Here is a 57,671-nt window from a genome sequence, read left to right as displayed (position 1 = left end):
GCCACGTTGTGGTCGAGCTGCCAGACCGAACTGGCACCGATGAGCGCGGAGGTGACCTCCGGCTTGCGGAGCACCCACTGCAGCGCCAACTGGGCCAGCGACTGCCCGCGTGACTCGGCGAGCTTGTTGAGCTCGGCGGTCCGCTGCCGGTAGGTCTCGGTGATCTGGTCCGGGCTCAAGAAGGTGCTCGCAGTGGCGCGGGCGCCGTCCGGGATCGACTCCAGGTACTTGTCGGTCAGCAGCCCCTGGGCCAGCGGCGAGTAGACCACCAGACCGAAGCCGTCCTGCTCGGCGACCTCCAGCAGGCCGTTGTTCTCGATGGTGCGGTCGTAGATGGAGTAGCGCGGCTGGTGGACGAGCAGCGGTACGCCGGCGTCGCGGAGCAGTTCGGCGGCCTGGTGCGCCCGGTCGGGCCGGTAGTTCGAGATCCCGACGTAGAGCGCCTTGCCCTGCTGCACCGCCGAGACCAGCGCGCCCACGGTCTCCTCCAGCGGCACCGAGTCGTCCTGGCGGTGGCTGTAGAAGATGTCGACGTAGTCGGTGCCCAGGTCGCGGAGGCTGTGATCGAGGGAGGTCAGCAGCGACTTGCGTGAGGAGCCCTTCAGGTAGGGACTCGGACCGATCGGATTGCCGGCCTTGGTCGACAGGAGGATCTCGTCGCGGTACGGGGCCAGATCGCGGGCGAGGACGCGGCCGAAGTTCTGCTGGGCGGCCCGGTGCGGCGGCCCGTAGCGGTCGGCGTTGTCGAAGTGCGTGATGCCCAGGTCGAAGGCGTGCAGGATGATCTCGCGCTGCGTCTCGTAGGCGTAGTCGGCGCCGAACTTCTGCCACAGCCCGAAGGAGAAGGCGGGCAGATCCAGGCCGGAGCTTCCGGCGCGCCGGAAGGCGGCGTTCTCGTAACGCTCGGGGTCCGCGGCGAAGGCTGTTTCGTACACGCGCTTGGACTCGGGGGTGCGGTTGGGCTCAGGAGTGCGATTGGACATGGTTTGTCGCCTTTCAGAGGGATAGGTGATGGGGCAGAGAGTCAGCGGCGGAGTGCCGCCGGCTGCAGGGACGGGGTGTCCCGGCCCGTGTCGCGTTCGAGGAACTGCGTGCCGGGCGCGACGATCTGATCGATCCGGTCGAGGATCTCGTCGGTGAGCGGCTCGTCTCCGGCGCGGGCCGCGGCCGCCAGATAAGCATCGAGGTGCTCGCGGGTGCGCGGTCCGACGATCACGCTGCTGACCGCCGGGTGATTGAGCGCGAAGGCGATCGACAGGTCGACGAGTGACCGGTCGTTCTCCTCGGCCAGCGTCGCGAGCGCATCGGCGGCGGCGAGCTTGCGCTGGTTCTGCTCGGCGGCCACGTCGAAGCGGCCCGGAATCAGGTCGGCACGCGCAGACTCGGGCTGCTCGCCGCCGATCCGGTACCGCCCGGACAGCCACCCCGCCGCCAGCGGGCCGTAAGAGAGCACTCCCACTCCGTACTGCTGGACGGTCGGGAACACCTCACGCTCCACTCCGCGCACCAGCAGCGAGTACGGAAGCTGCTCGGTGTGCGGTGCGATCAGTCCGTGCTTCTCGGCGAGCCAGTGCGCGCGCACCTGTTCGTGCGCGGGGAACGCCGAGGTGCCGTAGTAGCGGATCTTGCCCGAGCGCACCAGGCCGTCGAGCGTGGTCAGCGTCTCGAGCAGATCGGTCTCCGGGTCCGGTCGATGCGCCTGGTACAGGTCGATGTGATCGGTCCCCAACCGGCGGAGGCTGTCTTCGACGGCACGGGTGATCCACCAGCGCGAGTTGCCCGCGTGCCGCGGGTCGTCGCCGATCTGCCCGTGGAACTTGGTGGCCAGGAAGACCTCGTCGCGCCGGCCCGCCAGTGCCTTTCCGGTGATCTCCTCGCTGCGTCCGTCGGCGTAGACGTCGGCGGTGTCGACGACGGTGATGCCCGCCTCGAGGGCCGCGCCGAAGATCCGCAGGCTCTCGTCCTCCTCCTGCCAGCGGCCGAAGTTCATCGTGCCCAGCGTCAGCGGTGTCACCTTGACGCCGGTGCGGCCGAGTACGCGGTCGGGTCGAATGGTCATGAAATGTGGGTTCCTTGTCTTGTGGTTCTCGGTCGAGATCTTCTGGGGAGTTCGGTGCGGGGTGAGGGGTCAGAACAGTCCGGTGGTCGGCGGCTCCTCGCCGGTGAGGTGGAACGCTCCGGCCACCGCCGCCTTCCACTGACGCGGATTGTGGTTGGCGGCCGTCCGGGCGTTGCGCCAGTGCCGGTCGAGGCCGAGGGAGCGATCGGTGAGGGTCGCGCCCCCGACGTCGAACAAGGCCTCGGCCGCGGCCAGTGCCGATTCGATCGCGATGACGCCGGCACCGGCGACGTGCACAGCGGCAGCAGCTCCGGCCTCCCGCGCCCGCGCGCCGTGCAGCCCCCGGAGCTCCTGGAGCTGCTCGGCGGCGACCACCACCACCGCGCGGGCGGCCTGCGCCCGTGCCACGATCTGACCGACCGTTTCGCGCACGTACGGATCGTCGACGCTCTTGTCCGCGGTGCTGTGCTTGATCGGCCGCGCCTTCTCCCGAACGACGGCGACGGCGTCGTCGGCGGCGGCCGCGGCGATCCCGGCCTGCACCGCCGCCAGGTAGAGCTGTGCGAATGCGCCCCGCCACGGATTGTCCGGCACCTCCTCCGCCGGTACGACCACCTCGTCGTCGTACACGTGCACCCCGGCGAGCACCGTCGACCCGCTCTGGGTGAGGCGCTGCCCGACGGCATCGAAGTCGTCGAGCCGCTCCAGCCCCGGCCGGTCCACCGGGATGGTGAACCGGATCACCGTCCCTTCCTCGGTGACCGCCTGGGTGGAGAAGTACGACGCATACAATCCGCCGGTCGAGTAGTACTTGCGGCCGTCGACCACGTAGCCGCCGGACACCCGGCGGGCGGTGGTGGACACACTGCCGCCGGGGCCGCCGTTGCGCTCGTTGCCGGTGCCCACGAACAGGGCGCCCGACCGCAACCGGGCCAGGTTCTGCTCGCGGAAGGCCCCGTCGGAACGTTCGGCGATCTGATGTGCGGCCAGGAAGGTCGGCCGCAGCGCTTGCGCGACATTGGAATCGGCACGCGCGATGTCGATGATCAGTTCCACCGCATCGCGCACCGAGCCGCCGGCGCCGCCCTCGCTGCGGTCGATCTCGATCAGGGCGAAGCCGGCCTCGGCGAGTTCGGCCACCTCGGCGAAGGCGTGCGCGCGGTCGGCCTCCCGGTCTCGCGCCGACGCGGCGAGCCGCACCAGCACCGGCGCCACCGCGGACCGGATGCCGTCGACGGTCAACTCCTCCCGATCGGCCAGTGCGGTCATCGCAGCGCCTCCGCACCGGTGCTCGAGTCGGTCGCAGCGGTGGCCAGCCCGAGCGCGTCGCGCAGCGTCGCGGACCGGGTGACCGGTGCGGCGATCCTCCGCAGCAGCTCCAGCAGCGCCGGAACATCTCCCGCACCCGAGAGGATCACCCCCGAGGCCCCGGCCGTCACCGCCCACTGCGGAAGGTCGGCGGGATCGCCGATCCGGTCGATGTCGTTCGCGTCGACGCGCACCAGTAGCGCAACCTCGGCGGCAGAGCGGTCGACCAGTTCGAGTGCGGCCGGCAGTTCCGTCCGCGCCTGCTCCAGCTGGCCGGCATCGACGATCACCGCGTCGGCGACCGCGGCGATCCGCGTCCACCCCAGCAGTTCCGGATCTGCCGCCACCAGCGGCGGCGGCCCGGCCGGCGACGGCGGACCGTCGAGCGGTCCGGCCACCCGGTACCGCTGTCCCCGATGGTCGATCGGCTTCACGAGGTCGCCGTCGACCACGATCGCCGCGGACTGATTGCCCAGCAGGGCGTCGGCGGGGAACGACCGCCAGAGCGCGGACAGGATCGAGGCGTACTCCGCCCACCGGTCGGCCGGCTCGGGGCCGGTCTCGGTCGCCGGCTCCGTCTCCGGCGCCACCGCGTCGCTGATCTCGTCCCCGCCGCCCGCACGCAGGACCAGTCCGGACCGGCCGCCGGTGGCCCGGTCGAACGAGGCCACCCGGCGCGCGAGGTTGTACGGTGCGTTCCCGGTCGTCGGCGCATCTACCAGATAGTTCAGCGCCGGATGCCGACCGGCCAGATAGGCTCCGGCCACCGTCGGATCGATCGCCGGGACCCCCCACGCCTCGTCGACCAGGCGCAACCCGGCCGTCCCGGTGACGGCGGCGCGCTCGGCGACGGTGTCCGCCTCGGCCGGGGTGATCTGCCCGGGCCCCGTGCCCACGGCGATCTCGATGAACACGCTCATCGTGGTTCTCTCCTATCCCGCGCTCAACAGCGGTTCGATGTGGGTGGGGGCGGCCGGCAGGCCGAGCCCCAGATGACCGCGGAGCGTGTCGCCCTCGTAGTCCTTGCGGAACAGCCCGCGGCGCACCAGCTCGGGGATCACGTGATCGGCGAAGTCGTCGAAGCCGGAGGGCAGCACGTCGGGCATCACGTTGAAGCCGTCGGCAGCACCTCCGCGGTACCAGCGCTCGATGTCGTCGGCGACCTGTTCGGGCGTGCCCACCACGATGCGGTGGCCGCCACCGCCGGAGAGCTTCTTGAGCAGCTGCCGCAGCGTCGGGTTCTCGCGGTCGATGATCTCGCGGACCACGCGGTAGAAGGTCTGCGAGCCGCCCGCCTGGTCCGGGTCGCCGAGCAGTTCGGCCGGGATCGGCTCGTCGTCGGACAGCCCGTCCAGCGAGAAGCCGAGCTGACCGGCCAGCCGCGCCCGCGCGTACGGGTCGGGCAGCAGCTCGTCGAGCAGTTCCCGGCGCTGCGCCGCCTCGGCTTCGGTGCTGCCCAGCACGGTGGACAGACCGGGCAGCACGACGATCTCCTCAGGCCGGCGGCCGAAACGCTGTGCCTCGTCGCGCAACCCGGTGCGGAAAGCCCGCGCCTTGGCCAGATCCTGATCGGCGGAGAAGACCACCTCGGCCACCCGCGCGGCCAGCCGCTTGCCGTCGGACGAGCCGCCCGCCTGCACCACCACCGGACGACCCTGCGGCGAGTCGCCGCGCCGCGCCCATTCGGACACCACCAGCTGCGTCAGGCTCTCGGCGCGCCGGTAGCGGAGTCCGTGGTGCGGCTCGGCGGTGCGCCCGAAATTCGCCGCCGCCGCCGACCCGGCCGTCGTGACCACGTTCCAGCCGAACCGGCCCCCGCTGAGCACGTCGAGATCGCCGAGACGGCGCGCCAGTTCCAGCGGATCGTTGTACGACGACGACAGTGTGCCGATCAGGCCGATCCGTTCGGTCTCCCCCGCCAGGCGGGCCAGCACCGTCGTCGGTTCCAGGTTGTTGCCGGTGCGGTGCCGGATGTTCGGATCGAGCACCGGGCCGTCAGCCAGGAAGACCGCGTCGAGCTTGGCCTGCTCGGCCTTGCGCGCGATCGACGAATAGTGATCGATGGTGTACGACCCCAGCGGATCGGTGCCCGGGAACCGCCAGGAGCCGCCGAACACCCCCGCGTTGAGGATGTTGACGTTGATGTGCAGGGTCATGAAGCAGTCCTTTCGACGGGGCCGGCGAACTGGCCGTAGTAGCCGGACACCGGCAGCACCTCGTTGACCAGGTGGTCGCCGACGACGCGCGGCTTGTAGATCACGGGATTGTGCGAGGCCAGGGTCCGGGCGTTGCGCCAGTGGCGGTCCAGGTTCACTCCGGTCCGCACCGTCGACGAGCCGCCGGCGTCGAACGCTTCGGAGGCGGCGTGCAGCACCGCCTCGATCACGGCGATCTGCGCCGTCGAGGTCTCCACATAGGTTGCGGCGAAGTAGGATTCGTCGTCTCGCGCGTGCGCCTCCTCGAGCCGCCGGGCGGCATGCTCGAGCAGCGTCTCGGCGGTGACCCGGCGTGCCTGCAGGCGGCCGATCACCGCCAGCACGTCCGGGTCCTGTGCGGCGGATTCGCTCAGGGCGTGCCGGCTGGTGCGGGTGCGGCCGCGGACCACCTCGACCGTCTCGGCCACCAGATTCCGGGCGATCCCGGTCAGATTCGCCAGGTGCACGATCTGCACGAACGAGTCCAGGCCGCGCAGCGAATCGAGTTCGCGGCCGATCTGACCGTCGTCCTCCACCGGCACCGACGTCAGGATCGTGGTGCCGCTGCCGGTCTGGCGCTGACCGATACCGGCCCAGTCGTCGACGTGCTCGACCCCCTCGTGCCGCGCGGGCAGCACCACGAACACCTTGCGCCCGGTCTCGTCGACGGCCGCCGCCCGGAGGTAGTCCGCGAAACGCGCGCCGGTGGAGTAGAACTTGGTCCCCGACACCACCGCTCGCCCACCCGGGCCGCGATGGATGCGCGTGGCCGTCGCCGGATCCACCGCGAGCGCCGACGGCTCGGACTGGGCGTTGCCGAACACCGCCCCCTCCCCGACCGCGGAGAACCAGCGGTCGCGGACCGCCCGATCGCGCTCCCGGCGCAGGATCTCGGTGGTGGTGAAGTGACCGCGCAGGATCTGCGGCACATTGGAGTCGGCGGCGCCGGCCTCGGCCAGCAGCCCGAACAGCGTCGGCAGGTCGGCGTCGTACCCGCCGTACTCGGTCGGCACGCGCAGCCTGCCGAAGCCGGCGGCGACCAACTCGGCCACCAGCGCGTACGGGTGCTCCCCGGATCGGTCGCGCTGCGCCGCACCCGCGGCGAGTTCGGCGAAGACCGCCCGGAAGCGATCGTACGGGACGGCGCTCATGCGAAGACTCCGTTCCGTGCCAGCTCCCGGCCGGCGACGGCGTCGAGCAGCCGGCGCGTGTACTCCTGCCGCGGATAGGCGAAGACCTCGGCGGTCGGCCCCTGTTCGACGATCCGTCCCCGCGACATCACCGCGACCCGATCGGCGAAGGCCTCCACCACCGCGAGGTCGTGCGAGATGAACACGTAGGTCAGGCCGCGCTCGGCCTGCAGTCTCTGCAGCAGCGCGATGATCTGCGCGGCGACTGAGACGTCCAGTGCCGAGATGGGCTCGTCGAGCACCAGCACCTCCGGATCGGCCACCAGCGCCCGGGCGATGGCGACGCGCTGGCGCTGTCCGCCGGACAGTTCGCGCGGGTGTCGGTCGGCGAACTCGGCCGGCAGGGCCGCGGCCTCCAGTGCCGCGATCACCTGATCGCGGTGCCGAGCGCGCTGCCGCCGCGGAAGGGCGACGCCGGTGGCGAAGGCGCGCAGCGGTTCCTCGACCACGTCGAAGACGTCGAACCGCGGATCGAACGAGGCGTACGGGTTCTGGTAGACGAACTGCACCCGGCGGCGCAGCGGCCGGAACTGCTTGCGGCTCAACCCCGTCACGTCCGTGCCGAACAGCGACACCCGTCCCTCGGTGGCCTCGGTGAGACCGGTGAGCACCCGCGCCGTGGTCGACTTCCCGCTGCCGGACTCGCCGACGATCGCGAACGTGGAACCGGGCTGCACCGCGAACGAGATCCCGTCGACGGCCGGCGGCGCCGAGCCGTACACCTTGCGCAGTCCGGTCACCTCGATCACCGGTGCGGCCGCCGAATCGATGCGGTGGCCGAACCGGTTCCGCGCCGCGGCGCGGGCCGGGACGCTGTCCAGCAACTCGCGCGTGTACTCGTGCTGCGGCGCCTCCACCACCCGGGCCGTGGGGCCGATCTCGACGATCCGCCCGTGCCGCATCACCGCCAGGGTGTCGGCTCGGTCGGCGGCGACACCGAGGTCGTGGGTCACCAGCACCACCGCGGTGTTCAGCCGGTCGCGCAGTTCGTCGATCAGATCGAGCACCTGTTTCTGCACCGTCGCATCCAGCCCGGAGGTCGGCTCGTCGGCGATGATCAGGTCCGGTTCGGAGGCCACCGCCGCGGCGATCAGCACCCGCTGCCGCATGCCCCCGGAGAGCTGGTGCGGGTACTGCCGGTAGCGGCGTTCCACCTCGTCGAAGCCGACGATCCGGAACAGCTCGTACACCCGCTCCCGGCGGGTGGCGGCATCCAGATCGGTGTGCAGCCGCAGGACGTCCTCCACCTGGTGGCCCACCCGCCGGAGCGGGTCGAGCGAGACCGTCGGATCCTGCGGGATCAGGCTGATCGCGCTGCCGCGGACGGTGCGCCAGCCCTTCGGCGACAGCTCGGTGAGGTCGCGGCCGGCGAAGCCGATCCGGCCGCCGATCACCTCCCCGTTCTCCGGCAGCAGCCCGAGGATCGCATGCCCCGTGGTGGTCTTGCCCGAGCCGGATTCGCCGACCAGCGCCAGCACCTGGCCGGGCCGCACCTCGAAGGAGACGTCGTGAACCACCGGCAGCACCCGCCCGGCGAGGGCGGACGGTTCCGGCCGGCCGGAGCGGTAGCCGACGGTCAGTCCGTCGACCGTCAAGACGGGGTCGTTGCTCATAGTTCGTTCCGTTTCCGTAGATGACGAGCCAGGTAGTTCACCGACAGCACCACCGCGACGATGGTGAGCGCCGGATACACCGTCAGCCAGTCGCGCGTGGCGATGTACTTGCGTCCGTCGGCCACCAGCAGGCCCCACTCCGGGTCCGGCGGCTGCGCACCGAGACCGAGGAAGCTCAGCGAGGCGATCCAGATGATCGCCAAGCCGACTTCCACCGCGGCGAGCGAGATGGTCGGCCCGAGGGCGTTGGGGATCACGTGCCGGCGCAGGATCGCCGAGGTGGAGGAGCCACTGGTCACGGCCGCCTCTACGTAGTTGCTGGCGCGCACCTTGAGCACCTCGGACCGGATGAGCCGGGCGAACTTCGCCGAGGCCGTCAGACCGACGGCGATCGCCGCGGGCACCAGTCCCGAGGTTCCGGTCTTGGCGCTGTAGAGCACCACGACGCTGATCGCCAGCAGGAAGCTCGGGATCGACAGGACCACGTCCACCGCCCGCATCACCACATGGTCGACGACACCGCCGAACCAGCCCGCGAGAGCCCCGAGGGCCGAGCCCACCACCACCGCCACGGCGACGGCCAGGAAGGCGCCGGCGAGCGAGGCCCGGGCTCCGTAGACGACGCGGCTGTACAGATCACGCCCGAGCAGGTCGGTGCCGAACCAGTGCTCTCCGGACGGCGGCAGCAGACGCTGCGCCTGGTTCACCGCGAGCGGATCGTAAGCGGTGAACACCCCCGGGAGCACTGCCCACGACAGCGCCACCAGGACCACGGCCGAGGCCAGCCCGAGCGCCCAGTACCGGCGCAGATAGTGCAGGGCGACGGCTGTGGGCGATGACGCCGCTGCGGTCTTCTCGACGACGGCCGTACTCACGGCATCACCACCTCCGCGGGCAGCGCCTCGGTCGGCGTCACCTGCCGGGACCGGCGACGGGCCAGCGGCCCCAGCCACAGGCCGAACAGGCCGGCGCGGACGCGGGTGCGACCGTCCTGGACGTACGACAACCGCGGATCGAGGAACGGATAGACCAGGTCGACGGCCAGGTTCACCAGCACGAAGGCCACCGTGGCCACCACCACGACCCCCTGCAGGACCGGCAGGTCCTGGGTGTTCACCGCGGTCACGGTCAGCTGACCGATGCCGGGCCGGGCGAAGACCGCCTCGGTGACCACCGAACCGGCGATCAGTTCGCCGACCGCCAGGCCCAGCAGGGTGACGACGGGCAGGGCCGAGTTGCGCAGTACCCCGCGCCCGAACGCGTACCGCTGTCCGGCGCCCCACGCGAGCAGGACGTGCACGAACGACTGCTTGCGCGTCTGGCCGATCGCGGCGACGAAGACTTGCGCCAGCGGCGCCGCGATGAGGATGCCCAGGGTGGTCGCCGGTCCGATCAGGGCCAGGAAGGTGCCGTCGTCGGTGGACGGGATCACGTGCAGCGTGAACGAGAAGTACTGCAGGATCAGGATGCCGACGACGAAGGTGGGCACCGCGCCGAACATCGGCGGCACCGAAGTCGCGGCCGACCGCAGCCAGGACCACGGCGCGTAGTGCGCGGCCACGCCGATCACCGCGGCCAGGACCAGGCCGATCAGCAGGGCCAGCGAGGTGAGCGCGAGCGTGGACGGCAATGCGGCACCGATGAGCTCGGCCACCGGCAGTCCGGTGGTGATGGAGAATCCGAGGTCCCCCTGCAGCAGGTGCTGCAGGCTCTGCAGGTACTGCTGCCACAGCGGTTGATCGAGACCGTAGTAGGCGATCAGGTCCGCGGCGGCCTCCGGCGAGATCTGCTGATCGGGATTCTGGATCCGGTTGTTGACGGCGTCACCGGGCAACGCGCTCAGCAGGAGGAACGACAGGGTGTAGGCGGCCCAGAGGACCAGCACCGCCTGCCCCAGGCGTTCGACGATGTATCGGGTCATGGCTGTTTCCTCCTCCCACTCACTGCGCGATCCAGGTGCCGTGGAACCACGACCGGCCGGTGGACTCGGTGGTGTATCCGTGCACGTTGGAGTTGAGACCGAAGACCTGCGTCTCGTCGTAGAGCGGGTTGGAGTAGCCCTGCGCGAAGATGTGGTCCTCGGCCGACTGCACGGCCTGCTGACGCTTGCCCGGGTCGGACTCGGCGGAGATGGCCGCCAGCCGCCGATCGAGTTCGGCATCGGGCGTCGTCGCATGCAGGGTGTCCTGCCGGTCGCTGCCGTAGGTGGTGCGCAGCACGGTGGCGTCCGCGGTCGACGTCTGTCCCTGGGTGAAGGGCCAGTCCTTCGCCTCGGCCAGCTGAGCCTGGTAGTCGGTCAGCGCCGGATTGGTGATGCGGATCTCGGCACCGGCCTGCTTCCACTGCGACTGCAGCACCTCGAGGACCGACTGAGAGACCTGATAGAACGGCGCCACCCGGAGGTGGAAGGACAGGCGCTTGCCGTCCTTGACGCGGATGCCGTCCGGTCCCGGCTTCCAGCCGGCCTGATCCAGCAGCGACTTGGCCTTGTCCAGGTCGTAGCGCAGGTACTCGCTGGAGTCGCCGCGCTGCGGGGTCCCCTGGGTGAGGGCCCCGGTCGGGATCGGGTAATTCGGCGAGAGCACCGTCTGGTTGATCGCCTCGCGGTCGGTCGCCGCGATCAGCGCCAGCCGGACGTTCTTGTCCTGCGCCGGTGAATCCGGATTCCGCAGATCGACCGTGAGGTCGTTGGTCTCGCCCTGGACCGTGATCGGCAGCAGTTCACCGCCGCCGGCGCTGACGGTCTCCTCGTCGTACGGCGCGATGTTGCGGGCGATGTGCGCCTCCCCCGACTGCAGCGCCCCGACCCGGGTGGAGGCCTCGGGCACCACCTTGAAGACGATGCGCTCCAGATACGCCTTGCCGCTCTGACCGGTCCCCTCCGGGGCCCAGTCGTAGTCGTCGCGCCGCTTCAGCGTGACCCCGGTGGTGCCGTCGACCGATTCGACGACGAACGGTCCGGTGCCCACCCAGTTGCGCAGGTCGCTCTGACCGTTGAGGTCGTGGGCGAGGAACGAGGAGCCCAGGATGGAGCTGGCCCGGTAGTTCGACAGGATCTGCAGGAAGCCGGAGTTCGGCTTCGACAGCTTCACCACCACCGTCTGGGCGTCCGGGGCGTCGGTGCCGACGTAGTCGGTCCAGAACGGATCGGGCACGATGCCTTTGGCCTCGTCGCCGGTGCCGTGCTGATCGAAGTTCTCCTTGACCGTCGCCGCATCGAGCGGGCTGCCGTCGGAGAAGGTGACGCCCGGCTTCAGTTTGAACGTGTACGTGAGCCGGTCGTCGCTGATCTCCCACGACTCGGCCAGCCACGGCTTGAACTCTCCGGTCTCCGGGTCCTGCCACACCAGTCGCTCGGCCACGTTGTTGCTCACCTGACTGTTCGACCAGATCGAGTTGGTCGGCGCCCAGGCGCTGTACTCCAGCGGGTCGTAGAAGGTGAGGGTGCCGCCGTAGACCGGCGGACCGGACGCGCCGTCACCGCTCTGACCACCGCACGCGGCGATCGTCATTGCGGTGGCAGCCGCGATGGTGGTCGCCAGAAGTCGTCGGCGGAATCGATTCGGGAACACGTCGGGGACGTCCTTTCGTACAGCTGGTCGATGGCACTGCCGTGCAGTCAAACAGCGCCCGGACCGCGGGGTCATCGCTTACCGCCACGGTGATTTCTTCACGGCACCTTCTGCTCAGAGCGGTGTTAATCGCCCTGTTGACACCAGGCCGAACGCAACGGGGGTGTCTTCACCCGCCCGTCCGTAGGTTCACGACGGCGGGCCGTCTGCGAGCCCGCACCGAATCCGAGAGGAGTGCGAAGATCCATGACCGTCCTCGACACGACCGGCGTCAGATCTGCGGCCGAAGCCGTCGACGACGCCGATCGGGATCCCTTCGTGACCCGTGTGGCCGCCTACGCACGCACAGTGCTGGCGCCGTCCGCACTGGAGACCGATCGCACCGGCGTCACCCCCGAACGCATCGCCGAGCTCGCCGACCTGGGGCTGCTCAATCACCTCGCGCCCGCCGAATACGGTGGGGCCGGCGCCGGCCGGGCCGCCGACCGGCGTATCCACGAGATCCTGTCCGGCGCGTGCTTCAACACCTGGCTGGTCTGGGCGCAGCACGCCCCGCTGGCCGGCCGTCTGGCCGAGACCGCCGCCACGACCGTCCCGTCGGCACTGTCCGCCGAAGTCCTGCACGGACGCCGGCTGCTCGGCGCCGGGGTGAGCGACATCCGCCGGTATCCGCACGACTACATCTCCGCGCAACGGCATCCCGGCGGCTGGCGCCTCAACGGGACCGTGTCGTGGGTCAGCGGCTGGGGCCTGAACACCGCCCTGGCCATCGGCGCGGTCGACACCGCCCGCGAGCACGTGGTGACCGCGCTGGTCGAGGTGAGCGAGAAGACCATCGCGCATCCCCTGGATCTGACCGCGCTGGAGGGCAGCCGGACCGAACGCGTCGTTTTGCAGGACGTCTTCGTCCCCGACGACCAGGTGATCTCCGACGTGCCGTTCGACCAGTGGCGGCGGACCGACATCGGCACCGCCGGCGACGCCCGATCGCACCATTTCGGGCTCGCCGACACCGTGCTGCGCGAACTTGACGACGACCCCCATCCACCGGCCCACGCCGTCGCGCGCACGTGGCGCCCGCGGATCGCCGAGATCCGCGCCCGGGCGTACGCACTCACCGACGAGGCCACCGCGGCCGGCGACGGCACGCACCGGATCGACGAACGGCTGGCACTCAAGGTGGCCAGCGGCGAAGCCCTGAACACCATCACCCGCGCCCTCCTGGTGGCCCGGTCCGGACGCGGCCTCGGCCGCGACGACACCGCGCAGCTGTACGTCCGCAACGCCCTGTTCGTGCTGGTACAGGGGCAACGCCCCGATGTCCGCGAGGCGCAGTTGCGCGCGCTGGCCGACTCGCCGCTGCCCCGCTGACCCCCGTCCTCCCGATCGAAAGCATCGCAATGAGTTCCGACTACCTTTGGTACATCCCCAACGAGATCGCCCCGGGCCACCGCGGCGACGTCACCGATCCCGGCCACAACACCCTCGCCACCCTCACACGTCAGGCGCACGCGCTCGAAGAGAGCGGCTGGTCCGGTGCACTGATCGGGACCGGTTGGGGACGGCCCGACACCTTCACCGTCGCGACCGCGCTGGCGGCCGGCACCACGGACTTCCAGCCTCTGGTCGCCGTGCGCCCCGGCTACTGGCATCCGGTCAACCTGGCCAGTTCCGCGGCCACCCTCGATCGGCTCTCCGGCGGCCGCCTGCGCCTGAACATCGTCTCCGGCAAAGACCATCTGGGCGCCTACGGCGACACCGACCTCGACCAACCCGAGCGCTACGCCCGCACCCGCGAGTTCCTCACTCTGCTGCGGCGGCTCTGGACGCAGGAGAACGTCACCTTCGCGGGCGACTACTACTCGGTGACCGACTCCACGGTCGTTCCGCGCCTGGCGGCCCGGGCGGGCCGTCCCCATCCGACGCTGTACTTCGGCGGCGCCTCCGAGGCGGCCGAGCGGGTCGCCGCGGCACAGGCCGACGTGCAGTTGTTCTGGGGTGAGCCGCTCGACGACATCGCCGCGCGCATCGACCGGCTGCGCGCCCTCTCCGAACAGGAGCACCGCGAGTTGCCGGCCCTGGAGTTCGGGTTGCGCATCACCACCGTGGTGCGGGACACCTCGGAACAGGCGTGGGCCGACGCCGAGGCCAAGGTCGCCGAACTTGCTCGTCGTCGTGCCGCCGCCGATCCCGCGGCCGCCGTCGGCTACAACCCGCACCGGCGCACGGCGGTCGGCCAGCAACGGCTGTACGACCTGACCGCCCGCGGCGAGGTCCTCGACGACAACCTCTACACCACCCCGGGCACGGTCGGCGCCGGCGGCGCGGCGAGCACCTGGCTGGTCGGTTCGGCCGACGAGGTGGCCAAGTCGCTGCGCCGCTACCGCGATCTGGGCGTGACGCACTTCGTGCTCTCCGACACCCCGTACGAACGGGAGATCCGCCGCCAGGGCGCCACTCTCCTGCCCCTGCTGCGCGAATGAGGGCCCGCAGGCGCCCACCGGCCTGTCTCCGCCCCGGCTCCCGGCCGCTGCTGATCGCGATGTTCTCGATCAGCAGCGGCGTCGGGTACATCGCGATGATCCAGATCCTGCCGGTCATCCTGATTCCGATGGCCGACGATCTCGGGGTCTCCCGCACGGCGATCGCCGCCTCGTCCACCGTCTCGACGCTGGTCGGGGCCCTCGCGGCCTTTCCGGTCGGCCGATTGCTCGACAGGTTCGGCGGACGTGCGCTGATGGCGGCCGGCTCCGGGATCGGTGCGGTGGGGGTGCTGATCTGGTCGCAGGCCACCTCGCCGGTCGTCCTCTATGCGGCCTTCGCCGTGATCGGCATGGCCTTGGTGATGTCCACGTACGAGGCCGCTTTCGCGGTGATCGTCGTGGTCGACGACGCCGCGCATCGAGACCGGACGATCCTCGCGGTCACCATGATCGCCGGACTGGCCACCTATCTGGTCTACCCGCTGCTCGGGTGGCTCAACACCACGTACGGCTGGCGGACCACCCTGGTGATCCTCGCCGTGGCGCTCGCGGTCACCTCGGTGCCCGGGCACCTGTGGGCGATCCCGTCCAGCGCCGTCCATCGGAGCCGGGTGCGCACGCTGCCGGGTATCCGGGTCGGTGAGGCTTTGCGCCAGCGCAGGCTCTGGCTGATCATGTTCGCCTTCGTCGCCCAGTCGGCGTCGGTGTCGGCGTTCCTGCTGCTGGTGATCACCTATCTGCGCGACATCGGGCACTCCGAGGCGGTGGCCACCGCGATACCGATCGCCATCGGTGTCCTGCAGGTGCTGTCCCGGCTCGCACTGGTGACGGTGGCACGGCGGATGCCGATGACCCTGGCGGCGACCCTGGCGATCGGCATTCAGGGCATCGGACTGCTGGTGCTGCCCCTGGTCGGCCTGTCCATCGCCCTCACCCTGCTGTGCGTGGCGGCGGTGGGGCTCGGACAGGGCGTCTCGGTGATCGCCCGGCCGTCGATCGTCGCCGACGGTTTCGGGGTCGCCGAGTTCGCCAGCGTCCTCGCGACCATCAGCATCCCGTTGGCGCTGGCCCGGGCCGGCAGTCCCCTGGTGGGGACGTGGCTGGCCGACTGGCGCTTCCTGGTGCTCGGCGGCGCGGTGGCCCTGGTCGGTTCGCTCGCGCTGCTGCGCGTGCACATCGCCCACCCGGTCCACCCGGCCGAGGAGCCCGTGCCGCTGCCGGATGCCCGGGCGACCGCCGCGCGGGTCTAGATGTGATGCCCCGGCACGTGGTCAGGCCGCGAGGGCGTCCGCGATCAGCCGCGCGGTGTACTTGCGCCCGGCGAGCGTCGGGTGGATCGGAACGCCCGCATCCCGCGGCCCGACACCCGTCAGCGACACGTACCGCCGGCCGTCCGGGGCGCACATCGAACGCCCGGCCGGCGGCTCCTGATTCACCATCGTGAACCCGGCGCGCTCGGCGGCCTCGGCGATGGTCCCGTTCAGCCCGGCCTGCAGCCGATTCGCGAACCTGACGACGCTGGGGCCGGTCACCACGTCGGCGAAGCACCCCGCCGGAGTATCGGGCAGCAGACGCAGGTAGCCGAGCACCACGACCTTCGCATTCGGTGCGCTCTCCCGGACGGCCGCGTAGACGCGATCGAGTTTCGGGCCGAGGCGGTCGAGCTTGTCCAGGGCGGCACGCGTGTGCTGCTCGGTGCAGAGTGCGCCGACGAGGCAGTCCTGCACCACTCCCCCGAACAGATTCTCGTCATTGCCACCGATCGAGATCGACACGTACTTCGTCTTCTCGCTCAGCCCGCGGATCTGCGGTCCCTTGTCGGTCACCTCGGTGAAGTCCGCGGTGTCCGCGCCCCCACAGGCCCAGTCGGCGAAGCTCACGCCGCGCATCCGCTGGGCGACCAGGCGACCGACGTTGTCGGTCGCCTGCCCGCAGGCCTCACCGGTGGCGGTGGACATGGACCCGGAGGCGACGAAGGAGTCGCCCAGCGAGACGTACTCCGCGCCCCGTGGACCCGGGTCGGGCATCGCCGCGGCGGGCGCCGCCCACCCGAACGACAGCGCCAGCGTCAGAGCGCACAGCAGAATCGACAATCGAACGACAGTGGAACGGATCACTGCTTACTCCCCGAAGTAGCTTGAGTCACATCGACTTACGTCAGGTCGCAAGTTACCGCTCCGTAGCACTCGATACAAGTTCGCATCGAGTTGTCGTCGTGTCGGCTAGCCTGACGCCGTGTCCACCACCCCTGCCGAACTCCCCGTCGAACAGCTGCGCCGCCTCCGCTTCTCGGCCGCCACCGCCGCCTTCCAGGTCGAGGGCGCGCGCACCGAGGACGGTCGCGGCCGCAGTATCTGGGACGACTTCGTCGACACCCCGGGCAAGGTGCTCGACGGCTCCACCGCCGACCCGGCCGCCGACAGCTATCACCGGTACCGGTCCGATGTCGCACTGGCTGCAGGTCTGGGCCTCGACCGATACCGCTTCTCGATCTCGTGGGTGCGGGTACAGCCCGACAGCCGAGGAGCGGCCAATCCCGCTGGGCTGGACTACTATTCGCGACTCGTCGACGAACTGCTGGCCGCCGGGGTGACCCCTTTTCCCACGCTCTACCACTGGGATCTCCCCAGCTCGATCGAGGCCCGGGGAGGCTGGCTGAACCGGGACACCGCGCAGCGCTTCGCCGACTACGTCGCCCTGGTGGCCGATCGGCTGGGTGATCGCGTGCGGCACTGGTACACCGTCAACGAGCCGGCGATGACGACTCTGGAGGGCTATGCCATCGGTGCGCTGGCCCCCGGACAGTTCCTGCTGTTCGATGCGCTGCCCACCGTGCACCACCAGCTCCTGGGACACGGTCTGGCACAACCGATCCTGCGGGCGGCCGGCGCCGAGGCGGTCGGCCTGGCCAACAACCACACGCAAGTGCTGGCCGCCACCGACGCGGCCGCCGACCGGGAGGCGGCCGCCGCCTACGACCTGCTGCACAACCGGCTCTTCGCCGAACCGATCCTGCTGGGCGCCTACCCGGATCTGACGCCGCTGGGCGCACCGGAGCTGCCCGTGCGCGACGGCGACCTGGAACTGATCTCCGCGCGCCCGGACTTCTACGCGGTCAACTTCTACAACCCGACCACCATCGGCGCGCCCGCCGCCGACAGCCCGATCCCGTTCGACCTGCTCCCCACGCCCGGGGTGCCGGTCACCGGCTTCGGCGACCAGTGGCCGATCATGCCGTCCACACTCACCACGCTGCTGACCGACTTCAGCCGCCGCTACTCCGGCGCACTGCCGCCGCTGATCGTCAGCGAGAACGGTGCCTCCTTCGCCGAACCGGACGACGCCTGCCGCGTCGACGACACCGACCGCATCGCCTACCTCGACGGCCACCTGCGGGCGGTGACCGCGGCGATGGCCGACGGCGCGGACGTGCGCGAGTACACCGTCTGGTCGCTGCTGGACAACTTCGAATGGGCCGACGGCTACACCCAGCGATTCGGGCTGACGCACGTCGACTTCGCCACCGGTGAACGCACCCCGAAGGCCTCCTACGACTGGTACCGGAACGTCATCGCGCGAGCCCGCGCGTGAACACTCCCCGGGTCGGACGGCGCTGGCTGACGCTGTTCACGCTGGCCTGGCTGATCATCTGGATGGTGCAGCTGACCCCGCTGCAGCTGCTGCTGCCCCTGCAGCTGGACTCGCAGATCTCCGGCGACGGGGATCAGTGGGTGCGCGGGGTGGTGATCTCCGGTCTGATCCTGGGCGTGGGCGGACTCGTCGGCGTGATCGCCGGTCCGCTGGCCGGGGCGCTGTCCGACCGGACCCGGGCGAGCCGGTTCCCGGCCTGGCTGGGCGGGCGGCGGCGCGTCTGGGCGCTCGCTGGGATCTGGCTGACCACCGTCTGCCTGGTGCTGACCGGCTTCGCCCACCAGCCGCTGCTGGTTGGACTCGCCTGGATCGGCGTCTCGGGGGGCGTGGCGGTGGCCGCGGCCGCCTTCACCGCACTGATCGCCGATCAGCTGCCGCCCGATCAGCGCGGCGCGGCGGCGGCCTCGGTCGGCTCCTCGCAGGCGGCAGGCATCGTCCTGGGCGTCGGTGTGGTGGTGACCCTCGGGCTGAGCGTGCTGGCCGGTTACCTGTTCCTGGCGGCGCTGATCGCCGTCGTCGGCACCGTCGCCGCCCTCGGGCTTCCCGATCCCCGGTCACCGGGGCAGGTCCGCGCCGCGGTCGCCGAACGCGATCCGCTGCGCTCGCTGCGCGACCGGGACTTCGCGTGGATGCTGCTCGGCCGGCTGGTGACCAACATCGGCAACGCACTGGGCACGTCTCTGTTCCTGTTCTTCCTGCTCTACGGCCTCTTCCAGCCGACGGAGACCGCCGAGGGCAATCTGCTGCTGCTGGTGGTGGTCTACACCGTCTTCGTGGTGATCTCCTCGGTGATCTCGGGCATCTACTCCGACCGCAGCGGCCGGCGCCGCATTCCGACGGTGCTCGCGGCGATGGTGCAGGCCGTCTCCGGGGTGATGATCGTGATCCATCCGTCGTTCACGGCCACGCTGATCGCCGCCGCACTGATGGGGGTGGGCTACGGCGCCTTCTCCACCGTGGGCCTGGCGTTCGCCACCGACTTGCTGCCGCACCAGGAGGACCACGGTCGTGATCTGGGGGTGGTGAACGTGGCCGCCGCACTCGGCCAACTCCTCGGCCCCATCCTCGGTGCCGGCCTGGTGGCCGCGGTCGGCGGCTTCTGGCTGCTGTTCCTCACGGCTACGGTGGTGTCGGTGATCGGCGGAGCGTTGACCCTGCTCGCACGGGAGCGCCCCGGCGTGCTCGAGACTGTCACCACCATTGGGACGTAGGGCCCACGACACGCCCCCACCCGGTTGGTTACTATCCCGTAACAAAGGACGACGTACCCGTGCGCCGGTCCACGACAGACAGGACTGCATCCGTGGCGAAACTGGTCATCCCTCAGGGCCATCCCAACGTGGCGATGCTCGGCATCGGTGCCTGTCGGCCCAAACGGCTGGTCAGCAACGACGAGGTCTGCGAGGTCCTCGATTCCAGCGACGAGTGGATCTTCGAACGATCGGGCATCCGGAATCGCCGCTGGATCAGCGGGGACGAGAGCGCCCGCAGCATGGCGGCCGTCGCCGCCGAACGCGCCATCGCCAATTCCGGCATCGACAAGGACAAGATCGGCGCGCTGATCCTGGCCACCGGCAGCTGGCGCACCAAGATCCCGCACGGCGGACCGATCGTCGCCACCGACATCGGCCTCAACGGCATTCCGGCCTACGACGTGGCCGCCGGCTGCGGCGGCTTCGGCTACGGCCTGGGCATCGCCGCCGACGCGGTCCGCGCGGGCAGCGCCGAGTACGTCCTGGTGGTGGGCACCGAGACCATGTCGGTGGTGATGGATCCCACCGACCGCAACACCGCTTTCATCTTCGGCGACGGCGCCGGGGCCGTGCTGGTGGGCCCGTCCGAGGAGAACGGCATCTCGCCGGTGGTGTGGGGCAGCGACGGCGAGAACTCCGGGGCGATCGCCCAGAACTACGACATCCCCGAGTACATGGACCGCTCGGAGGAGTTCCAGCACAAGGATCCCGACGCCGACCCGGTCGGCCGCATGGTGGTCACCATGGAAGGGCCGCGCGTCTTCCGCTGGGCGGCCATCACCCTGCCCAAGGCACTCACCACGCTGCTCACCGAATCCGGGGCCGGCCCCGACGACATCGAGGTCTTCATCCCACACCAGGCCAACGCCCGCATCAACGAACTGATGCGCAAGAACCTGGGTTTCGCCGACGATCTGCCGATGGCGAACGACATCGAGAACACCGGCAACACCTCGGCGGCCTCCATCCCGCTGGCCATGGAGGAGATGCTCGCGACCGGCAAGGCGAAGGGCGGCCAGACCGCCCTGCTACTCGGCTTCGGCGCGGGCCTGAGCTACGCCGGCGCCGTGGTCACCCTGCCCCCGGCACCGGCCGTCACCAGCTTCGACGATCTCGAGGACTGACCCGTGGCCGACCTCGTCGCCCCTCGGGGCCATCAGAACGTGTCCATCCTCGGCATCGGCGCCTACCGCCCGGCCCGGCTGGTCAGCAACGACGAACTCTGCACCGTGATGGACTCCTCGGACGAGTGGATCTACGAACGCAGCGGCATCCGCAACCGGCGCTGGATCACCGGTGACGAGGACATGCGGTACATCGCCCGGATGTCCGCCGAGCGCGCGATCGAGAACTCCGGCGTCGACCGCGAGCAGATCGATCTGCTGGTCTTCGCCACCAGCACCTGGCCCTGGAACACCCCGCACGGCGCGCCGATCATCGCCGCCGACCTGGGCCTCAACGGCATCTCCGCGTTCGACGTGGCCGCCGGCTGCGGCGGCTTCGGGTACGCGCTCGGCGTGGGCGCCGACGCCGTCCGCTCGGGCAGCGCCACCAACGTGGTGGTGATCGGCGCGGAGACCATGTCGGTGGGCCTCGATCCCACCGACCGCAGCACCGGCTTCATCTTCGGCGACGGCGCCGGTGCCGTGGTGATCGGCCCCAGCGAGCGCAACGGCATCTCTCCGATCGTCTCCGGCAGCGACGGCGTGAACGCCGAGGCGATCAAACAGAACCACCACACCGTCGACTACATGGCGCGCGCGGTCGAGTACCAGGGCAAGAACCCCGAGACCGATCCGGTCGGCCGGATGATCATCGAGATGGAGGGCCCGCGTGTCTTCCGCTGGGCCGCGGTGACCCTGCCCAAGGCGCTCACCACGCTGCTCACCGAGTCCGGGGCCGGCCCCGACGACATCGACGTGTTCATCCCGCACCAGGCCAACGCCCGCATCAACGATCTGATGCGCAAGAACCTCGGCTTCGCCGACGATCTGCCGACCGCCAACGACATCGAGAACACCGGCAACACCTCCGCCGGCTCCATTCCGCTGGCCATGGAGGAGATGCTCGCGACCGGCAAGGCGAAGGGCGGCCAGACCGCGCTGCTGCTCGGCTTCGGCGCGGGCCTGAGCTATGCCGGCGCCGTGGTGACGCTCCCGCCGGCACCGAAGATCTCCAGCTTCGACGGACTCGACGAGCAGCCGACGGGTCCGCTGCCGGCGCATCTGGCGGCCGTCGAAGGCCGCTGACGACGGGCCGACACTCCCCGCCGGATGGTTACTTTTCAGTAACGACGGGGCCGTGAGACATTTGATTTCATGGTGGAAATCGCGGCACAGACCGGAATCTCGACGATCGGCATGCTCGGGATCGGTGCGTACCGTCCCGAACGCGTGGTGACCAATGACGAGATCTGCGAGCAGATCGACTCCTCGGACGAGTGGATCTACACGCGCACGGGCATCAAGAGCCGGCGCTTCGCGCGCCGCGACGAGACCGTGGTCGAGATGGGTGTGAACGCGGGCCGCAAGGCGATCGCGAACGCCCTGCTGTCCGGCTCGGACATCGACGCGGTGATCCTGGCGACCAACACGCACCTGCTGCTGACGCCCGCCGGGGCCACCAAGATCGCCACCGAGATCGGCGCCAACGGCGTGCCCGCCTTCGACGTGACCGTCGGCTGTGCCGGCTTCGGCTACGCGATGGCGCAGGCCGGGGACCTGATCAAGGGAGGCAGCGCCACCAACGTGCTGGTGATCGGCGCGGAGCAGCTGTCGGTGACCCTCGATCCCACCGACCGCACCAACTGCTTCATCTTCGGCGACGGCGCCGGCGCCGTGGTGGTGGGCCCCACCGACACCCTCGAGCTCGGCCCGGTGGTCTGGGGCAGCGACGGCAGCCAGTTCAACGCCATCCGCCAGGACATCGACTGGATCACCTTCCTCGACGGTGACCGGGTGCAACGGCCCTACCTGCGCCTGGAAGGCACCGCGGTGTTCCGCTGGGCCGCCTTCGAGATGGGCAAGGCCGCCCAGCGCGCCCTGGACGTCGCCAAGGTCGACGCCTCCGACATCGACGTCTTCGTCCCGCACCAGGCGAACTCGCGGATCAACGAGCTGCTGGCCAAGAACCTGCACTTCCGGCCGGAGACGGTGGTCGCCAACGACATCGAGACCACCGGCAACACCTCGGCCGCCTCCATCCCGCTGGCCATGGAAGAGGTGCTGTCGACCGGTGCCGCCAAGCCCGGCGACACCGCCCTGCTTCTGGGCTACGGCGCCGGCCTGAGCTACGCCGCGCAGGTGGTCAAGATGCCGCCGATCCCGTTCGAGTAGTCGGCCTCAGCGGTCAGTCGCCGCCGATCGACACCCGGGGCCAGTCCGACAGCGCCTCCAGGAGCGCGCGGTCGTGGGTGGCCACCACCACCGCCGCGGACTGCCGGCGCAAGGCCTCGGTCAGGTCGTCGACCAGTGCCATCGCCAGGTGGTTCGTCGGCTCGTCCAGAAGTATGACGTCGGGTTCCTCGGCCAGCATGGTCAGCAGCGCGAGGCGACGCCGCTGCCCCACCGAGAGCTCCCGGCCGGCCTTCGTCTCCCCGGCCGCCTCCGTCTCCTGAGTCAGCACACCCAGCCTCGCTGCGCTGTGCCGTCGCACCGTTCCGCCGCTCGGTGTCAGCCGGCCGCACAGGACCGCGAGGAGAGTCGACTTGCCCGCCCCGTTCGGCCCGGACACCACCAGCTTCTCGCCGGCGCGGAGCGAGAGCGTGACGGGTGTGTTCAGGCGGTCGGCGACGGTCACCTCGTCCGCAGCCAGCAGCGTGCCGCCCACCCGCACCGGATGGGTCGGCACCGTCAGCCGCGCGGGCGGCGCGGGGACCGGCACGGCCTGCGCGTCCATGGCCTCCTGCCGGCGTTTGACGGTCCGCACCACCCCGGGAGCGCGACTGGCACGTTGATGCTTGCCGGTGCCCTTCTCTGGACGCCAGCCGGTGACCAGCCGGTTCTGTGCCTCCTGCAAACGCTCCCGCAGTCGGCCGGCCTCGGCTTTCTGCGCCAGGTGGAGCTGCTCCCAGCGTTCCCGTTCGGCCGCCCGACCCGCGCGGTAGCCCTCGTAACCGCCGCCGTAGAGGCGGGGGCGTCCGTCGGCGCTGGGGTCCAGATCGAGGAAGGTCTCGCCGACATCGGCCAGCAGCCGCCGATCGTGACTCACCACCGCATAGCCGCCACCCCGGCCGCGGAGGTTCTCGGTGAGGAAGTCCAGCCCCTGCGCATCGAGATGATTGGTGGGCTCGTCCAGCAGCAGGATCTCCGCGTCGCCACCCAGCACACAGGCCAGACGCACGCGGTAGCGCTGGCCCACCGACAGCTCCGTCAGCGGCCGCGTCCGCTCGGTCTCGGCACCCAGCGCCTCCAGCGCGGTGGTGACGCGGCGCTCGGCGTCCCAGGCCTGCAGGACGGTGGACCGGTCGAGGGCGTCGGCGTAGCGGTCGCCGGCGCCGCGACCCCCGTCCGCGAGCTCGGCGGCGGCCCGGTCCAGATCGTCGAGCGCCCGGCGGGAGTCGGCGATCGCGAAGGCGATCGCGTCGTCGACGGTGCGGCCGTCGACCACCGGGAGCTCCTGCTCGGCGACGGCGATCCGGCCGTGCGTCACGATGCTCCCCGATTGCGGGGCGAGGACGCCGGCCAGAGCGGCGAGCAGAGTCGACTTCCCGGCGCCGTTCTCGCCGACGATCGCCAGCCGGGAATCGGTGGAGACGGTCAGGTCGAGGCCGGAGACGATCGGCCGGCCGGTGCGGGTGAGGGTGAGTTCGCGCACGGAGATCTGAGCTCCGCGCGCACGGTTCGTGCGAGACATGGTGTGGGGTCCTTCAGGGCGCGCCCCGGATCGGGCGCGGTCGACGGTGATGGGCGTGGCCCGGCGTCGCGCACCGGGTGCGCGGCGGGCGACGATCACCTCAGCTGAAGAACAAGTACTGCATGACGACCGAGTGTACGGATCGGGCCGCAGCGGGCTCAACCGGTTTTCGCCGGGACCGTTCAGGCGAAGTGGGCCGCGAGACGCCGGTGGCGGTGGCCGAAGAACGCCGCCAGCATCCGCCGCAGCAGCGGCCCGGCGGCGACCAAACCCAGTCGCGGGGCGAACGTGACCACATCGGTCACTTCGGTGCGGTCGTGGGCGGCCGGCGTCACGGTGCGCTCGTGCGTCCACGCGCGCATGCTCAGCATCGTCGATTCCTCGCGGAACCGGCGTCCGGGGTCCAACTCCGCCACGGTCAGGTGGTCGTAGTCGAAAGGCAGCAGCCCGAACAGTCGCAGCCAGGCCCTCCCGAGCGGACGGCCCACCTCGAGGGTGTCGATGGTGATGTCGCCCGCGCCGCGGGGCACCGCCATGCTCATCCAGGGCCGCATCTCGTCGTTGATGCCCTCGGGGGTCACCACCCGCGCCCAGACCGCCGGCGCCGGGCCGGCGATCTCGCTGCGACGGGTGAATGTCCAGCTACGCCTCATCGTCTAATGGTAACGATTTCCGTTATTTCAGGGAAGGGATACCGCTTTTGCGTCTGACGTCGGCAAACGGTTAGCGTTGGCGGGTGAGTTCAGAGGCCATCGCACGCGAGGTGAAGCGCCGCCGGACCTTCGCGATCATCTCCCACCCGGATGCCGGTAAGTCGACGATGACCGAGGCGCTGGCGCTGCACGCCCGCATGATCAGCGAGGCCGGCGCGGTGCACGGCAAGGGCGGACGACGCTCCACCGTCTCGGACTGGATGGAGATGGAGAAGGCCCGCGGCATCTCCATCAGCTCCACCGCCCTGCAGTTCGCCTACGAGGCCGAACACGGCGACGGCGCGCCCAACGTGATCAACCTGGTCGACACCCCCGGCCACGCCGACTTCTCCGAGGACACCTACCGCGTGCTCACCGCGGTCGACGCGGCCGTCATGCTGATCGACGCGGCCAAGGGTCTGGAGCCGCAGACGCTGAAACTGTTCCAGGTGTGCCGGCACCGTGGGATCCCGGTGATCACCGTGGTGAACAAGTGGGACCGCCCTGGGCAGACGCCACTGGAGCTGATCGACGAGATCACCGACCGGATCGGCCTCATCCCCACCCCGCTGTACGTGCCTGTCGGCATCGCCGGCGACTACCGCGGCCTGCTGGACCGACGCACCGGCGAGTTCATCCGGTTCACCCGCACCGCGGGCGGCTCCAAGATCGCCCCCGAGGAGATCTTCGGCGCCGACGCGGCCGCCGAGAGCGAGGGCGACGCCTGGACCTCCGCGGTGGAGGAGAGCGAACTGCTGGCCGAGATGGGCCAGGACCACGACCAGGAGATGTTCCTGGCCGGCCAGACTTCACCGATGATCTTCACCTCGGCGATGCTGAATTTCGGTGTGCGCCAACTGCTCGAGGCACTCGTCGAGTTCGCCCCACCGCCCGAGGGCCGGGTCGGCGTCGACGGCACCGAACGCACGGTCACCGATCCGTTCAGCGCCGTCGTGTTCAAGGTGCAGGCCGGGATGGACACCAGCCATCGCGACCGGCTCGCCTACATGCGGATCGTCTCCGGCGAGTTCGAGCGCGGCATGGTCGTGACACACGCCCAGACCGGTAAACCGTTCGCCACCAAGTACGCGCAGGCGGTCTTCGGCCGGGACCGCGCCACCGTCGACACCGCCTACCCGGGAGACGTCGTGGGCCTGGTGAACGCGATGGCCCTGGCCCCCGGCGACACCCTGTTCACCGATCCGCGGATCGAGTATCCGCCGATCCCGTCGTTCGCCCCCGAGCACTTCTCCGCGCTGCGGGTGACCACCGCCGACAAGTACAAGCAGTTCCGCAAGGCCATCGACCAGCTCGACGCCGAGGGCGTGGTGCAGGTACTCCGCAACGACCTGCGCGGTGATGCCTCCCCGGTGCTGGCCGCCGTGGGCCCCATGCAGTTCGAGGTGGTGACCGCGCGGATGAAGGCCGAATTCAACGTCGACACCGTGCTCGAGCCCCTCGGCTATTCGCTGGCGCGGCGCACCGACGAGGCCAGCGCCCCGGAACTGACGCGCCAGCGCGGCGTGGAGGTCTTCAGCCGCAGCGACGGGGCTCTGCTCGCCCTCTTCAGCGACAAGTGGCGACTGCAGTTCATCGAGAAGGAGTTCAGCGACCTGACGCTGGCTCCCCTGGTCGCCGCCGCGGACTGATGGGTCGGCACACCACGACGGCACGGGCCACCGCGGGGCTGGCCGCCGCGGGCCTGCTGCTGGCCGGCTGCGCCGAACAGGGCGAGCCACCGATCGACCGGGACGACCGCGCCGTCTCCGACAGCGAAGCGGCGCCGCGATCGCCCGAGCCCGCCCAGCGGCACGCGCTCGCCGACTGCGCCAAGACGCCGGCGTCGGGCCGCGTGGTGCGCACCGGCTACGGCCTCAACTACTCCTCCGGAGCGGTGCACGTCGCGGTGGCGCCGTACTCGGGCGAGGGGGCGGTGTGCGTGGAGTTCGCCAAGACCGGGCCCGCCGATCCGCAAGTACCCCCGGACACCCTGCTGTTCACCTTCGCCGGCCCGGACGGGGAGGGCGCGCAGGTGGAGTTCGATTCGGTCGCCCTGACCGGCGGTGTCCTGCCGCCGCTGGGCAACGGCTACGTGCCCAAGGTGGGGCCGCTGGACCACCCGATCACCGCCCGCGTCGGCGCCGCCGTCGGCGGCACCTACTACGTCGCCGACCAGTGCTCGCTGCTGCTCACCACGGTCACCGCGAACGGTGCCGGCGGCCGCTTCGACTGCCCGGCCGCGGCCGTGCAGGCCGCCAATCCGTTCGCCCCGTCCGACGACGTCGACTACGACGCCGACGACACCGTCGCCCCGCCGCCCACCGCGACCCTCTCCGGCTGGTTCGAACTCAGCCGGTGATCACACGCCCGCGGTCACACGCCCACGGTCACACGCCCACGATGCGGATGACCTCGGCCGGGTCCACCGCGTCCAGGGTGGCGGGATCGAAGGACGGCGTGCGGTCCTTGTCCACCAGGACGGCGCGGACCCCCTCGGCGAAATCGTGTGTCGCGGTGATCTGCTCTGCGGCGTGCAGCTCCCGCTCCAGGCACTGATCCAGTGACGACTGCGCACCCGCGGCGAGCATCGCGGCGGTCACGTCCAGGCTGGTCGGCGACGCTTGTTCGATCAACCCGGCCATCTCGGCGGCCCACTCGTCGCCCACCGCACCGCTCAGCCCGCCGAGGATGCTCATCGGCCCGGCATCGATCGGGAAGTAGCCGGCGATCTTGCTCAGCGGCAGATCCGTGGTGACCGGGTCGCGATGCCCGCCGAGCGCATCGCGCAGGCCGATGCCCTCGCGGATCGCCTGCGCCACCGCGGGCAACTCGTCCGACGGCACGAAGTGCGTCGCCAGCCCCACCGCGACCGCGTCGCTGCCGCGCAGCCGCGCCCCGGTGAGGCCCAGCCACATGCCGACGCCCTCGGGAAGGCGGGGCAGGAAGTAGGTGGCGCCCACGTCGGGGAAGAAGCCGATCGCCGTCTCGGGCATGGCGATGAGCGCCTTCTCGGTGACCACGCGCAGCTCTCCGTGCACGCTGATACCCAGGCCGCCGCCCATCGCGGCGCCGTCGATCAGCGCGACGTAGGGCTTCGGGTATTCGGCGATCAGCTGATTCAGCCCGTACTCGCTCGCGAAGTAGCGGGTGACGGCCGCGGTGTCGCCGGCCAGCGCGTTGTCCCGGATCTGGCGGATGTCGCCGCCGGCGCAGAAGGCGCGGGGACTCGCCGAGGTGACCAGCACGGTCTCGATCGCATCGTCGTCACCCCACTGCTTCAGGACGGCGTACATGTCGTCGATCATCGACTGGTCAAGGGCATTGAGCGCCTTCGGGCGATCGAGGACGATCTCGCCGACACCGTTGCGCACGCTGGTACGGATGTAAGACATGTGCTCACGCTAGCTCAGCCCGAAAAACCTGTGGACGGCCGCCGCGCCCGGTCCGTACCGTCGGAGCGGTCATGAGTACCCAGGCCTCCCCCGCCACCCCCGTCCTCGCCGCCACCGGTCTGTTCTTCGCGTGGCCGGACGGCGACGTGGTGCTCGGCGGCCCGGACTTCGGCGGCGTCGACGTCACGCTGCCGGCCGGCCACACCGCGCTGGTGGGCGCCAACGGCGCGGGCAAGACCACTCTCCTGGAGATTCTGGCCGGTCTGCGGGCCCCCACCGGCGGATCTGTGCGCCGCCCCGACAACGTCGCCCTGGTACGCCAGGCGTCAGCCCGCCCCGGCGCGGGCACCGTCGCCGACGGGCTCGGCATCTCCGGGGTGCTCGCGGCGCTGCATCGCATCGAGCACGGCAGTGTGGACCCGGACGACTACGACGCCGTGGGCGACGACTGGGATCTGCAGGCCCGCGCCGTCGCCCGGCTCGATCGCCTCGGGCTGCCCGCCGAGGTCGACCGCCCGCTCGACCAGCTCTCGGGTGGGCAGTACCGCACCCTGGCACTGGCCCGGGCACTGCTGACCGATCCGGACGTGCTGCTCCTGGACGAGCCGACCAACGACCTCGACGCCGCCTCCCGCCGCCTGCTGCACCGCACGCTGGACGACTTCGCCGGCCCGATTCTCCTCGTCAGCCACGATCTGGAACTCCTCGACCGCGTCGGACACACCCTGGAACTGCGCGACGGCGCCGTCCGGTCGTTCGGCGGCAACTACACCCACTATCGCGAGGTGCTCGAGGCCGAGCAGCGGGCGCACGCCGAGCAGACGGCGACCGCCGCCGCCCAGGTGCGCCGCGAGCAGCGGCAGTTCGACGACGCCCAGACCGCGCTGGCCCGTCGCCGCCGCACCGCGCACAAGGCACAGGTGGAGAAGCGGGTGCCGCCCATCGTCGCCGGACTGCGCGCCTCCAAAGCTCAGGTCTCGGCCGGGAAATTGGAACGCGGACAGCGTGATTCGGTGGTGGCGGCCCGCGCCGAGCTCGACGATCTCCGACAGCGCCGCCGCAATCCGACGGCTCCCCCGCTACGCCTTCGGGCGCCGGAGGTGGGCAGTGCAACGCAGATCATCGTCGACGAGCGGCTGCCGATCACCGGTGCCGAACGAGTCGCGCTGACGGGACCGAACGGGGCGGGAAAATCCCGGCTGCTGGCCGCGCTCATCGCCGCCCCGGACGCCATCGTCGTCCCGTACGCCTTTGTGCCGCAGGTGATCTCACTCGGCGACGAGACGCGCACCGTCGCCCAGGCGGCCGCTGCGGCCGCGCCGGGCGCCGACCCGGAGCAGGTGCACGCCCACCTGGCGAGGTTCGGTTTCACCGGGGACTCCTCGCAGCGGGTGCTGGCCGACCTGTCCGGGGGCGAGCGTCTGCGCGCCGGATTGGCGCTGCCGCTGCTGGCGACCGGCGAGCCGATGTTGCTGATCCTGGACGAGCCGACCAACAACCTGGACATCGCCACCGTCGAGAGTCTGCTCACCGCGCTCACCGACTGGACCGGTGCCCTCCTGGTGGTCTCGCACGACACCGGTTTCCTCGAGCGGCTGGGATTGACCCGCACCGTCATCGTCGAGGATCCACGTCACGGTTCGGCCGCCGTTTCATAACCTCACCCGCCCCACCCGTCGCTTCTTGTCATAATCGGCACTCTGTGGACCGTGGGGAAGCGGCCCACAGGTGACGCAGATCCCGGCCGGCTCACTCCAGGCGCTCGGCCGCTTCCATCCACTCGAGCTCGGCGGCCTCCTTGTCGGCGATCACCTGCTGCAGTTCGGCATTGAGATCGGCGAGCCGGTCGGCGTCGACCGCCGCCTCCACCATCGCCGCGTGCAACTGCTTCTCCCGCTTGCCCAGCTTCTCCATCTGCCGTTCGGCGCGCCCCAGCGCCTTGCGTGCCGCCTGGTGCTCGGCCGGAGTCAACGGTGAACCCTGCTGTACCGAACCCTGCTGCGCCGAACCCTGTTGGGCGGCAGCCGGTTTCGGTACAGCCGGAGCAGCCTTGCGCGCCGGAGCCTTCGCCTCGGTGGCGCGCCGCTCCAGGTACTGGTCGATGCCCCGCGGCAGGTTGGTCAGCTTCCCGTCGCCGAACAGCGCCCACGTGCTGTCGCAGATGCGCTCGATCAGGTAGCGGTCGTGACTGATCACCACCAGCGTCCCCGCCCACGAGTCGAGCAGGTCCTCCAGCTGTTGCAGGGTGTCGATGTCCAGGTCGTTGGTCGGCTCGTCCAGCAGCAGCACGTTCGGCTCGGCCATCAGCACACGCGTGAACTGCAGGCGTCGCCGCTCACCGCCGGACAGGTCGCCGATCGGGGTGCGCTGGCGGGCCGGCGAGAAGCCGAGCCGTTCGGCCAGCTGACTCGCCGACAGCTCCTTGTCCCCCAGCATCACGTGGCCGGCGACCTCCTCGACGGCGTCGAGCACGCGCATGCTCTCGTCCAGGTCGTCGAGTTCCTGGCGCAGCCAGCCCAGCGCCACCGTCTTGCCGACGATGCGGCGGCCCGGTTCCACCGGGACCTCCCCGGCCAGGGCACGCAGAAGCGTCGTCTTGCCGGAGCCGTTGACCCCCACCAGACCGATGCGCTCACCCGGCGCGAGCCGCCAGGTGGTGTCCTCCAGCAGCACGCGGCCCGGCGTGCCGTCGGCCGCCTCCGGCGCTGACACGCGGGCGTCCTCGAGCTCGATCGCGACCCGTCCGAGTCGCCGTTTGGCGAAGGCCGACAGGGTCACGCTGTCCCGCGGCGGCGGCACGTCGGAGATCAGCTTCTCGGCGGCTTCCACGCGGTACTTGGGCTTGGAGGTGCGGGCGGGCGGACCGCGGCGCAGCCACGCCAGCTCCTTGCGGGCCAGGTTCCGGCGCCGCTCCTCGGCGGCATCGGCCAGGCGACTGCGTTCGGCCCGGGCGTACACCCAGTCGTTGTAGCCGCCCTCGTACTCGTCCACCCGTCCCGAGTGCACCTCCCAGGTGCGGTCGGCGACGGTGTCGAGGAACCAGCGGTCGTGGGTCACCACGACCAGCGCGCTGCGCCGCGACCGCAGGTGGTCGGCCAGCCAGTGCACGCCTTCGATGTCGAGATGGTTGGTGGGCTCGTCGAGGATCAGCAGATCCGCGTCGGTGATGAGCGCCGCGGCCAGGGCCACACGCCGCCGCTGCCCACCGGAGAGCGCGGAAACGTCGCGGTCGAGCAGGGCGTCCACGCCGAGGCCGTTCAGAATGCCGCGCACCCGCGCGTCCGAGGCCCATTCGTGTTCGGCGACGTCCTCCCCCAGCACCACATCGGCCACCGGGGCGCCGGCCGGCAGCTCACCGCGCTGGGTCACCGTCACCACCTCGATGCCGCCCACCCGGGTCACCCGGCCGGTGTCGGGCTCGGCGATCCCGGCCAGCAACTCGAGCAGCGTGGTCTTGCCGCCGCCGTTGAGGCCGACGACGCCGATGCGCTCCCCCTCGTGCACGCCGACGCTCACCTCGTCGAGGAGCGGTTTGATGCCGAAGCTCTTGCTCACCCGCTCGGCGATCACCAGCGACGTGTTGGTGCCCGCACCGGTTCTGGGCGGTGCCATGTCTCTCCGTTCGTTCGGGTCAGTGCATCGGGGTCAGTCGCGCGCCGGGCACGGGACCGTGCGCGGTCCGCACCGCCTTGGCCACGCCCAGTCCGGACAGTTCGGCGGCCACCGCGATCGACGCGTCCTCGTCGTGGCAGAGGAACACGCAGGTGGGTCCGGAACCGGACACGATCCCCGCCAGCGCACCGGCTTCTTTACCGGCTCGCAGCGTACGCCGCAGCAGCGGCTGCAGCGACAGCGCGGCCGGTTGCAAGTCGTTGTGCAGCAACGGCGCCACCGCGTGCACGTCACCGGAGGCCAGCGCCACCATCAGCTCGTCGGGCCGCTGCGGCGGCGGCACCGCCTCCCCGCGCCCGGCGCGCAGCCGATCCAGTTCCTGGTACACCGCCGGCGTCGACAGGCCGCCCTTGGCCACCACGATCACCCAGTGCAGTTCCCCGCGGTGGAGCATCGGCAGCAGCTTCTCGCCGCGATTGGTGCCCAGCGCCGCGCCGCCGAGCAGCGCGAACGGGACGTCGCTGCCCAGGGTCGCCGCGATCTCCATCAGCGCTTCGCGCTCGATGTCCAGTCGCCACAACCTGGCGGCCGCCAGCAGCGCCCCGGCCGCGTCGGCCGAGCCCCCGGCCATGCCGCCGGCGACCGGGATCTGCTTGGCGATCTCGATGGCCACGTTGGCATCCGGCAACCCGGCGTACTCGGCGAGGGCGAAGACGGCGCGGGCCGCCAGATTGCTCCGGTCGGCGGGCACGTCGCGCCGGCCGTCACCGGTGACCGTGACCGACAGATAGTCGTCGGCGCGCACGGTCACGTCGTCGTACAGCGACAGCGCGCAGAAGACGGTGCTCAGCTCGTGGTAGCCGTCCTCGCGCAGCGGGCCGACGCCGAGGTGCAGGTTGATCTTGGCCGGGACGCGGGCCGACGCGCCGCCCATCATCGGGCAGCTCCGGCCACGGCGGCCAGCCGCACGTAGTCGTCCACGCCGAGGCGTTCCCCGCGCACTCCCGGATCGATGCCCGCCTCGCGCAGCAGTTCCTCCGCGCGCGGCGCCGACCCGGCCCACGTGGCCAGCGCCGAACGCATGGTCTTGCGGCGCTGCGCGAATGCGGCGTCGATCACGCTGAAGGTCGCGGCCCGGTGCTCGGGGTCGGTGCCGTACGGGTCACGCCGGTCGATCCGTACCAGCCCGGACTCGATCTTGGGTTCGGGCCAGAACACATTGCGGCCGATGGCACCCGAACGCTTCACGTCGCCGAAGTACCGCGCCTTGACGCTGGGCACCCCGTAGGTGCGGCTGCCCGGGCCGGCGGCCAGCCGGTCGGCGACCTCGGCTTGCACCATCACCAGCGCGGTGTTCAGCGTCGGGAAGTGCGCCATCAGGTGCAGCAGCACCGGCACGGCGACGTTGTAGGGCAGGTTCGCGACCAGCGCGGTGGGGGCGACCGGCAGATCCGCGGGGAGCACCGTCATCGCGTCGGCGGTCACCACGTCGAAGTCGGCGGCCCGCTCCGGCGCGAACTCGGCGATGGTCTGCGGCAGCCGCCCGGCCAGCACCGGATCGATCTCGACGGCGACGACGCGCCCGGCGGTCGCCAGCAGCGCCAGGGTCAGCGACCCCAGGCCCGGCCCCACTTCAAGGACCACGTCGTCGGGTCCCACCCCCGAGGTGGCGACGATGCGCCGCACGGTGTTCGGGTCGTGCACGAAGTTCTGGCCGAGCTGTTTGGTCGGGCGCACCCCGAGCTCGGCGGCCAGGCCGCGGATCTCGGTGGGACCCAGCAGCCGAACACCGGACGAATCAGTCATCCGGTCATTGTCCCCGGTCGGTCAAGCCGGCCGGAGAGCGGGCGAACGCTCAGCGCAGTCCGAGCTTGGAGGTGCATGTCGGCCACGCGCCCCAGCCCTGTGCGGCCTGGGTCTTCTTGCCGATGGCGATCTGCTCTTCGCGGGTGGCCAGATCGGCGCGCGGCGCGTACTCGGTACCGCCCCAGCGCTCCCAGGTGCTCTGGTTGAACTGCAGGCCGCCGTAGTAGCCGTTGCCGGTGTTGATGGCCCAGTTGCCGGTGGCCTCGCACTGCGCGAGGGCGTCCCAGACGCCGTTCTCCACGTGCGGCGCGCCCGGCTTGGTGCCGATCCGGACGGTGGCCGGCTTCGGCTCGACGAGGATCTTCTCCTCGAGCTTCTCGCGCTTGGTCACCTTGCCGTTCACCTTGGTGACCTTGTAGGTGACCGTGGCTTTGCCCGGGGTGCCCTTCTTCTCGACCACCTTGCGGTCGCGGACCAGGGTCGGGTCTTCCTTCTTGACCTCCGGCGGCGCCACCTTCTCGTCCACCGTGACCTTCTCGTCCCGGATGCGGGTGACCTTGATCTTCATGTCCTTGCTGACCGGGGTGCTCGCGGCCGGGACCACCTTGTCGGTGTCGGCCAGCGGGTTGCCGGTGCGCTCGAAGAGCTCCCCGACGGTCTTCGCGGCGACGACGGTGCGCTCGGTCTTGCCGCCGTCGGTCACCACGACCGGCTTGGGCAGAGTCACGTCCACATCGGCGCCCTCCACGGGCACCGGCTGATCCAGCGAGGTGGAGACGGCGGCAGCGGTCAGGCCGCGCTCTGCCAGAATCTCCCCGATGTTGTTCTTGTGGGTCTGGACCACCTGGACTTCGCCGTCGAGTTTGAGCTCGACCTTCTTGAGACGATCGATGGAGACCACCTGACCGTCCTTCGGGGAGCTGGACAGGTCGACGTTCACCTGGTCGCCCTCGGCGGGCTCGATGCCGTTCTCGGCGAGCACCCGCTCCACCGAGAAGGCCATGGTGGAGACCTGCTGTTGCTGACCGTCGACGGCCAGCGTCAGTTCCTTGTGCATGACGACGCCGGTGACACCACCGGCGGCTACGGTCGCGAGAAGGGCGCCGGTCGCGAGACGGGCGCCCATGGAGTTGGTCGCGTTGATGCGCTTGAACACTGACAAAAGAACTACCTGCTTACCACTCAGCCCCGTCATTCAGGCGGCGGGGTCACAGTACGGTAACGAACCGATGGTCGTTACCGCAACGGGAGCCCGTACGCACGCCGGGCGTTCGCACCGAGGACGGCGGCCATCCGTTCGGGGGACACCCCGCGGACCTCGGCCAATCCGCGCGCCGTGTACGGCAGGCAATAGGACTGATTGGGCTGGCCACGGTAGGGATGCGGCGTCAAAAAGGGCGCATCTGTCTCAACCAGGACTTGATCCTCGGGGGTCAGCGCGGCCGCCTCGCGTAGCTCCGCGGCATTGACGAACGTCACAGTTCCCGAGAAGCTCAGCAGATAGCCACGCGCTATGCATTCGCGCGCCATCTCGATGTCGCCGGAGAAGCAGTGCAGGATCACCGTCTCCGGGGCGCCCTCGGCGGCGAGCACGTCCAGGATGTCGCGATCGGCGTCGCGATTGTGGATCATCAGCGGCTTCCCGCTGCGCTTGGCCAGGTCGATGTGCCAGGCGAAGGCGTCCTTCTGCGTGACCGGATCGGCGCAGCTCTCCGAGTGCACGGTCCAGTAGTAGTCCAGACCGGTCTCCCCCACGGCCACCACCCGGTCGTCGTCGACCATCTCGTTCAACTCGGCCCGCGCCGCCTCGTCGAGGTCGGCAGCGTGCGTGGGATGCAGTCCCACGGCCGCGAACGCGCGATCATCCCAGTGCGCGGCCTGCACGGCCCAGCGCGCATCCACCATGTCGTCGGCGACGGTGACCACCTGCTCCACCCCGACCCGCTCGGCGTGATCGAGGATCTCCGTCACCGATTCGGCGGTGCGGCCGCCGCAGGCCGCGAGATGGGTGTGCGCGTCCACCAGCCCACGAGTGTGCTCCGGGTCCGGCGGCGGCTCGCGCCGCTTCCGCTTGCGGATCTGTTTGGCCGAAAGCTCCTTGGCGTCCCCGCTCACAGATTCCCCGCTCACAGATCTACCGTCCCCTCGATCACCGTGGTGCACAGTCCGCCGACCCAGATCGCCTCGCCGTCATCGTGGATCCGGACGCGCCCGGTGCGGCCCAGCACGGTGCCTTGCGCGGCGACGTACTCGCTCGGCGCCAGTTCGGCACCGCGGAGCCAGACCGCCAGTCCCGCGTTCAGGCTGCCGGTGATCGGATCCTCGGGCACGCCCATCCCGGGCACGAAGGCGCGGACCTCGTAGTCGGGTCCACCCTCGGAGCGCCACGGCCCGATCAGCCCGACGAAGTCGTCCGGGCCCAGCGCCGCCATGTCCGGTTCCACGTCGAGCACCCGCTGCCCGTCGGTCAGCAGCAGTCCCAGCCAGGGCGGCCCGTTGCTGACCCAGTGCGCGTCCACGACGTCGCTGCGGCGCAGCCCCATGGCCGCGCGTACGCGTTCGAGCGTCTCCTCGTCGGCGGGTCCGCTCCGGGTCAGCGGCGGCGCGGCGAAGGCCAGACGACCGGGACCGTCGTCGCCCTGCCGAACGGTCACCAGGCCGATGCCGCACTCCTGGACGAGGTCGGCCTCGCCACGCGTACGGCCGGCCAGCCAGGCGTGCGCCGACCCCAGCGTCGGGTGGCCGGCGAACGGCAGTTCCCCGCCGGGGGTGAAGATCCGCAGCCGGTAGTCCGCCGCCGGATCGGTCGGCGGCAACACGAAGGTGGTCTCCGACAGGTTGGTCCAGCGCGCGAACCGCGCCATGTCCTCATCGGTCAGGCCCTCGGCCTCCAGGACCACCGCCACCGGGTTCCCGGTCGCCGGGCCCGCCCCGAAAACGTCCACCTGGAGAAATCGCCGCACCGTCACGCCAGCAAGGATAGGGCAGGGCGGGTAGCGTTTCGATCGTGCTCGGATTGCCTGCTCAGATCACCGTCGCCCTCTTCGACCTCGACGGTGTCCTCACCACGACCGCCACCCTGCATATGGGCGCCTGGCGGGACGCCTTCGACGGCTTCCTGACCGCTCGCGGTGAGGCCGGGTCGCGCCCCGGCGAGAACCTGGAGCCGTTCAGCGACCAGGACTACCTCGACCACGTCGACGGCCGCCCCCGGCTCGACGGGGTGCGCGCCTTCCTGGCCTCCCGGAACATCGCCGCCGACGACGCGACCGTGGAGAAGATCGCCGACTCGAAGAACGCGCAGTTCGTCGCCACCCTGGAGCGCGACGGGGTGACGCCGTACCCGGGTTCGGTGCGCTACCTGGAGGCCGCCCGCGAGGCCGGTCTGCGCATCGCGGTGGTCACCTCCAGCAAGAACGGTGCGGCCGTGCTCGAAGCCGCCGGCCTGAGCCCGTTCATCGAACACCGGGTGGACGGCAACACCATCGTCACCGAGAACTTGCGGGGCAAGCCGGCACCCGACTCCTACCTGCGCGGGGCCGAGTTGATGGGGGTGGGTCCCGAGCATGCGGCCGTGTTCGAGGACGCCATCTCCGGGGTGCAGGCGGGGGCCGCCGGACAGTTCGGATACGTTGTCGGGATCGACCGCGTCGGCGGTCGACAGGCCGAGGCGATGACCGAGGCCGGCGCCAGTGTTGTCGTCACCGATCTCGATGTCCTTCTGTCCGCGTAGAAGATCACGCTAGGAATCCACCATGGCCGAGACCCACGGCGAACTGACGCACACCACGCACGGCGACACGGCGAGCCACACCGACCCGACCAACGTCCCCCACCACGGGATCCATCCCGTGCACGGCTTCGACGTCAACCCCTGGCAGTTGTGCTGGCGCGGGATGGACATCGACATGATCGGCCGCACCGAGACGCTGTTCGCGCTGTCCAACGGCCACATCGGCCTGCGCGGCACCTTCGAGGAGGGTGAGCCGGTCGAACAGCCGGGCACCTACCTGAACGGCTTCTACGAGCTGCGCGACCTGCCGTACGCCGAGAGCGGCTACGGCTACCCCGAGGCCGGACAGACCGTGGTGAACGTGACCGACGGCAAGGTGATCCGCCTGCTGGTGGAGGACGAGCCGATGGACCTGCGGTACGGCCGCACCGTCGATCACGAGCGCGTCCTGGACTTCCGCGTCGGCACGCTGCGCCGCAGCACCCTGTGGACCTCCCCCACCGGCCGCACCGTCCGGATCAAGAGCGAACGCCTGGTGAGCTTCACCAAGCGCACCATCGTGGCCACCCGTTACGAGGTGGAACCGATCGGCGAGGACATGAAGCTGGTTCTGCAGTCGGATCTGTTGACCAACGAGCCGGTGCCGCTGCCCGGCAACGATCCGCGGCTGGCCGCCGCTCTGGACAACCCCCTGGTGTCCGCGCTGGCCGACTGCGAGGGCAGCAGCGCGGTGCTGGTGCACCACACCAAGCGGTCCGGCCTGACCGTCGCCACCGCGATGGACCACGAGCTGGACCTGCCCGGCAACGCCGAGACCACCATCCGGGCCGACGGCGACCTGGCCCGCATGACCGTCGCCGCCACCGTCCCGCAGGGCAGCAAACTGGTGCTGACCAAATACGTCGCCTACGGATGGTCCGCCCGGCGCAGCGTGCCCGCACTGCGCTCGCAGGTGGAGGCCGCCCTGGCGATGGCCGGCGAGACCGGTTGGGACGCACTGAAAGCCGAGCAGGCCGAGTACCTCGACGAGTTCTGGCGCGACGCCGACATCGAGATCGACGGCGACCCGGAGCTGCAGCAGGCGATCCGGTTCTCGCTGTTCCACGTGCTGCAGGCCGGTGCCCGCGGGCAGACCCGGTCGATTCCGGCCAAGGGCCTCACCGGCCCGGGCTACGACGGCCACACCTTCTGGGACACCGAGAGCTTCGTGCTGCCGATGCTCACCTACACCGTTCCGGCCGCCGCGGGCGAAGAGCTGCGCTGGCGGCACGCCACCCTCGACAAGGCCAAGGCGCGGGCCGCCGAACTCGCGCAGGAGGGCGCGATGTTCCCGTGGCGGACCATCGACGGCGACGAGTGTTCGGGCTATTGGCCGGCAGGCACCGCCGGGGTGCACGTCTCGGCGGACATCGCCAACGCCACCGGCCGCTATCTGCGCGCCACCAACGACGAGGCCTTCGAGGTGGAGTGCGGCGTGGAGCTGCTGGTGGAGGTGGCCCGCTTCTTCGCCGGCTTCGGCCACCACGACGTCGACGGCAACTTCCGTATCGACGGCGTCACCGGCCCCGACGAGTACACGGCGATCATCAACAACAACGTCTTCACCAATCTCGCTGCGCAGCAAGCACTCCGGGACGCCGTGACGGTGGTGCACCGCCAGCCCGCGGTGGCCCGGGAACTCGGCGTCACCGACGAAGAGGTGGAGCATTGGACCTCGTGCGCCGACCACATGTCCATCCCGTACGACTCGGCGGCCGGCGTTCACCAGCAGTGCGAGGCCTTCACTCTGCTGGACGAGTGGGACTTCGAGTCGTCCCGGGACCGCTATCCGCTGCTGCTGAACTACCCGTACTTCGACCTGTACCGCAAGCAAGTCGTGAAGCAGGCCGACCTCGTCTTCGCCAGCTACCTGTTCGGCGACAGCTTCACCCTCGACGAGAAGCGCGCGATCTTCGACTACTACTACCCGATCACCGTCCGGGACTCGTCGCTGTCGGCCTGCTGCGAGGCGGTCGCGGCGGCCGAGGTGGGCTACCTCGACCTGGCCTACGACCTGATGTGCGAATCGGTGTTCACCGACCTGCACGACCTCCACAACAACGTCTCCTCCGGCCTGCACATCGCGGCGCTGGCCGGCGCGTGGACCGACTGCGTGGCCGGCTTCGGCGGCATGCGCGACTTCGGCGGCAACATCACCTTCGCACCGCACCTCCCGTCGCGCCTGAACTACATGTCCTTCCGCATGGTGGTGCGCGAGTCGCGCATCGTCGTCGCGATCGACAAGGAGCAGGCCACCTACCGGCTGCTCGACGGCCCGCCGATCGAGCTGGCTCACTACGGCGAGAACTTCACCCTCAGCGACACGCCGGTGACCAAGCCCATCCCGGAGCCGACCGCCGGAGAGCCGCCGACGGCCCCGGTCGCCTGCGAGCCCTACCGCCGGGAGTGAACGGGCCGGGCCGGTAGTCTGCTAACCACTATGCGTCCTGCCTTCTACATCACCACGGCCATCGCCTACCCGAACGGCGCGCCACACATCGGGCACGCCTACGAGTACATCTCCGCCGACACCCTGGCCCGCTTCAAGCGCCTCGACGGATACGACGTCCGGTTCCTGACCGGCACCGACGAGCACGGCCAGAAGATGCAGCAGACCGCCGAGAGCGAGGGCGTGGCCACCGGCGAACTGGCGCGCCGGAACTCCGACCGTTTCCAGGCGCTCCAGGATCGTCTCGGCTCGAGCTTCGACCGGTTCATCCGCACCACCGACGACGACCATCACCGTGCCTCGCAAGAGATCTGGCGGCGCATGGTCGCCAACGGCGACATCTACCTGGACTCGTACTCGGGCTGGTACGACGTGCGCGACGAGACCTTCGTCAACGCGGACGACACCGGCGTCGACGAGAACGGCGACCGCATCGCCACCGAGAACGGTCACGTGCTCACCTGGACCGAGGAGCAGACCTACTTCTTCCGGCTGTCGGCCTACCAGGACAAGCTGCTCGAGCTCTACCGCACCGAACCCGACTTCCTCGGGCCGGATGTGCGCCGCAACGAGGTCGCCAGCTTCGTCGCCGGCGGCCTCAAGGACCTGTCGGTCTCGCGCACCACCTTCGACTGGGGCGTTCCGGTGCCCGGCGACGACGACCACGTGATGTACGTCTGGGTGGACGCGCTCACCAACTACCTCACCGGCGCCGGCTTCCCCGACGATCCGGAGACCTTCGGCCGCTTCTGGCCGGCCGACCTGCACGTGATCGGCAAGGACATCATCCGGTTCCACTGCGTGTACTGGCCGGCGTTCCTGATGAGCGCCGGGATCGAGCTGCCCAAGCGGGTCTTCGCCCACGGCTTCCTGTTCAACGACGGCCAGAAGATGAGCAAGTCGATCGGCAACGTGATCGATCCGGATGCGCTGATCGACGAGTTCGGCGTCGACCCGGTGCGCTACTTCTTCCTGCGCGAGGTGTCGTACGGGCAGGACGGCTCGTACTCGGCCCCGGCGATCGTCGCCCGCACCAACGCCGACCTGGCCAACGAGTACGGCAACCTGGCCCAGCGCACGCTGAGCATGATCGGCAAGTACTTCGACGGGGCGATCCCGGACCCGGGCGAGTTCACCGCCGCCGACCGCGAACTGCTCGATGCGGCGGGCACCCTGCTGGGTACCGTCCGCCGGCACTTCGACACCCAGGCCATTCACCTCGGTCTGGAGGCGCTGTGGTCGACGCTGGCGGCCACCAACCGGTACATCTCGTCGCAGGAGCCGTGGAAGCTGGCCAAGACCGACCTCGAGCGGACGGCCACGGTGCTGTACGTCTGCGCCGAGGTGGTCCGCATCGTCACCCTGCTGGCGCAGCCGGTGATGCCGGCCTCGACCGGCCGCATCCTGGATCTGCTGGCGGTGGGCGACGACGACCGCGACTTCGCCGCCATCGAGCGGCGTCTGCTGCCCGGCACCCCGCTGCCCAAGCCGGTGCCGGTCTTTCCGCGCATCGAGCTCGCAGAAGCGGAATGATCGCGGCGGCATGAGTCCGGCGGCGCTCGACCTCTTCCGGGCGCTGGCCGCCCGCGCGCAGGCCGACGGCCGCCCCGGACCGGCCGCACTGGTCGGTGACTGGTGGGGTGCCGACGCGGTGATCGCCCCGTCGCTGGCGGTGCGTGCCGGGCTGCGCCCGCCGGACCGGCCGGACCGCTTCTGGCTGGGCTACCTGGGCTTCGACGTCCGCGGCGACGACGGGCCGCTGCCGGAGACGGCCGGCGGCCTCACCGACGGGGTGCTGATCCTGCGGTCGGGCCGGTGGTCGTGGGTCGACGTCGCCGGTGCCGCCTGCCCGGACTGGGTCGCCGGGGTGCTGTCGTCGCTGCGGCCCGGACCGGACCCGCGCGACGCCCGCCGGACCTGGTCGGTCGCCTGGACCCCGCCGGAGCGGGAACCGCATCTGGCCGCGGTGGCCGCCTGCCGGGAGGCGATCGCCGCGGGCGAGGTGTACCAGGCCTGTATCTGCACCCGCTTCACCGGCACGCTGCACGGGCGCGCGGCCGACTACTTCGCCGACCTGGCGGCCGCCACCAAGCCGGCCAAGGCCGCCTTTCTGGGCGGCGAGTGGGGTTCGGTGGTGAGCCTGTCCCCCGAGTCGTTCCTCTCCCGGCGTCACGGCACGGTCACCTCGTCGCCGATCAAGGGCACCGTCCCCCTCGACGTCGATCCCCTGGTGCTGGCCGAGTCCGGCAAGGACATCGCCGAGAACGTGATGATCGTCGACCTGGTCCGCAACGACCTCGGCCGCGTCGCGGTGACCGGGTCGGTCCGGGTCCCCGAACTGCTCACCGTGGTCGGGGCGCCCGGGGTCTGGCATCTGGTGTCCACCGTGGCCGCCGACCTGCCTGACGCGGTCGGCAACCACTGCCTACTCGAAGCCACCTTCCCGCCCGCCTCGGTCACCGGCACCCCGAAGATCCGTGCGGCGGAACTGATCTCGCAGTGGGAGCAGTTCCCGCGCGGCGTCTACTGCGGCGCGGTCGGCCTCGCCGGCCCCAGCGGCCTCCTCGACCTGAACGTCGCCATCCGCACCGTGCAGATCACCCCGGGCGGCCAGACCACCCTCGGCGTGGGCGGCGGCATCACCTACGACTCGGTCCCCGAAGCCGAGTGGCAGGAGTGCCTCGACAAAGCCGCCGCCATCGTCTCCCGCACCACCTCCCCCGAGCTGCCCCTCGTCTGAGCCCGCCCCCGCCGTCTGAGCCGGTCCACCCCCGCCGTCTGAGCCGGTCCCCGCCCCCGCCGTCTGAGCCGGTCCCCGCCCCCGCCGTCTGAGCCGGTCCTGAACGAAGTGAAGGACCGTGTCGAAGACAACGGCGGCGAAGACAAAGGCGTCCCCGGCTGTGGACAACGCCGTTGCTCCATCCGCGGCAGCTGCCGACACTGACTTCATGAACGGCTACGTGTACATCCTCCGCTGCGGCGACGACAGCTACTACGTCGGGAGCACACGCGACATCGAGCACCGGATGGACCAGCATCTCGCTGGAAAGGGCGCATCGTACACGTCCAGGCGCATGCCCGTCGAACTCGTCTTCAGCAAGGAATGTGAGTCGGTCAGCGAAGCGTGGGCGATCGAACGAAGGCTGCACGGGTGGTCGCGCGCGAAGAAGGAGGCCCTCATCGCCGGCCGCTTCGACCTTCTTCCCGAACTGTCGCGCCGTCGTGGGCGCCGCGGAAGGGCGTGAACCCGCCGCACCCATCCGCCGGCTGAGCCGGGGCGACGAAGGAGACCCGCGTCGAAGCCAGCCCGACGGCAAGCCTTCGACACGCCGCCTCACTACGTTCGGCACCGGCTCAGGCAACAACAAGCCCGCCGGCTGAGCCGGGTGACCGGCTCAGGCAACAAACAACCGCCGGCTGAGCCGGGGCGACGAAGGAGCCCCTAGTCGAAGCCACAACGACACAAAGCCTTCGACACGGCCCCTCACTACGTTCGGCACCGGCTCAGGCGGCGGAGGGTGAGACCGGCTCAGGCGGCGGAGGGTGGGAGGGGTCAGGGGCGGCGGGAGGCCAGGACGGCTTCGTAGATCTCCCGGCGGCTGAACGAGGTGCCGGCGGCGACCTGCGCGCAGGCGTCCTTCAACCGGGTTCCGGCATCGGCGAGTTCGGCGGCCTGCGCCACCACCGAGTCCAGGTCGGCGTCGTCGTCGATCTCCGACGCCCCGGCCACGACGACGGTGATCTCACCCTTCACCCCGTCGGCGGCCCAGTCGGCCAGCTCACGCAGGCCGCCGCGGCGCACTTCCTCGTAGGTCTTGGTCAGCTCCCGGCAGACGGCCGCGGGACGCTCGTCGCCCAGCACCGTGGCCGCATCCGACAGGGTCTGCGCCAGCCGGTGCGGGGATTCGAAGAAGACGACGGTGCGCGGCTCGGTCCGCAGCGACGCCAGCCAGTCGTGGCGGGCGCCGGGTTTGCGCGGGGCGAAGCCGTCGAAGCAGAAGCGTTCCGACGGCAGCGCCGACAGTGCGAGCGCCGTGGTCACCGCCGACGGGCCCGGCAGGCACGTCACCTTCAATCCCGCCGCAGCACAGGCGGCCACCAACCGGAAACCCGGATCGCTGACCGACGGCATGCCGGCGTCGGTGATCAGCAGGACGGTGGACCCGTCCGCGATGGCCTCCACCAGCTGCGGGGCGCGCTGGGCTTCCACGTGGTCGTAGTAGCTGACCAGCCGGCCCCCGATGGTCACCTCGAGCGCGGCGGCCAGGCCGCGGGCGCGCCGGGTGTCTTCGGCGGCCACGATATCCGCGGAGGCCAGGGCTTCGCGCAGGCGAGGCGAGGCGTCGCCGGGCTGCCCCATCGGCGTCCCCGCCAACACCAGTGCTCCAGTCACCCCGTCAACGTACCTTCCTCTACCATCGGCCTGGTGAGTCCCGCCGTCCTCGATCGCGCCACCGTTGCGCCGCGCGAAGCAGTCGAGGACCTCGGCACCTCCCCCGGCGCGACAGTGCCCGACCCGGTCTTCGGCGCCACCGACCGGACCCGCGGCACCGTCGTCGGCGTCGTCATCACATTGCTGGCGATCATCACGCGCTTCTGGGATCTGACGCACCCCACCGACGACGGCACCCCCGTCTTCGATGAGAAGCACTACGTTCCGCAGGGCTGGCAGGTACTGACCGGCGGCGGCTGGATCGAAGACAACCCGGCCTACGGGCTGGTGGTGCATCCGCCGGTCGGCAAATGGATGCTGGCGATCGGCGAAGGTCTGTTCGGGTACGGCCCGATGGGCTGGCGCTTCTCGGCGGCCGTGTCCGGCGTGATCATCGTGCTCGCCATCTACCTGACGGTGCGCAGGATGGCGCGATCGACGCTGATCGGCGCGCTGGCCGGCCTGTTCGCCATCTGCGACGGCGTGCTGTTCGTGCAGTCCCGGATGGGCATGCTCGACATCTTCCAGGCGCTGTTCGTGGTGCTGGCGTTCGCGGCCCTGATCGCCGACCGCGACCAAGTGCGGGCCCGCCTGGACCGGGTCTGGCGGGAGGGGCGCATCAACGACAGCCCCTACGGCCCCCGCCTCGGCTTCCGCTGGTACCGCTTCACCGCCGGCGTGATGCTCGGCCTGGCCTGCGGCACCAAGTGGTCGGGCATCTACTTCGTCATCTTCTTCCTGGTGCTGGCGCTCGGGTTCGACGTCGCCGCGCGCAAGGCCTACGGGGTGTCCAAGCCCTGGAAGGGTGTCCTGCGGCGGGACATCGTGCCGTCGGTCTCGTCACTGGCGGTGCTCCCGGTGGTCCTGTACCTGGCCACGTTCGCCGTCTGGTTCCGCGCGGAGACGTCCGTCTACCGCTACGTGGTGGGTACGGAGGTCGGCACCGGCGGCCCGTTCGCCTGGGTGCCCGGAGTGCTGCGGTCGTTCTGGTACTACGAGACCGGCATCCTCGACTTCCACGCCGGTCTCACCAACGCGGCCGGCAACGCGCATCCGTGGGAATCCAAGCCGTGGACGTGGCCGATGGGGCTGCGGCCCATGCTGTACGCCATCTCCTACGGCCCCGACCAGTGCGGTGGCGGCGACTGCATCCGGGCCCAGATGCTGGTGGGTACTCCGGCGCTGTGGTGGCTCGCGCTGCCGATGATCGTCTGGGGTCTGTGGCGCATGATCGTTCGCCGCGACTGGCGCTATGCGGCCGTGCTGACCGGCTACGCCGCGGCGATCCTGCCGTGGTTCTTCGAGATCGACCGGCAGATGTACTTCTTCTACGCCACCGCGATGGCGCCGTTCCTGGTGATGGGGCTGGCCCTGTGCTGCGGCGACATGCTCGCAGCGGCGGGAAGGGGCAGACTGTCTCAGACACGCGTGCTGGCGGTGCTGGCGGTCTCGCTCTACGTCGGACTGGTGGTGGCCAACTTCGCCTTCCACTGGCCGATCCTCGTCGGCGCGCCGATCAGCGATCAGCTGTGGAACCTGCAGCTCTGGCTGCCCAGCTGGGCGTGAGGGTCAGGCCATCGCCGCGGCGATGGCCTGGAACACCCACAGCAGGAAGATCAACAGCAGCAACCACATGCCGCCCTGATAGACGTGCCAGCGGCCGCCTTCCCGGCGGGACGCCAACGCGCGCACCCCGGTGGCCACAGCACCGATGAACAGCACCGCCGGCGCGGCCAGGATCAGCACCTTGTTCAGCGTGCCGTCGGTCGCGAGCGCCCCGGCCAACGACAGGACGGCGAACCCGAAGGTGATCATCACCATCAGAACCGTCTGCCGCAGTTCGGTGCGCGGCATCTCCGGCTCGAGCAGCTCGTCGTCACCCGGTGCTTCCTGCAGATAACGGGGGTGGTCCTGAGTACTCATGCCGTCGACGATACCGGGCCGGGGCTAAAGTCCCACCGGCCGTGCATCCTCACTGGCGGTACGACAGAATGAAGGTGAGGCTTGAAATACGGATGCGCCATCCTGGGGTCCGGGCCGGAGCAAGCGAGGATGTGGGATTCGCGATGAGCGTGATTCTTGTCGGTGTCGATGGATCGGCCGAAGCTGTCACCGCGGTGCGTTGGGCGGCGCAGGAAGCGAAGCTTGAGGGCGCCGACCTCAAGATCGTCTCGGCCTACACCACCACCACGAGTGATTACGCCCCGGGTCTGGTGATCCCGCAGGACGTGATCGATGCGATCCGCGGCGAGGTGAGCAAGTACGTGCAGGACGCGGCCAAGGTGGCCGAGGAGACCGCACCCGGCATCACCATCCACGGCTCCATCGCCGAGGGCGACGCCGCCCACGTGATGATCGACTTCAGCGAGGACTCCGAGATGGTGGTTCTGGGCAGCCGCGGCCTGGGCGGACTGAAGGGTCTGTTCCTGGGATCGGTGAGCACCAGCGTCGCCGCGCACGCCAAGAGCAAGGTGGTCATCGTGCCCACCGATGCCAAGCTGAACGACGGCCCCGTGGTGGTCGGCGTCGACGACTCCAAGATCAGCGATCCGGCGGTGGCCGAGGCCTACCGGCAGGCCGACCTGCGCAAGACCGAGCTGATCGCGGTGCACACCTGGACGCCGCTGGACGCCGACGCGCTGCACGGCTTCGGTCTCAGCGCCGACGAGATCGACCAGATGAGCGAGCAGGCCGTCGAGGCCGTCGCCGAGCGCCTGGCCGGTTACTCCACCGACTACCCGGACGTCGATGTCAAGCGCGTGGTGATTCCGGAGGAGCCGGGCAAGGCCATTCTGGACACCGCGGGCAACACCGCGTCGCTGATCGTGATGGGCAGCCGCGGACGCGGTGGCTTCACCGGTCTGCTCCTGGGCTCGCGCAGCCAGAAGGTGCTGCACCACGCCAAGGTCCCCGTCATGATCGTGCGTCACTGAGTCATTTCGAGAAAGCCTGATTCCGCGGCATGAAACATCTTCCCCGCGGTCTCTGGGTCCTGCTGGCGGCCAATGTCGTCATCGCGCTCGGCTACGGGCTGATCGCGCCGGCACTGCCGATCTTCGCGAGCACCTTCGGTGTCTCGGTGACGGCGGTGTCGGCGGTCATCTCGGCCTTCGCCGTGATGCGGCTGCTGTTCGCACCCGCGACGGGACGCCTGGTGACCGTGCTCGGCGAACGCCGGATCTACCTGACCGGCCTGCTCATCGTCGCCGCGAGCACTCTCGCCTGCGCATTCGCCGGCATCTACTGGCAACTGCTGTTGTTCCGGGCGGCCGGCGGCGTCGGTTCGACGATGTTCACCATCTCGGCGATGGCGCTGCTGATCCGGCTCGCACCGCCGCAGATCCGCGGCCGCGCCTCCGGTTATTTCTCGGCCGGCTTCCTGATCGGCAATCTCACCGGTCCGCTGATCGGCGCCGCACTGGTGGGTTTCGGCCTCAAGATGCCCTTCGTCGTCTACGCCATCGCCCTGGTGATCGCGGCGATCGGCGTGGCCACCCTGATGCCGCCGATCCCCGCGCACGGCGCCGAGACCGGACCGGACGGGGGTGCCACGCCCGGCGCGCCGGTCCAGGTGGTCACTCTCGCCAGCGCCTGCCGGGACAGCGCCTACCGCGCGATCCTGGCCTCCAACTTCGCGCAGGGCTGGGCGACGATGGGCGTGCGAATCGCACTCGTCCCCCTGTTCATCACCCAGGGTCTGGGGCAATCCGACGCGTGGGCCGGGGTGATCCTGGCCTTCTACGCGGCCGGCAACATGATCGCGATCCTGGTGGCCGGGCGGCTCTCCGATCGTTTCGGGCGCCGGCCGATCCTGATCCCGGGGCTGACGGTCGCGACGGTGTCGACGGCCGCGCTCGGCTACTCGCCCAACCTGACGGTCGCGGTGATCCTCACCGCCGTCGCCGGCCTCGGGTCGGGTCTGTTCGCTCCCACCCATCAGGCGGCGCTGGGCGACGTGCTGGGCACCCGCCAGCGAGGCGGGTCGGCGCTGGCCGCCTACGGCATGGCCTCCGACCTCGGCGCGGTGACGGGCCCGCTGGCGGCCGGTGCGGTCGCCACCGTCTTCGGTTACGGCCCGGCGTTCCTGCTGACCGGCGCGGTGGTGGCGGTGGCCCTGGTGCTGTGGGTGCTGGCCCGCGAGACCAACCCGGACGGGCACCTGTCGCATCCGGATCCGGCGGTGGACGTCCAGGTGGAACGGTGACGGCGCTCAGCCGTTGAGGCTCATCTCCTCGGCGTCGAGCTTGTCCAGTTCGGCGGTGAGGGCGCTGGAACTGTAGGTGCCCCGGTCACGCAGCGCGAGCAGGGTGCGGCGCTGCTCGTCGATCACCATTCTGCGCACCCGGCGCAGTTCGCGGGCCGTCTGCAGGCGCCGGTCCAGCGCGTCGATCTCGCTGTCGGAGTCGTCGACGTCGGGCACCTCCAGTTCGCGCACCAGTCGTACCTGATTAGCCAGGATCGGATCGTCGCCGGTCACCTGCGGATCGGTCAGCATCTGCTGGGCCACCCCGAGCATCTCCCCGCGCAGGCGCATCTTCTCGGCCCGGACGTCGGCACTCTGATCGGGGAGTTTGAGGCGGCGCAGCACCGTTTCCATCAGTCCACCCTGAATCGCCAGCGAGAGCGCCGCGACGAAGAACGCCACCAGGATCAGCAGCGACCGGTAGGGCGTGTCGGCGGGCAGCGTCTGCGCAGCCGCCAAGGTGACCGCGCCACGCAGTCCGCCCCAGACCACCACCATCGCCTCCCGGGAGCCCATCGCCTCGGTCCGGTAGTAGTTGATGTCGGCAAGACTGCGATCGAGCCGGCGACGGTAGCGGAAACCGGCGGTGTCGTCGTCGTTCGGATCGTCGGGCAATTCCTCGCGCAGCGCCTCCAGCGTCGGTTCGCGGGCGATCATCCGCTGGGCACGACGATCGAGCAGCCACACCAGCGGCATCACGAACACCCAGCGGATCGCCAGCGCCATCACGAGGGCGACCGCGGCCGGCCACAGGGCGTGCAGCCAGGTCTCGTGGCTGTCGTGCACGTCCTCGAGCAGCGTGTAGAGCTCGAGCCCCATCAGCAGGAAGACGGCGCCTTCCAGGATCACCTCCACCATCCGCCAGTTCTGGATGTCGGAGAGCCGATGCGCGGCCGAGAGCCGCCGGACCGCCAGCCGGCCGCCGACCAGTCCCGCGGCCACCGCAGCGACCAAGCCGGACGATCCGATGAGTTCGGCCGGCAGGTAGGCGACGTAGGGCGCGGTGAACGAGACGGCGGTGGCCACCGCGGGGTTCCGGATCCGGGCACGCAGACGGTTGAGCAGCCAGCCGACCAGCGCACCCACCACCATCGCGCCCAGCAACGACCACACGAAGTTGACCACCACGCCGGCGAACGAGATGCTGGCCGCGCTGGCGGCGATCGCCGCACGCAGCAGCACCAGCGCACTGGCATCGTTGAACAGACTCTCCCCGGACAGCACCGTCACGATGCGGTTGGGGGCGCCAAGCCGCTTGATGGTGCCGGTGGCCACCGCGTCGGTGGGGCTCAGGATGGCCCCCAGCGCGACGCCTAGCGCGTAGTCCACCTCGGGCAGAATCGCGTTGAAGAACAGGCCCAGGAGCAGCGACGAGACGATCACCAGCACGATCGACAGCGCACCGATGGCCTGGAAGTCCCGCTTGAAGTCCATCACCGGCATGGCGCGCGCGGCCGCGTAGAGCAGCGGCGGCAACAGCCCCACCAGGATCAATTCCGGGCTGACGTGGAACTCGGGCACCTGCGGCAGCAGGCTCACCGCCACCCCGAACCCGACGAGCAGCAGCGGCGCCGCGACCCGGAGACGAGCGGCAAGGGTGTTGGCCGCGGCGATGGCCAGCACACACAGCACTGCCACCGCGGCGATCTCGATCGCATCCACGCCGCCCATTGTGGCTGACCTCTCAATGACGCAGGCAACGGGCCGGGCCCACAACGATTCCACCGACAAACGTGTCATTGCGCGTTGACAATGTCATTGCTTGATGTCAGCGTTGAGTCATCACACGCTTCTCCCCCATCGCGCACCCTCGCGCGGCCCAGGAAAGGGAATGACGATGACCAGCACACACCCGAAGCCGATCGCCTATCAGCCGCCCGCCGACAAGGCCGGAACCGACGCAGACTACGACCAGATCGTCGAAGACCTGTCGGCCGCCTCGGTGCACCGGAACTTCGATCCGTACGTGCACATCGCCTGGGACGCACCGGAGATGGCGATCGTGCCCGGTGACGAGCGCTGGATCCTCGACCCCGAGGTGGACCCGGTGGGCAAACACCCCTGGTACCGGGCACTGCCGGTCGACAAGCAGATCCAGATCGGCATGTGGCGCCAGGCCAACGTGGCCAAGGTGGGCCTGCAGTTCGAATCCATCTTGATCCGCGGTCTACTCCAGTACGCCTCCAAGTTGCCGAACGGCGACAAGCGATTCCGGTACGTGACGCACGAGTCGAAAGAGGAGTGCAACCACACCCTGATGTTCCAGGAGATGGTCAACCGGGTCGGTATCGACGTCCCCGGCATGCCCCGTCCCCTGCGACTGCTCGACCCGATCGTCCCGCTGTTCTCCACCATCTTCCCGACCGTCTTCTTCTTCGGAGTCCTGGCCGGCGAGGAGCCGATCGACCACCTGCAGAAGGACTTCCTGCGCGCCGGAGCCAACGTCCATCCGGTGATGGCCGCGGTGATGGAACTGCACGTGGCCGAGGAGGCCCGGCACATCTCCTTCGCCCACCACCATCTGCGTCAGACCGTGCCGACCCGCACCCTGCCCACCCGGATGGTGCTGTCGCTGGTGATGCCGGTGGCCATGCGCGTGCTCTGCAGCGCGATCGCCCGGCCCCCGGCCGCCTTCCGCAAGGAGTTCGACGTGCCCTCCGACGTCTTCAAGGAGATGTTCTGGAAGTCCCGGGACTCGCAGAAGTTCTTGAGCGACGTCTTCGGCGACGTGCGCATGCTCGCCGAGCAGTGCGGTCTGATGAATCCGGTCTCGCGCCGCGTCTGGAAGGCGCTCGGCATCGACGGTCGCGCTTCGCGGTACCGCAGCGAACCCGCCTACGAGGCCCACTGACCGCCGATGCCCCACGTCGTCACCCAGGCGTGCTGCGGAGACGCCTCCTGCGTCTACGCCTGCCCGGTCAACTGCATCCACCCCACGCCCGATGAACCCGATTTCGGCATCGCCGAGATGCTCTACATCGATCCGGCGACGTGCGTCGACTGCGGCGCCTGCGTCACCGCCTGCCCCGTCGGAGCGATCGTCCCCGGTCACCGGATCCCCGAAACGCAGGAGCGCTTCACCGCGGTGAACGCCGCCCGCTACGCCGAGCCCGATCCGGCGGCCGCGCGCTTCCCCGTCGACGCGCGCTGGCGCAAACCGCTGGCACCGGTCGACCGGCCGAAAGCACTCGCCGATGTCCCGGATCCGCTGCACGTGGCCATCGTCGGCTCCGGGCCGTCAGCCATGTATGCGGCCGACGAACTGCTCAAGCACCGGCAGGCCCGGGTCACCATGTTCGAGCGCCTGTCCGAGCCATTCGGCCTGGCCCGCTTCGGCGTGGCACCGGATCACCAGTCCACCCGCAGCGTGGTGAATCTGTTCAACGCCATCGCGGGCGATCCCCAGCTGGAGATCCTGCTGAACTCCGAGATCGGCCGGGACGTCACGCTGGAGCAGCTCCGCGAGCAGTTCCACGCGGTGATCTGGGCCGGTGGCGCTCCGACCGATCGGCCGCTCGAGATCCCCGGCGCCGACCTCCCCGGCGTGCAGAGCGCCACCTCCGTGGTCGGCTGGTACAACGGTCATCCCGACTTCACCGACGCGGCACCTGCCCTGGACACCGAGCGGGCCGTGGTGATCGGCAACGGGAACGTCGCCCTCGACGTAGCCCGCATCCTCACCTCCGACCCGGACCGCCTCGCCGCCACGGACATCTCCCGCGATGCGCTTGCGGCACTGCGGGGATCGGCGGTCCGCGAGGTGGTCGTGGTCGGCCGGCGAGGACCCGAGCACGCCGCCTTCACGCTTCCCGAACTGATCGGCCTGGCCGACGGCCCGGCGCACGTCTGGGTGGATCCGGCCGATCTGGCGCACGTGGACCATCCGGATTCGGAGAAGCTCGCGCTGCTGCGCGAGATCTCCGCCCGCCCCCGGCCGTCCGGTCCGAGAATCCGGCTCGCCTTCGGGCTGACCCCCGACCGGGTGTGCGGCGACCGCCGGGCCGCCGGTGTCCGGCTGCTCCGGACCGGGACCGACGACGCGGTGGAGCTGACCGCGGGTCTGGTGCTGCCGGCCATCGGCTACCGCGGCCGGCCCGTTCCGGGGCTGCCGTTCGACGCCGAACGGGGCACGGTGGCCAACCTCGGCGGCCGCGTCACCGAGAACGGACTGCCGGTGCCGGGAATGTATGTGACGGGCTGGATCAAGCGCGGCCCGTCCGGCTTCATCGGGACCAACAAGACCGACTCCCGGGAGACCGTCGACCACCTGCTCGCGGACGTCGCCGCCCGCCGCTGATCCGCCCGCCCAGGCTGTGGACAGCCTGGCCATCGGGCCCCGCACTGTGGACACCGCCGCCGCGGTGACCACCGCTCCGCGCGTCAATGGGAGGACATCTCCGACGCGCGGACGGGAGCACCGATGTCGAACTTCAGCCTCACTCCGGAGCAGCTGCGGAATCTCGCGGCGGACTGGCAGCGGCACGGCCGGGCGGTCGGGGCGCTGGCCTTCGGCACCGGGCTGACGCCGACGGCCGGCAGCGCCAGCGCCGACGCTCTGCTGCGGTGTGCGCAGGCGGCCGAGTCCGCGGCCGGCGCGTACGGCGGCGACCTGAACGGCGTGGGGGCGGCCGTGCACCGGTTCAGCGATCTCACGCAGACTGCCGACGCCGACGCGGCCGCCGGGATCGTCGCGGCGAGCCGGCGATGACCGGCATCGCCGCCGTCCGCGCTTGGCCGCTGGACCAGTTCACCGCCACCGCGCGGTCGATGGGCGCCGGCGCCGGGCAGATCCTGGAGGCGTCGGCGCGCGTGCAGAACTCGGTTCAGCTGGCACCGACCTGGCAGGGCGCCACCCGCGATGCGGTCGTGCGCCGGATCGCCGCCCAGACCGCGACGGCCAAGCGGCTCGTCCGGCTCCTGGAGTCGACGGCGACGGCCGGCGGCGAGGCCGGCACCGAGCTGACGGCCATGCGCGCCCGACTGCTGCAACTGGTCGACACCGCCACCGGCGCGGGCTTCCGCGTCGCCGACGACGGCGGCGTCACCCATCCGTCGCCGCGTCGGCGCACCGACGCCCAGTACCTCGGCAGTCGGATCGGCGAGTTGCTCGCACGGCTGCGCCAGACCGACGATCTGCTCGCGCAGAAGCTGATGCGCCTGGCCGGGCTGCTCGACGGCGACGGTTCGCTGATCCCCCTGCCCGGCGGCGGTACGGCCGATCCAAGCACGGCGATCACGGTGCTGCGCAAGCTCTCCCAGGATCAGCGGAGAACGTACTGGGACAGCCTCTCGCCCGGCGAGATCCAGGCCCTGATCGACGCCGACCCGAAGACCATCGGCAACCTGTACGGAGTCCCCTTCGCCGACCGGATCACGGCCAACCGGCTGAGCATTCAGCGCGCACTGGAGGCCGAGCGCGCACACCTGGGGACGTGGCGCGGCAACCCGAGGAGGGTCGAGGAGCTGGCGGCCCTGCTCCGGCCGGTGCCGGGTGTCGACGGACGGCCGACGCTGCGGAAGCTCGTAGCCTTCGACCACCGCGGCTACGGCCGGTACATCGAGCAGGTCGGCGACCTGACGCCGGACGCCTCCGGTGTCGGGGTGCTGGTGCCCGGCACCGGCTCCAACCTGGCCAACAGTGACGACCAGCGTCGCCGAGCCCTGGAACTGGCCCGCCGGTCCGGGGTGCCGATCCTGGTCTACTCCGACGGCCGCGTGCCGCAAACGGTCCTGCCGGAGAGCCGGTCGTTGCGGACCACCGATCCGATCAAGGGCACGGCCATGGACGGCGCCCCGGCACGAGTGCTCGGCCGTCGCCTGGCGGCTTTCGGCCAGGACCTCGATGCGGAGGTGTCGGCCGCGGCGCCGGGCGCGCGCACCACCTACATCGGGCATTCCTACGGCGGCTCGGTGGTGGGCACCGCCGAGCAGTACGGACTGCGCGCGGACAACGTGGTGTTCGCCTCGTCTGCCGGAACCGGCGCCGGAGACGGCCCGTGGCGCGACCCCAATCCCGATGTGCGGCGCTACTCGATGACCGCTCCCGGCGATCCGATCCACTGGGCGCAGCGCTTCGGGGCCACCGTGCACGGCGGCGACCCGGACGTCGCGCCCGGCGTCCAGCGGCTGGACACCGGCTTCGACTCGCGGGGGCAACTGATCCAGGGCAAAGACGGGCATTCGAACTACTTCGACGATCCCGGCTCCACCGCCTTCGGCAATCTGGTGGCAGTGCTGTCCGGGAGGGAGCCGGCGCCCTACGTCGAACGCGCCCCCGATCTCCCGGAGGCGCCCGAATCGCAGGCCCGCCGAATGCGCGACGCCGGAGGCGAGATCCTCGGAGATCTGGTCAAAGACGCTGTCCGCGACGGACTCCGACTGCCCCGCGCTCCCGGTCTGCCCGTGCCCTGATCAGCCGAAGTGGTGCACGGTGCCGGCAGCCCAGCCGGGATCCCCGGTGGCGGCGAAGCGGACCCAGGCGGCGTGCATCTGGTCGGCGACGGCCTGATCGGGGTCGGGACCGGTGAGTGCTGCGGCCTGCTCGAGATGGTCGAAGACGAACGGGATCTCCACCGCATGCCCGGCACGGATGTCGGCGACCGGACTCGAATAGTCGAAGCGGTACAGGTGGGTCGACGACTCCGGGCGCGCATCGCCGATCGCCCGGGTGGGACCGGCGAAAGCGATCTCGGTCAGCGCGGCGCACAGTGCATCGCCCGGGGAGGCGCCCGCGGCGAGCTGCGCATCCAGGTCGGCGGTGTCCAGGCCCGAGCGCTGCAGCACGCCGCGCGCCACGTCGTCGGTGGTCATCGCGGCGACGCCGGTCGGGACCAGGAAGAAGCGGAATTCGTCGGCGTTCCAGCCGGCGAGCAAGCCGATGCCGCGACCGGCCCCCGCCGCGATCGACTCGACGGGCCTCTCGGGCAGCACGTCGCCGTCGAGCACCGGGAAGTGTCCCATGATGCCCATCCCCTGGCCGACGACGGTGCGGCCCCAGATCGCCGGATCCGGATTCAGGGTCAGCTCCAGCGCCGCCTGGGTCTGCGCGTTCAGGAGCTCCTGCGCCGACAGCCCTGCCAAGCCGTCCACGTCTGCGGTGACGCCGGCGATCTCGGCGATCCGCGCGGTCACGCGTCGCGCATCGGCCGGGTCGGCGGCGGTGCCGCCACCCCCGCTCTGCATGATCGCCCGGCGGAACAGACCTTCCGCTCGCGGCGACGACAACAGACAGGCGACGCTCATCGCCCCGGCGGACTCGCCGAAGATCGTCACCTGCTTCGGGTCGCCGCCGAATGCGGCGATGTTGCGTTGCACCCACTCCAGCGCCGCCAGCTGATCGAGGAGTCCTCGGTTCTCCGGCGCACCGTCGATCGCTCCGAAGCCCGGCGCCCCCAGGCGGTAGTTGATGCCGACCAGCACCACGCCGTCGCGGGCGAACGTGTCGCCGGCATAGATCGCGATCCGGTTGGAGCCGCGACTGAACGCACCGCCGTGAATCCACACCATCACCGGCAGGCCGGAGGCGCCCGGATCCGGCGTCCAGACGTTGAGATTGAGATAGTCCTCGCCCGGCTCGATCACGTTGTCGAGGATCGCCGCGATCTGCTCCGGGTAAGAGACCTGGGGTGCGGTCGGGCCGTAGCCGTCTGCCTCGCGCACCCCGTCCCAGGGGACCACCGGCGCCGGGGCCTCGAAGGCGGCGCGGCCGACCGGCGGTGCGGCATAGGGAATTCCGAGGAAGGCGGCGACACCGTCGGTGGCGACTCCGCGGATCTCACCTCCGGTCACGTGGACTGTCGGACGATCGGACGACGTTCCCGCTACGTTCTGGCTCACGCATTCGGACCCTACGCGCGGATCGGACATACTGGGGCCGATGTGCTGATCGATTCTCCGAGGGGGCTGAGTGCGAGTGCGATCCCAGCGTGCCTGCGCGGCAATGGCCGCTGCCGTGGCCGTCGCGATGGCGGTCACCGCGTGCGAACCGCTGGACTCGGCGAGTGCGAGCGAGCCGGAGCCGGCCGCGTCCACCACGACGCAACCGGCCGTTGCGCCTGACACGGACCACACCACCGGTTCCAGGCCCCCGACCACCCGACGGGACTCCGCCGGCGGCAGCCTCGATCAGCGCTCCAGTGCCGCGCTGCAGGCGCTCGCGGGTCTGGCGGTGAAGGGGCGTGCCCCCAAGACCGGCTATTCCCGGGACATGTTCGGGCAGAGGTGGAGCGACGACGTGACCGTCGAGTTCGGGCACAACGGGTGCGACACCCGCAACGACATCCTGCGCCGCGACCTCACCGTCACCGCAGTGAAGGCCGGGACGCGCGACTGCGTGGTCCTGTCGGGCACGCTGGACGACCCGTACACCGGGAAGAAGATCGACTTCGTGCGCGGCTCGGCCACGTCCAGCGCGGTCCAGATCGATCACGTCGTCGCACTGTCGGACGCATGGCAGAAGGGCGCGCAGCAGCTGTCTTCGGACGAACGTCGGAACTTCGCCAACGACCCGCGCAACCTGCTGGCCGTCGACGGCCCGAGCAATCAGAAGAAGGGCGACGGCGACGCGGCGACCTGGCTGCCGCCCAACCGGAGCTACCGCTGCACCTATGTGGCCCGGCAGATCGAGGTGAAGGCCGCCTACCGGCTCTGGGTGACGCAGGCCGAGCAGAACGCGATGACGCGACTGCTCACCGATTGCGGCGGCACACAGCCCACCGAGACCGAGCGGGCCGCTGAGACCGCCACCGAGACGACGACGCCGCGAACCACCCCGCGCACGACGACCCCGCGCACCACGACCCACCGCCCCCAGCCACTGGTGGAGACACCCGCCCCCGGCGGCGACGTCTACTACCGCAACTGCTCGGCCGCGCGGGCGGCCGGCGCCGCACCCCTGTATCGCGGCCAGCCGGGCTACTCGTCCAAACTCGACCGCGACGGCGACGGCATCGCCTGCGAGTAGCTCTAGGCCAGCCCGCACTCTCCCGCCTGGATCGCCCTGACCAGGACAAAGACCCCTTCCCGCCGCATGCAAGATTCGTCGAAAAGATTTTCGAATAAGTGCTTGACCCACCAAGATGTGCGGCGTAATCTGA

48 protein-coding genes (1 of these 48 running past the window's edge) are annotated in these 57,671 nt (G+C 70.4%); 24 read left to right on the top strand and 24 right to left on the bottom strand.

Translation table 11 applies throughout. From position 1 onward, the window contains the following. The 10 genes from ABD732_RS16840 to ABD732_RS16795 all read right to left on the bottom strand — a co-directional run. On the bottom strand, positions 1-983 hold the 5' portion of the coding sequence (locus tag ABD732_RS16840; RefSeq protein WP_344785644.1) for an aldo/keto reductase. 85 nt of this gene lie to the left of the window's left edge; the window shows 983 of its 1,068 coding nt (coding positions 1-983); it begins with the start codon at positions 981-983; its stop codon lies beyond the left edge, outside the window. A 41-nt stretch (positions 984-1,024) separates the two neighbouring features. Next, positions 1,025-2,059 carry an aldo/keto reductase gene (locus ABD732_RS16835; protein WP_344785643.1) on the bottom strand — a complete coding sequence of 345 codons (1,035 nt, stop codon included), beginning with the start codon at positions 2,057-2,059 and terminating at the stop codon, positions 1,025-1,027. 69 nt (positions 2,060-2,128) lie between these two features. Next, the gene (locus tag ABD732_RS16830; RefSeq protein ID WP_344785642.1) at positions 2,129-3,328 is read right to left on the bottom strand and encodes an acyl-CoA dehydrogenase family protein; all 1,200 of its coding nucleotides are present in this window, start codon (positions 3,326-3,328) and stop codon (positions 2,129-2,131) included. Then, entirely contained in the window at positions 3,325-4,287 is a 963-nt protein-coding gene (locus tag ABD732_RS16825) for an LLM class flavin-dependent oxidoreductase (protein ID WP_344785641.1), read from the bottom strand. The genes ABD732_RS16830 and ABD732_RS16825 overlap by 4 nt, the downstream gene beginning before the upstream one ends. A gap of 12 nt (positions 4,288-4,299) precedes the next feature. Beyond that, positions 4,300-5,523 carry an LLM class flavin-dependent oxidoreductase gene (locus ABD732_RS16820; protein WP_344785640.1) on the bottom strand — a complete coding sequence of 408 codons (1,224 nt, stop codon included), beginning with the start codon at positions 5,521-5,523 and terminating at the stop codon, positions 4,300-4,302. After that, positions 5,520-6,713, bottom strand: a complete 1,194-nt coding sequence (locus ABD732_RS16815; RefSeq protein WP_344785639.1) for an acyl-CoA dehydrogenase family protein — start codon at positions 6,711-6,713, stop codon at positions 5,520-5,522. Before ABD732_RS16815 ends, ABD732_RS16820 begins: the two co-directional genes overlap by 4 nt. After that, positions 6,710-8,365, bottom strand: coding sequence for a dipeptide ABC transporter ATP-binding protein (locus tag ABD732_RS16810; RefSeq protein WP_344785638.1), 1,656 nt, complete (start codon positions 8,363-8,365; stop codon positions 6,710-6,712). Before ABD732_RS16810 ends, ABD732_RS16815 begins: the two co-directional genes overlap by 4 nt. Beyond that, positions 8,362-9,183, bottom strand: a complete 822-nt coding sequence (locus ABD732_RS16805) for an ABC transporter permease (RefSeq protein WP_425553081.1) — start codon at positions 9,181-9,183, stop codon at positions 8,362-8,364. Before ABD732_RS16805 ends, ABD732_RS16810 begins: the two co-directional genes overlap by 4 nt. 53 nt (positions 9,184-9,236) lie before the next feature. Next, on the bottom strand, positions 9,237-10,286 hold the full coding sequence (locus tag ABD732_RS16800) for an ABC transporter permease (protein WP_344785636.1): 1,050 nt from the start codon (positions 10,284-10,286) through the stop codon (positions 9,237-9,239). 19 nt (positions 10,287-10,305) lie between these two features. Then, complete coding sequence (locus ABD732_RS16795; RefSeq protein ID WP_344785635.1) at positions 10,306-11,937, bottom strand: ABC transporter substrate-binding protein; 1,632 nt, start codon at positions 11,935-11,937, stop codon at positions 10,306-10,308. Between the two features lie 246 nt (positions 11,938-12,183). On the opposite strand from ABD732_RS16795, the gene ABD732_RS16790 reads away from it, so the two are divergent. From ABD732_RS16790 to ABD732_RS16780, 3 genes are read left to right on the top strand one after another with little or no spacing between them, the layout of a single operon-like run. After that, positions 12,184-13,308 carry an acyl-CoA dehydrogenase family protein gene (locus ABD732_RS16790; protein ID WP_344785634.1) on the top strand — a complete coding sequence of 375 codons (1,125 nt, stop codon included), beginning with the start codon at positions 12,184-12,186 and terminating at the stop codon, positions 13,306-13,308. Positions 13,309-13,337: 29 nt separating this feature from the next. Beyond that, positions 13,338-14,420 carry an LLM class flavin-dependent oxidoreductase gene (locus ABD732_RS16785; RefSeq protein WP_344785633.1) on the top strand — a complete coding sequence of 361 codons (1,083 nt, stop codon included), beginning with the start codon at positions 13,338-13,340 and terminating at the stop codon, positions 14,418-14,420. Then, positions 14,417-15,670 (top strand): MFS transporter, encoded by a 1,254-nt coding sequence (locus ABD732_RS16780; protein WP_344785632.1) that lies wholly within the window; start codon positions 14,417-14,419, stop codon positions 15,668-15,670. Before ABD732_RS16785 ends, ABD732_RS16780 begins: the two co-directional genes overlap by 4 nt. 21 nt (positions 15,671-15,691) lie before the next feature. On the opposite strand, the gene ABD732_RS16775 is transcribed toward ABD732_RS16780, so the two are convergent. Then, positions 15,692-16,513, bottom strand: a complete 822-nt coding sequence (locus ABD732_RS16775) for an SGNH/GDSL hydrolase family protein (protein ID WP_344785631.1) — start codon at positions 16,511-16,513, stop codon at positions 15,692-15,694. 142 nt (positions 16,514-16,655) lie between these two features. Between ABD732_RS16775 and ABD732_RS16770 the strand changes: the two genes are divergently transcribed. From ABD732_RS16770 to ABD732_RS16750, 5 genes are all read left to right on the top strand, one after another. Continuing rightward, entirely contained in the window at positions 16,656-18,011 is a 1,356-nt protein-coding gene (locus ABD732_RS16770; RefSeq protein ID WP_344785630.1) for a GH1 family beta-glucosidase, read from the top strand. Continuing rightward, positions 18,008-19,282, top strand: a complete 1,275-nt coding sequence (locus tag ABD732_RS16765; protein WP_344785629.1) for an MFS transporter — start codon at positions 18,008-18,010, stop codon at positions 19,280-19,282. The genes ABD732_RS16770 and ABD732_RS16765 overlap by 4 nt, the downstream gene beginning before the upstream one ends. 134 nt (positions 19,283-19,416) lie before the next feature. Then, on the top strand, positions 19,417-20,448 hold the full coding sequence (locus ABD732_RS16760; RefSeq protein WP_344785688.1) for a beta-ketoacyl-ACP synthase 3: 1,032 nt from the start codon (positions 19,417-19,419) through the stop codon (positions 20,446-20,448). A gap of 3 nt (positions 20,449-20,451) precedes the next feature. Beyond that, entirely contained in the window at positions 20,452-21,573 is a 1,122-nt protein-coding gene (locus ABD732_RS16755) for a beta-ketoacyl-ACP synthase III (protein WP_344785628.1), read from the top strand. A gap of 69 nt (positions 21,574-21,642) precedes the next feature. After that, the gene (locus tag ABD732_RS16750) at positions 21,643-22,659 is read left to right on the top strand and encodes a beta-ketoacyl-ACP synthase III (protein ID WP_344785627.1); all 1,017 of its coding nucleotides are present in this window, start codon (positions 21,643-21,645) and stop codon (positions 22,657-22,659) included. Positions 22,660-22,672: 13 nt separating this feature from the next. Here the strand turns inward: ABD732_RS16750 and ABD732_RS16745 are convergent, their stop codons facing one another. Continuing rightward, positions 22,673-24,178 carry an ATP-binding cassette domain-containing protein gene (locus ABD732_RS16745; RefSeq protein WP_344785626.1) on the bottom strand — a complete coding sequence of 502 codons (1,506 nt, stop codon included), beginning with the start codon at positions 24,176-24,178 and terminating at the stop codon, positions 22,673-22,675. Between the two features lie 182 nt (positions 24,179-24,360). Continuing rightward, positions 24,361-24,831, bottom strand: a complete 471-nt coding sequence (locus tag ABD732_RS16740; protein WP_344785625.1) for a hypothetical protein — start codon at positions 24,829-24,831, stop codon at positions 24,361-24,363. Positions 24,832-24,914: 83 nt separating this feature from the next. Here ABD732_RS16740 and ABD732_RS16735 point away from each other — a divergent pair, with 83 nt between their 5' ends. Further along, positions 24,915-26,519, top strand: a complete 1,605-nt coding sequence (locus ABD732_RS16735) for a peptide chain release factor 3 (RefSeq protein ID WP_344785624.1) — start codon at positions 24,915-24,917, stop codon at positions 26,517-26,519. Next, positions 26,519-27,229 (top strand): hypothetical protein, encoded by a 711-nt coding sequence (locus ABD732_RS16730; RefSeq protein ID WP_344785623.1) that lies wholly within the window; start codon positions 26,519-26,521, stop codon positions 27,227-27,229. The genes ABD732_RS16735 and ABD732_RS16730 overlap by 1 nt, the downstream gene beginning before the upstream one ends. A 28-nt stretch (positions 27,230-27,257) precedes the next feature. Here the strand turns inward: ABD732_RS16730 and ABD732_RS16725 are convergent, their stop codons facing one another. Then, the gene (locus ABD732_RS16725) at positions 27,258-28,262 is read right to left on the bottom strand and encodes an enoyl-CoA hydratase/isomerase family protein (protein WP_344785622.1); all 1,005 of its coding nucleotides are present in this window, start codon (positions 28,260-28,262) and stop codon (positions 27,258-27,260) included. A gap of 71 nt (positions 28,263-28,333) precedes the next feature. Between ABD732_RS16725 and ABD732_RS16720 the strand changes: the two genes are divergently transcribed. Then, on the top strand, positions 28,334-29,920 hold the full coding sequence (locus tag ABD732_RS16720; RefSeq protein WP_344785621.1) for an ABC-F family ATP-binding cassette domain-containing protein: 1,587 nt from the start codon (positions 28,334-28,336) through the stop codon (positions 29,918-29,920). A gap of 91 nt (positions 29,921-30,011) precedes the next feature. Here the strand turns inward: ABD732_RS16720 and ABD732_RS16715 are convergent, their stop codons facing one another. The 6 genes from ABD732_RS16715 to ABD732_RS16690 form a co-directional block, all read right to left on the bottom strand. Beyond that, on the bottom strand, positions 30,012-31,874 hold the full coding sequence (locus tag ABD732_RS16715; RefSeq protein WP_344785620.1) for an ABC-F family ATP-binding cassette domain-containing protein: 1,863 nt from the start codon (positions 31,872-31,874) through the stop codon (positions 30,012-30,014). Positions 31,875-31,893: 19 nt separating this feature from the next. Beyond that, positions 31,894-32,811 (bottom strand): 4-(cytidine 5'-diphospho)-2-C-methyl-D-erythritol kinase, encoded by a 918-nt coding sequence (locus ABD732_RS16710; RefSeq protein WP_344785619.1) that lies wholly within the window; start codon positions 32,809-32,811, stop codon positions 31,894-31,896. Further along, on the bottom strand, positions 32,808-33,680 hold the full coding sequence (rsmA, locus tag ABD732_RS16705; protein WP_344785618.1) for a 16S rRNA (adenine(1518)-N(6)/adenine(1519)-N(6))-dimethyltransferase RsmA: 873 nt from the start codon (positions 33,678-33,680) through the stop codon (positions 32,808-32,810). The genes ABD732_RS16710 and rsmA overlap by 4 nt, the downstream gene beginning before the upstream one ends. A gap of 49 nt (positions 33,681-33,729) precedes the next feature. Further along, complete coding sequence (locus ABD732_RS16700) at positions 33,730-34,842, bottom strand: resuscitation-promoting factor (RefSeq protein WP_344785617.1); 1,113 nt, start codon at positions 34,840-34,842, stop codon at positions 33,730-33,732. A 74-nt stretch (positions 34,843-34,916) separates the two neighbouring features. Beyond that, positions 34,917-35,810: a TatD family hydrolase gene (locus ABD732_RS16695; protein WP_344785616.1), complete on the bottom strand. Its 894-nt coding sequence runs from the start codon at positions 35,808-35,810 to the stop codon at positions 34,917-34,919. Next, the gene (locus tag ABD732_RS16690) at positions 35,807-36,649 is read right to left on the bottom strand and encodes a PhzF family phenazine biosynthesis protein (protein ID WP_344785615.1); all 843 of its coding nucleotides are present in this window, start codon (positions 36,647-36,649) and stop codon (positions 35,807-35,809) included. Before ABD732_RS16690 ends, ABD732_RS16695 begins: the two co-directional genes overlap by 4 nt. A 38-nt stretch (positions 36,650-36,687) precedes the next feature. Here ABD732_RS16690 and ABD732_RS16685 point away from each other — a divergent pair, with 38 nt between their 5' ends. The 5 genes from ABD732_RS16685 (at position 36,688) to ABD732_RS16665 (ending at position 43,146) form a co-directional block, all read left to right on the top strand. Next, entirely contained in the window at positions 36,688-37,413 is a 726-nt protein-coding gene (locus ABD732_RS16685; protein WP_344785614.1) for an HAD family hydrolase, read from the top strand. 163 nt (positions 37,414-37,576) lie between these two features. Further along, positions 37,577-39,862 (top strand): glycoside hydrolase family 65 protein, encoded by a 2,286-nt coding sequence (locus ABD732_RS16680; protein ID WP_344785686.1) that lies wholly within the window; start codon positions 37,577-37,579, stop codon positions 39,860-39,862. Positions 39,863-39,892: 30 nt separating this feature from the next. After that, positions 39,893-41,434, top strand: a complete 1,542-nt coding sequence (metG, locus tag ABD732_RS16675; RefSeq protein WP_344785613.1) for a methionine--tRNA ligase — start codon at positions 39,893-39,895, stop codon at positions 41,432-41,434. A 10-nt stretch (positions 41,435-41,444) separates the two neighbouring features. Next, the gene (locus ABD732_RS16670) at positions 41,445-42,641 is read left to right on the top strand and encodes an aminodeoxychorismate synthase component I (RefSeq protein ID WP_344785612.1); all 1,197 of its coding nucleotides are present in this window, start codon (positions 41,445-41,447) and stop codon (positions 42,639-42,641) included. 208 nt (positions 42,642-42,849) lie between these two features. Then, positions 42,850-43,146 carry a GIY-YIG nuclease family protein gene (locus ABD732_RS16665; RefSeq protein ID WP_344785611.1) on the top strand — a complete coding sequence of 99 codons (297 nt, stop codon included), beginning with the start codon at positions 42,850-42,852 and terminating at the stop codon, positions 43,144-43,146. 308 nt (positions 43,147-43,454) lie between these two features. Here the strand turns inward: ABD732_RS16665 and rsmI are convergent, their stop codons facing one another. After that, positions 43,455-44,294 carry a 16S rRNA (cytidine(1402)-2'-O)-methyltransferase gene (rsmI, locus tag ABD732_RS16660; RefSeq protein WP_344785610.1) on the bottom strand — a complete coding sequence of 280 codons (840 nt, stop codon included), beginning with the start codon at positions 44,292-44,294 and terminating at the stop codon, positions 43,455-43,457. 33 nt (positions 44,295-44,327) lie between these two features. Here rsmI and ABD732_RS16655 point away from each other — a divergent pair, with 33 nt between their 5' ends. Beyond that, positions 44,328-45,899, top strand: coding sequence for a dolichyl-phosphate-mannose--protein mannosyltransferase (locus ABD732_RS16655; protein ID WP_425553076.1), 1,572 nt, complete (start codon positions 44,328-44,330; stop codon positions 45,897-45,899). Positions 45,900-45,902: 3 nt separating this feature from the next. On the opposite strand, the gene ABD732_RS16650 is transcribed toward ABD732_RS16655, so the two are convergent. Continuing rightward, positions 45,903-46,256, bottom strand: coding sequence for a hypothetical protein (locus tag ABD732_RS16650; protein ID WP_344785609.1), 354 nt, complete (start codon positions 46,254-46,256; stop codon positions 45,903-45,905). Between the two features lie 143 nt (positions 46,257-46,399). On the opposite strand from ABD732_RS16650, the gene ABD732_RS16645 reads away from it, so the two are divergent. Together ABD732_RS16645 and ABD732_RS16640 are read left to right on the top strand one after the other, a co-directional pair. Beyond that, positions 46,400-47,266 (top strand): universal stress protein, encoded by an 867-nt coding sequence (locus tag ABD732_RS16645; protein ID WP_344785608.1) that lies wholly within the window; start codon positions 46,400-46,402, stop codon positions 47,264-47,266. Positions 47,267-47,295: 29 nt separating this feature from the next. Then, positions 47,296-48,537: an MFS transporter gene (locus tag ABD732_RS16640; protein WP_344785607.1), complete on the top strand. Its 1,242-nt coding sequence runs from the start codon at positions 47,296-47,298 to the stop codon at positions 48,535-48,537. A 6-nt stretch (positions 48,538-48,543) separates the two neighbouring features. Here ABD732_RS16640 and ABD732_RS16635 read toward each other — a convergent pair whose 3' ends face one another. Further along, the gene (locus ABD732_RS16635) at positions 48,544-50,247 is read right to left on the bottom strand and encodes a cation:proton antiporter (RefSeq protein ID WP_344785606.1); all 1,704 of its coding nucleotides are present in this window, start codon (positions 50,245-50,247) and stop codon (positions 48,544-48,546) included. Positions 50,248-50,407: 160 nt separating this feature from the next. Between ABD732_RS16635 and ABD732_RS16630 the strand changes: the two genes are divergently transcribed. From ABD732_RS16630 to ABD732_RS16615, 4 genes are all read left to right on the top strand, one after another. Then, positions 50,408-51,427, top strand: a complete 1,020-nt coding sequence (locus tag ABD732_RS16630) for an AurF N-oxygenase family protein (RefSeq protein ID WP_425553075.1) — start codon at positions 50,408-50,410, stop codon at positions 51,425-51,427. Positions 51,428-51,433: 6 nt separating this feature from the next. Next, positions 51,434-52,873 carry an FAD-dependent oxidoreductase gene (locus ABD732_RS16625; protein ID WP_344785604.1) on the top strand — a complete coding sequence of 480 codons (1,440 nt, stop codon included), beginning with the start codon at positions 51,434-51,436 and terminating at the stop codon, positions 52,871-52,873. Positions 52,874-52,996: 123 nt separating this feature from the next. Then, positions 52,997-53,284, top strand: a complete 288-nt coding sequence (locus ABD732_RS16620; protein WP_344785603.1) for a hypothetical protein — start codon at positions 52,997-52,999, stop codon at positions 53,282-53,284. After that, on the top strand, positions 53,281-54,987 hold the full coding sequence (locus tag ABD732_RS16615) for an alpha/beta hydrolase (RefSeq protein WP_344785602.1): 1,707 nt from the start codon (positions 53,281-53,283) through the stop codon (positions 54,985-54,987). Before ABD732_RS16620 ends, ABD732_RS16615 begins: the two co-directional genes overlap by 4 nt. Here ABD732_RS16615 and ABD732_RS16610 read toward each other — a convergent pair whose 3' ends face one another. Then, the gene (locus ABD732_RS16610; RefSeq protein WP_344785601.1) at positions 54,988-56,412 is read right to left on the bottom strand and encodes a carboxylesterase/lipase family protein; all 1,425 of its coding nucleotides are present in this window, start codon (positions 56,410-56,412) and stop codon (positions 54,988-54,990) included. A 103-nt stretch (positions 56,413-56,515) separates the two neighbouring features. Between ABD732_RS16610 and ABD732_RS16605 the strand changes: the two genes are divergently transcribed. Next, positions 56,516-57,538 carry a GmrSD restriction endonuclease domain-containing protein gene (locus ABD732_RS16605; RefSeq protein ID WP_425553080.1) on the top strand — a complete coding sequence of 341 codons (1,023 nt, stop codon included), beginning with the start codon at positions 56,516-56,518 and terminating at the stop codon, positions 57,536-57,538. Positions 57,539-57,671: the final 133 nt, after the last annotated feature.

This window comes from Gordonia caeni (assembly GCF_039537105.1).
In the GTDB taxonomy this organism is placed as follows: Bacteria; Actinomycetota; Actinomycetes; order Mycobacteriales; family Mycobacteriaceae; genus Gordonia; species Gordonia caeni.
This window is presented reverse-complemented; position numbering and strand designations above follow the sequence as displayed.

Coding starts and splice junctions, on each gene's coding strand:
- ABD732_RS16835 (WP_344785643.1), bottom strand. CDS start 2,059: ATGACCATTCGACCCGACCGCGTACTCGGCCGCACCGGCGTCAAGGTG.
- ABD732_RS16830 (WP_344785642.1), bottom strand. CDS start 3,328: ATGACCGCACTGGCCGATCGGGAGGAGTTGACCGTCGACGGCATCCGG.
- ABD732_RS16825 (WP_344785641.1), bottom strand. CDS start 4,287: ATGAGCGTGTTCATCGAGATCGCCGTGGGCACGGGGCCCGGGCAGATC.
- ABD732_RS16820 (WP_344785640.1), bottom strand. CDS start 5,523: ATGACCCTGCACATCAACGTCAACATCCTCAACGCGGGGGTGTTCGGC.
- ABD732_RS16815 (WP_344785639.1), bottom strand. CDS start 6,713: ATGAGCGCCGTCCCGTACGATCGCTTCCGGGCGGTCTTCGCCGAACTC.
- ABD732_RS16810 (WP_344785638.1), bottom strand. CDS start 8,365: ATGAGCAACGACCCCGTCTTGACGGTCGACGGACTGACCGTCGGCTAC.
- ABD732_RS16800 (WP_344785636.1), bottom strand. CDS start 10,286: ATGACCCGATACATCGTCGAACGCCTGGGGCAGGCGGTGCTGGTCCTC.
- ABD732_RS16790 (WP_344785634.1), top strand. CDS start 12,184: ATGACCGTCCTCGACACGACCGGCGTCAGATCTGCGGCCGAAGCCGTC.
- ABD732_RS16785 (WP_344785633.1), top strand. CDS start 13,338: ATGAGTTCCGACTACCTTTGGTACATCCCCAACGAGATCGCCCCGGGC.
- ABD732_RS16780 (WP_344785632.1), top strand. CDS start 14,417: ATGAGGGCCCGCAGGCGCCCACCGGCCTGTCTCCGCCCCGGCTCCCGG.
- ABD732_RS16760 (WP_344785688.1), top strand. CDS start 19,417: ATGCTCGGCATCGGTGCCTGTCGGCCCAAACGGCTGGTCAGCAACGAC.
- ABD732_RS16750 (WP_344785627.1), top strand. CDS start 21,643: ATGGTGGAAATCGCGGCACAGACCGGAATCTCGACGATCGGCATGCTC.
- ABD732_RS16745 (WP_344785626.1), bottom strand. CDS start 24,178: ATGTCTCGCACGAACCGTGCGCGCGGAGCTCAGATCTCCGTGCGCGAA.
- ABD732_RS16740 (WP_344785625.1), bottom strand. CDS start 24,831: ATGAGGCGTAGCTGGACATTCACCCGTCGCAGCGAGATCGCCGGCCCG.
- ABD732_RS16730 (WP_344785623.1), top strand. CDS start 26,519: ATGGGTCGGCACACCACGACGGCACGGGCCACCGCGGGGCTGGCCGCC.
- ABD732_RS16725 (WP_344785622.1), bottom strand. CDS start 28,262: ATGTCTTACATCCGTACCAGCGTGCGCAACGGTGTCGGCGAGATCGTC.
- ABD732_RS16720 (WP_344785621.1), top strand. CDS start 28,334: ATGAGTACCCAGGCCTCCCCCGCCACCCCCGTCCTCGCCGCCACCGGT.
- ABD732_RS16715 (WP_344785620.1), bottom strand. CDS start 31,874: ATGGCACCGCCCAGAACCGGTGCGGGCACCAACACGTCGCTGGTGATC.
- ABD732_RS16710 (WP_344785619.1), bottom strand. CDS start 32,811: ATGATGGGCGGCGCGTCGGCCCGCGTCCCGGCCAAGATCAACCTGCAC.
- rsmA (WP_344785618.1), bottom strand. CDS start 33,680: ATGACTGATTCGTCCGGTGTTCGGCTGCTGGGTCCCACCGAGATCCGC.
- ABD732_RS16680 (WP_344785686.1), top strand. CDS start 37,577: ATGGACATCGACATGATCGGCCGCACCGAGACGCTGTTCGCGCTGTCC.
- metG (WP_344785613.1), top strand. CDS start 39,893: ATGCGTCCTGCCTTCTACATCACCACGGCCATCGCCTACCCGAACGGC.
- ABD732_RS16670 (WP_344785612.1), top strand. CDS start 41,445: ATGAGTCCGGCGGCGCTCGACCTCTTCCGGGCGCTGGCCGCCCGCGCG.
- ABD732_RS16665 (WP_344785611.1), top strand. CDS start 42,850: ATGAACGGCTACGTGTACATCCTCCGCTGCGGCGACGACAGCTACTAC.
- ABD732_RS16650 (WP_344785609.1), bottom strand. CDS start 46,256: ATGAGTACTCAGGACCACCCCCGTTATCTGCAGGAAGCACCGGGTGAC.
- ABD732_RS16645 (WP_344785608.1), top strand. CDS start 46,400: ATGAGCGTGATTCTTGTCGGTGTCGATGGATCGGCCGAAGCTGTCACC.
- ABD732_RS16640 (WP_344785607.1), top strand. CDS start 47,296: ATGAAACATCTTCCCCGCGGTCTCTGGGTCCTGCTGGCGGCCAATGTC.
- ABD732_RS16635 (WP_344785606.1), bottom strand. CDS start 50,247: ATGGGCGGCGTGGATGCGATCGAGATCGCCGCGGTGGCAGTGCTGTGT.
- ABD732_RS16630 (WP_425553075.1), top strand. CDS start 50,408: ATGACGATGACCAGCACACACCCGAAGCCGATCGCCTATCAGCCGCCC.
- ABD732_RS16625 (WP_344785604.1), top strand. CDS start 51,434: ATGCCCCACGTCGTCACCCAGGCGTGCTGCGGAGACGCCTCCTGCGTC.
- ABD732_RS16620 (WP_344785603.1), top strand. CDS start 52,997: ATGTCGAACTTCAGCCTCACTCCGGAGCAGCTGCGGAATCTCGCGGCG.
- ABD732_RS16615 (WP_344785602.1), top strand. CDS start 53,281: ATGACCGGCATCGCCGCCGTCCGCGCTTGGCCGCTGGACCAGTTCACC.
- ABD732_RS16605 (WP_425553080.1), top strand. CDS start 56,516: ATGGCCGCTGCCGTGGCCGTCGCGATGGCGGTCACCGCGTGCGAACCG.